Source organism: Parabacteroides sp. AF39-10AC (assembly GCF_003635405.1).
Taxonomy (GTDB): Bacteria; Bacteroidota; Bacteroidia; order Bacteroidales; family Tannerellaceae; genus Parabacteroides; species Parabacteroides distasonis.
In genome coordinates, this window is record NZ_QTLP01000001.1 from 1 (window position 1) to 57,671 (window position 57,671).

42 protein-coding genes, 2 pseudogenes and 1 riboswitch are annotated in these 57,671 nt (G+C 46.3%); of the genes and pseudogenes, 14 read left to right on the forward strand and 30 right to left on the reverse strand.

The window, feature by feature from the left end; genetic code table 11:
• The 6 genes and pseudogenes from DW033_RS00005 to DW033_RS00025 all read right to left on the reverse strand — a co-directional run.
• Nucleotides 1-1,022 (reverse strand): AAA family ATPase (locus DW033_RS00005; protein WP_158595230.1); only part of this gene is annotated, 1,022 nt, incomplete at its 3' end.
• 151 nt (nt 1,023-1,173) lie between these two features.
• Complete coding sequence (locus tag DW033_RS00010; RefSeq protein WP_233554114.1) at nt 1,174-3,561, reverse strand: DUF4906 domain-containing protein; 2,388 nt, start codon at nt 3,559-3,561, stop codon at nt 1,174-1,176.
• A gap of 569 nt (nt 3,562-4,130) precedes the next feature.
• Nucleotides 4,131-4,229 (reverse strand): annotated as a pseudogene (locus DW033_RS25255) (AraC family transcriptional regulator); the annotation flags it as partial.
• A 186-nt stretch (nt 4,230-4,415) separates the two neighbouring features.
• The gene (locus tag DW033_RS00015; protein ID WP_008779842.1) at nt 4,416-5,429 is read right to left on the reverse strand and encodes an ABC transporter ATP-binding protein; all 1,014 of its coding nucleotides are present in this window, start codon (nt 5,427-5,429) and stop codon (nt 4,416-4,418) included.
• A gap of 1 nt (nt 5,430) precedes the next feature.
• Nucleotides 5,431-6,468: an iron ABC transporter permease gene (locus DW033_RS00020; RefSeq protein WP_044546063.1), complete on the reverse strand. Its 1,038-nt coding sequence runs from the start codon at nt 6,466-6,468 to the stop codon at nt 5,431-5,433.
• Between the two features lie 9 nt (nt 6,469-6,477).
• The gene (locus tag DW033_RS00025) at nt 6,478-7,641 is read right to left on the reverse strand and encodes an ABC transporter substrate-binding protein (RefSeq protein WP_122380547.1); all 1,164 of its coding nucleotides are present in this window, start codon (nt 7,639-7,641) and stop codon (nt 6,478-6,480) included.
• Nucleotides 7,642-7,703: 62 nt separating this feature from the next.
• A riboswitch (cobalamin riboswitch) is annotated at nt 7,704-7,903 on the reverse strand.
• Nucleotides 7,904-7,969: 66 nt separating this feature from the next.
• Here DW033_RS00025 and DW033_RS00030 point away from each other — a divergent pair.
• On the forward strand, nt 7,970-8,674 hold the full coding sequence (locus tag DW033_RS00030; protein WP_044546061.1) for a precorrin-2 C(20)-methyltransferase: 705 nt from the start codon (nt 7,970-7,972) through the stop codon (nt 8,672-8,674).
• 48 nt (nt 8,675-8,722) lie between these two features.
• Here the strand turns inward: DW033_RS00030 and DW033_RS00035 are convergent, their stop codons facing one another.
• Nucleotides 8,723-9,235, reverse strand: coding sequence for a hypothetical protein (locus tag DW033_RS00035; protein ID WP_048927265.1), 513 nt, complete (start codon nt 9,233-9,235; stop codon nt 8,723-8,725).
• 393 nt (nt 9,236-9,628) lie between these two features.
• Between DW033_RS00035 and DW033_RS00040 the strand changes: the two genes are divergently transcribed.
• A complete protein-coding gene (locus tag DW033_RS00040) occupies nt 9,629-11,296 on the forward strand; it encodes a formate--tetrahydrofolate ligase (protein ID WP_048927264.1) in 1,668 nt (555 codons plus the stop codon).
• Between the two features lie 98 nt (nt 11,297-11,394).
• Here DW033_RS00040 and proS read toward each other — a convergent pair whose 3' ends face one another.
• On the reverse strand, nt 11,395-12,876 hold the full coding sequence (proS, locus tag DW033_RS00045; protein WP_005862574.1) for a proline--tRNA ligase: 1,482 nt from the start codon (nt 12,874-12,876) through the stop codon (nt 11,395-11,397).
• A 108-nt stretch (nt 12,877-12,984) separates the two neighbouring features.
• Between proS and DW033_RS00050 the strand changes: the two genes are divergently transcribed.
• Complete coding sequence (locus DW033_RS00050) at nt 12,985-14,088, forward strand: Gfo/Idh/MocA family protein (protein ID WP_048927263.1); 1,104 nt, start codon at nt 12,985-12,987, stop codon at nt 14,086-14,088.
• A 4-nt stretch (nt 14,089-14,092) separates the two neighbouring features.
• Here the strand turns inward: DW033_RS00050 and DW033_RS00055 are convergent, their stop codons facing one another.
• The 3 genes and pseudogenes from DW033_RS00055 to DW033_RS00065 all read right to left on the reverse strand — a co-directional run bounded on the left by DW033_RS00055 (nt 14,093) and on the right by DW033_RS00065 (nt 16,595).
• Entirely contained in the window at nt 14,093-15,832 is a 1,740-nt protein-coding gene (locus DW033_RS00055; RefSeq protein ID WP_048927262.1) for a thiamine pyrophosphate-dependent enzyme, read from the reverse strand.
• A 72-nt stretch (nt 15,833-15,904) separates the two neighbouring features.
• A pseudogene (locus tag DW033_RS00060) lies at nt 15,905-16,051 on the reverse strand (cytochrome-c peroxidase); the annotation flags it as partial.
• Nucleotides 16,052-16,190: 139 nt separating this feature from the next.
• Entirely contained in the window at nt 16,191-16,595 is a 405-nt protein-coding gene (locus DW033_RS00065; RefSeq protein WP_048927261.1) for an HsmA family protein, read from the reverse strand.
• Nucleotides 16,596-16,709: 114 nt separating this feature from the next.
• On the opposite strand from DW033_RS00065, the gene DW033_RS00070 reads away from it, so the two are divergent.
• Together DW033_RS00070 and DW033_RS00075 are read left to right on the forward strand one after the other, a co-directional pair.
• Nucleotides 16,710-17,867 carry an MFS transporter gene (locus DW033_RS00070; protein WP_048927260.1) on the forward strand — a complete coding sequence of 386 codons (1,158 nt, stop codon included), beginning with the start codon at nt 16,710-16,712 and terminating at the stop codon, nt 17,865-17,867.
• 12 nt (nt 17,868-17,879) lie between these two features.
• Nucleotides 17,880-20,990, forward strand: coding sequence for a glycoside hydrolase family 2 TIM barrel-domain containing protein (locus tag DW033_RS00075; RefSeq protein WP_048927259.1), 3,111 nt, complete (start codon nt 17,880-17,882; stop codon nt 20,988-20,990).
• A 90-nt stretch (nt 20,991-21,080) separates the two neighbouring features.
• On the opposite strand, the gene DW033_RS00080 is transcribed toward DW033_RS00075, so the two are convergent.
• The 3 genes from DW033_RS00080 to DW033_RS00090 are packed head-to-tail and all read right to left on the reverse strand — an operon-like array spanning nt 21,081 to nt 24,201.
• Nucleotides 21,081-22,247, reverse strand: coding sequence for a MalY/PatB family protein (locus DW033_RS00080; RefSeq protein WP_005862585.1), 1,167 nt, complete (start codon nt 22,245-22,247; stop codon nt 21,081-21,083).
• A gap of 5 nt (nt 22,248-22,252) precedes the next feature.
• Nucleotides 22,253-23,119 carry a DUF3737 family protein gene (locus DW033_RS00085; protein ID WP_005862587.1) on the reverse strand — a complete coding sequence of 289 codons (867 nt, stop codon included), beginning with the start codon at nt 23,117-23,119 and terminating at the stop codon, nt 22,253-22,255.
• Between the two features lie 8 nt (nt 23,120-23,127).
• Nucleotides 23,128-24,201, reverse strand: coding sequence for an alpha/beta hydrolase (locus tag DW033_RS00090; protein ID WP_048927258.1), 1,074 nt, complete (start codon nt 24,199-24,201; stop codon nt 23,128-23,130).
• Between the two features lie 232 nt (nt 24,202-24,433).
• Between DW033_RS00090 and DW033_RS00095 the strand changes: the two genes are divergently transcribed.
• Nucleotides 24,434-25,351, forward strand: coding sequence for an AraC family transcriptional regulator (locus DW033_RS00095; protein ID WP_036615856.1), 918 nt, complete (start codon nt 24,434-24,436; stop codon nt 25,349-25,351).
• A 15-nt stretch (nt 25,352-25,366) separates the two neighbouring features.
• Nucleotides 25,367-26,254, forward strand: a complete 888-nt coding sequence (locus tag DW033_RS00100; RefSeq protein WP_048927257.1) for an AraC family transcriptional regulator — start codon at nt 25,367-25,369, stop codon at nt 26,252-26,254.
• A 43-nt stretch (nt 26,255-26,297) separates the two neighbouring features.
• Here the strand turns inward: DW033_RS00100 and DW033_RS00105 are convergent, their stop codons facing one another.
• Both DW033_RS00105 and DW033_RS00110 read right to left on the reverse strand, forming a co-directional pair.
• Complete coding sequence (locus DW033_RS00105) at nt 26,298-28,814, reverse strand: glutaminase domain-containing protein (protein ID WP_048927256.1); 2,517 nt, start codon at nt 28,812-28,814, stop codon at nt 26,298-26,300.
• Between the two features lie 4 nt (nt 28,815-28,818).
• Nucleotides 28,819-29,502 carry an SGNH/GDSL hydrolase family protein gene (locus DW033_RS00110; RefSeq protein WP_048927255.1) on the reverse strand — a complete coding sequence of 228 codons (684 nt, stop codon included), beginning with the start codon at nt 29,500-29,502 and terminating at the stop codon, nt 28,819-28,821.
• Between the two features lie 132 nt (nt 29,503-29,634).
• Here DW033_RS00110 and DW033_RS00115 point away from each other — a divergent pair, with 132 nt between their 5' ends.
• On the forward strand, nt 29,635-30,819 hold the full coding sequence (locus tag DW033_RS00115; protein WP_122297243.1) for a dicarboxylate/amino acid:cation symporter: 1,185 nt from the start codon (nt 29,635-29,637) through the stop codon (nt 30,817-30,819).
• A 75-nt stretch (nt 30,820-30,894) separates the two neighbouring features.
• Here DW033_RS00115 and DW033_RS00120 read toward each other — a convergent pair whose 3' ends face one another.
• Complete coding sequence (locus DW033_RS00120; RefSeq protein WP_005857181.1) at nt 30,895-31,728, reverse strand: helix-turn-helix domain-containing protein; 834 nt, start codon at nt 31,726-31,728, stop codon at nt 30,895-30,897.
• 150 nt (nt 31,729-31,878) lie between these two features.
• On the opposite strand from DW033_RS00120, the gene DW033_RS00125 reads away from it, so the two are divergent.
• The 4 genes from DW033_RS00125 to cysK all read left to right on the forward strand — a co-directional run bounded on the left by DW033_RS00125 (nt 31,879) and on the right by cysK (nt 38,705).
• The gene (locus DW033_RS00125) at nt 31,879-32,988 is read left to right on the forward strand and encodes an efflux RND transporter periplasmic adaptor subunit (RefSeq protein ID WP_008772235.1); all 1,110 of its coding nucleotides are present in this window, start codon (nt 31,879-31,881) and stop codon (nt 32,986-32,988) included.
• A gap of 5 nt (nt 32,989-32,993) precedes the next feature.
• Entirely contained in the window at nt 32,994-36,197 is a 3,204-nt protein-coding gene (locus DW033_RS00130; RefSeq protein WP_122382272.1) for an efflux RND transporter permease subunit, read from the forward strand.
• Nucleotides 36,198-36,223: 26 nt separating this feature from the next.
• A complete protein-coding gene (locus DW033_RS00135) occupies nt 36,224-37,588 on the forward strand; it encodes an efflux transporter outer membrane subunit (protein WP_048927253.1) in 1,365 nt (454 codons plus the stop codon).
• Between the two features lie 169 nt (nt 37,589-37,757).
• Nucleotides 37,758-38,705: a cysteine synthase A gene (gene cysK / locus DW033_RS00140; RefSeq protein WP_122382273.1), complete on the forward strand. Its 948-nt coding sequence runs from the start codon at nt 37,758-37,760 to the stop codon at nt 38,703-38,705.
• Between the two features lie 130 nt (nt 38,706-38,835).
• On the opposite strand, the gene hisB is transcribed toward cysK, so the two are convergent.
• The 9 genes from hisB to DW033_RS00180 form a co-directional block, all read right to left on the reverse strand.
• On the reverse strand, nt 38,836-39,972 hold the full coding sequence (gene hisB / locus DW033_RS00145; RefSeq protein ID WP_057326549.1) for a bifunctional histidinol-phosphatase/imidazoleglycerol-phosphate dehydratase HisB: 1,137 nt from the start codon (nt 39,970-39,972) through the stop codon (nt 38,836-38,838).
• Nucleotides 39,969-41,006 carry a histidinol-phosphate transaminase gene (hisC, locus tag DW033_RS00150; protein ID WP_022192692.1) on the reverse strand — a complete coding sequence of 346 codons (1,038 nt, stop codon included), beginning with the start codon at nt 41,004-41,006 and terminating at the stop codon, nt 39,969-39,971. Before hisC ends, hisB begins: the two co-directional genes overlap by 4 nt.
• Nucleotides 41,003-42,283 carry a histidinol dehydrogenase gene (hisD, locus tag DW033_RS00155; protein WP_122297244.1) on the reverse strand — a complete coding sequence of 427 codons (1,281 nt, stop codon included), beginning with the start codon at nt 42,281-42,283 and terminating at the stop codon, nt 41,003-41,005. Before hisD ends, hisC begins: the two co-directional genes overlap by 4 nt.
• Before the next feature lies 1 nt (nt 42,284).
• Entirely contained in the window at nt 42,285-43,136 is an 852-nt protein-coding gene (gene hisG / locus DW033_RS00160) for an ATP phosphoribosyltransferase (protein WP_005857196.1), read from the reverse strand.
• A gap of 243 nt (nt 43,137-43,379) precedes the next feature.
• Nucleotides 43,380-43,541, reverse strand: a complete 162-nt coding sequence (locus tag DW033_RS24580; RefSeq protein WP_005862614.1) for a hypothetical protein — start codon at nt 43,539-43,541, stop codon at nt 43,380-43,382.
• The gene (locus tag DW033_RS00165) at nt 43,531-43,794 is read right to left on the reverse strand and encodes a hypothetical protein (protein WP_005862616.1); all 264 of its coding nucleotides are present in this window, start codon (nt 43,792-43,794) and stop codon (nt 43,531-43,533) included. The genes DW033_RS24580 and DW033_RS00165 overlap by 11 nt, the downstream gene beginning before the upstream one ends.
• Before the next feature lie 54 nt (nt 43,795-43,848).
• Entirely contained in the window at nt 43,849-46,377 is a 2,529-nt protein-coding gene (locus DW033_RS00170; protein WP_048927249.1) for a M1 family aminopeptidase, read from the reverse strand.
• A gap of 9 nt (nt 46,378-46,386) precedes the next feature.
• Nucleotides 46,387-46,842, reverse strand: coding sequence for a DUF4268 domain-containing protein (locus DW033_RS00175; RefSeq protein ID WP_005857205.1), 456 nt, complete (start codon nt 46,840-46,842; stop codon nt 46,387-46,389).
• Nucleotides 46,842-49,691, reverse strand: a complete 2,850-nt coding sequence (locus DW033_RS00180; RefSeq protein WP_005862620.1) for a pitrilysin family protein — start codon at nt 49,689-49,691, stop codon at nt 46,842-46,844. The genes DW033_RS00175 and DW033_RS00180 overlap by 1 nt, the downstream gene beginning before the upstream one ends.
• A gap of 142 nt (nt 49,692-49,833) precedes the next feature.
• On the opposite strand from DW033_RS00180, the gene DW033_RS00185 reads away from it, so the two are divergent.
• Together DW033_RS00185 and DW033_RS00190 are read left to right on the forward strand one after the other, a co-directional pair.
• Nucleotides 49,834-51,003 (forward strand): mechanosensitive ion channel family protein, encoded by a 1,170-nt coding sequence (locus tag DW033_RS00185; protein ID WP_005857209.1) that lies wholly within the window; start codon nt 49,834-49,836, stop codon nt 51,001-51,003.
• Between the two features lie 69 nt (nt 51,004-51,072).
• A complete protein-coding gene (locus tag DW033_RS00190; RefSeq protein WP_057326544.1) occupies nt 51,073-52,362 on the forward strand; it encodes a mechanosensitive ion channel family protein in 1,290 nt (429 codons plus the stop codon).
• A 277-nt stretch (nt 52,363-52,639) separates the two neighbouring features.
• Here the strand turns inward: DW033_RS00190 and DW033_RS00195 are convergent, their stop codons facing one another.
• The 4 genes from DW033_RS00195 to DW033_RS00210 form a co-directional block, all read right to left on the reverse strand.
• Nucleotides 52,640-54,160, reverse strand: coding sequence for an MBOAT family protein (locus DW033_RS00195; protein WP_011966257.1), 1,521 nt, complete (start codon nt 54,158-54,160; stop codon nt 52,640-52,642).
• A 9-nt stretch (nt 54,161-54,169) separates the two neighbouring features.
• Nucleotides 54,170-55,501 carry a GDSL-type esterase/lipase family protein gene (locus DW033_RS00200; RefSeq protein WP_057326543.1) on the reverse strand — a complete coding sequence of 444 codons (1,332 nt, stop codon included), beginning with the start codon at nt 55,499-55,501 and terminating at the stop codon, nt 54,170-54,172.
• Nucleotides 55,473-56,921 (reverse strand): hypothetical protein, encoded by a 1,449-nt coding sequence (locus DW033_RS00205; RefSeq protein ID WP_122382274.1) that lies wholly within the window; start codon nt 56,919-56,921, stop codon nt 55,473-55,475. Before DW033_RS00205 ends, DW033_RS00200 begins: the two co-directional genes overlap by 29 nt.
• A 98-nt stretch (nt 56,922-57,019) precedes the next feature.
• Complete coding sequence (locus tag DW033_RS00210) at nt 57,020-57,625, reverse strand: rhomboid family intramembrane serine protease (protein ID WP_005862629.1); 606 nt, start codon at nt 57,623-57,625, stop codon at nt 57,020-57,022.
• Between the last annotated feature and the right edge of the window lie 46 nt (nt 57,626-57,671).

Sequence of the window (57,671 nt, forward strand, 5' to 3'; positions counted from 1 at the left end):
CTACCGCCTTGGACAAGCGTCTCGATTCCCTTCCGTACTTGGGAGGGGCCCTCCGCTATCAAATGACGAAGCAACACGTCTGAGCCCGTATTCACCCAGTAAGGGGCAAAGACACCACCTTTATTTATATAGTTCAATACAGACCATGGATTATAGACCACCTCATTCCCGAACAAGTAACCGTTATACCAGTGCTTGACCTCTGACTTCTGATCACCCAACGAGTATGAGTCGAGCAGCGTGTCGACATCCACTTGCGTGAAGCCAAACGCCGTACTCATCGGACGATCCAGCAAGGTATCCACGTCGATATTGTTCAGCCCGCTAAAGATCGACTCCTTGCTTACACGGAGGATACCCGTGATCACCCCCCGGAAGATGGACGTATTATCCTTGAAAACCATTGACATCAAATTACGCATGAAGACGATCATCCGATCATAAAAGCCCTTGTCGAAAGCCACATGAATGGGGGTGTCATACTCATCGAGCAATACCAGAGGGGGCATGCCCCAATGGAGCGTCAACAGTTCGGATAGCAAGCGGATCGAACCCTCTAATTGTCCCCGGGAAGCCTTGCCCTCATAAAGTGCCATAAAGTCATCCAAGTAATTAGGCCGCATCTTAGGAGAATCGAGCAAGTAAGCATGGCGAGTAAACTCGTTTTTCAACTCATAGCCTATTCTGACCAACGTGTCCTCGAACGTATCCGCCTTGCAGTCCTTCAACGTTAACATGATCACAGGGTATTGACCTTGATGCTTATCGAAATCCTTCCACTCCCGGATACGCTTGCCGTCGAACAACGGACGGAACACGTTACCATCCGTCTTCTCGAAGAAGTACCGCAGCATCGAAAGGTTCAGCGTCTTGCCGAAGCGACGCGGACGGGGAAGAAGCGTGATCAAAGCGCCTTCTTCTATTATTTGACGGATAAAATCGGTCTTATCCACATAATAATAGCCCTCATCTATCATTTTCTTGTAATCGCTGATGCCGATCGGTAGTCTTCTCGTTTCCATAAGTATCACTATTTTGAGTAGTGAATACAAATATAACAATTTATATGATAACAGCGATTATCACTTTTCCTTATTAATCTCATCATGTCAAAGAACGTTTCCCCCAGCGTTTGCGGCAAGGCACGTGGGGGAGCCTTTATGGTTCGTCGTATCAATCCGTCCGTTCTTGTATGCAGCGGATCGAATGAGCGTCGTACACTTGTTTTGCCGTGAAACAAATACCGGCCTGACTTTCAATAATTCCACCGCCCCGACTCACGGTAAATACTTGTCTTGATCCACCAGATCTATCAAAAGTACCCATGTATCCGGAAAATCCTACGTCATTCAATTGCGTAGGCATTGGGGGATAGCCCGTAAATCGAATATATGTCAGATGGGACTGATCCGCATCGTATCGTAAAAGGAGTCCTCCCTCCTTCACCGCAGATGAAGGAATACTCGTATTAAGTGCCGTCAATGGTTCAAGTTCAGCCTTACTAGGTACTCTCCAACCTGCAGGACAAGGATCGTGTACTGTTTTCGTGCTACCCCAAGCTGGCTGGGCTGCGTCCGAGCACCAACCTTGTCCACTCGCTCCAGCAATTTGGAACTGTGGATTTTTATATGCGTTACGAAGTGAAGTTCTCGACTTCATTTCCGGTATCAGCCAGTTAAAACCATCCGGTAAATACCGGTTCAGACAGTTCTTCGGAGGTGTCACCGCATTTAACGTGAAGGTATATTTATTAGGTAATTGTTCTGATGTATAAGCGCCGGGAAGCGGGTCTTTACGCCCATGCTGATAGTAAAAACCACCGACACGGGACATCTCTAAAGTAGTTCCGGGAACTTGCACATAGCCTTCGTAAGCCCCCAGGCTACGATCCATGAGAGGCTGCGTAGTGGTAGTGCCATTCGTTAGGACGAACTTTCTCTTATTCTTTTCCAATACGGTCTCCGTCCCTATGGCAGACGGAGCGTAGTCTGTTACCCAAACATGCCAGCTCCAAAGGATATTACCCGTCCCGTTCTCATCATCGTAAGCGGCGATTACTCCGCTGCCCCCGCTCGTGTTCGGGGCCACACGGCAATAGATACGGGCATCCGTGAGACTGGAGCCGTTCCTTAGCTCTACGATATTCGTATGGTCTTCGCTACTATTCACGACTCCAAGTACCGGATCGCCAAGATCACCATCCTCCAAGGTTTGCCAGAGTACCTTCACTGATTTGATGGGAGTCGAGATCATCTCGCCACTGACATCGCACCAATCCGTCCCCTGCATCACGGTATTATCTACGGTTACACCATTCACCGTATATTTATAGGGATTGAAGCAAAAAGCCCCACCCGGTACCACCATGAAACAGTTGGCCGTAGGCACCAGATTGTCATTATTGCTAGAGGCTGGGATCGGGTCGATGATCGTGACGCGTCGGTCGTCCACAGGGAGCTTAGTATGCGACATCGTTACATTATATATATAGTTCGTATTATCGAGTAAGTTGAATTCCTTGCTCACACTACCACCCAGATAGACCCGGTACTTTAGTTTCTTTTGGCTATCGCCACCGCCTCCCGTTACGAAACGGGAGATGAACGTGGCGTAAGCGCTACCCTTGGGGGCGTTTGCTTTCGTACGATAATAATCGGAGGTGGCGGCCGTGCTCTCCCCACGTACCAAGGAAGGGATCCAGCAGGAATAACGCCCTTCGTCCGATACGTTCTCTACTTGTATAGTGGCGTATTGATCCAATAGAGAGGGATAGGTATCCGTATTCTCTGGTCTCAACAACTTATACTCCACGGGAATGGATTGGAGCAAGACTTGCTCTAACTCATAGCCGGTTTTCTGAGGGAAATTCTTCCAATTCAGTGTCAACCGGGTAGCTAACCGGCGAAGGAGGATACGGATATCCGTACCGTCAGGACTTTGAATCTTGTAAGCACCGCCGTCGTTCACGACCTTCACTTTCGGAAGGTGCAAGATGTATGGCATAGCGTTGATTACAGACTTATCCGTTTCGTAGGCACTGGCGGTTATGCCCTCGATAGCGGAAGCGGTGGCAGTCGTGCCCTGTACCTCGGAAAGACTTTTCCCGCTAAGGGATCCGACTGTGTAGGTGGAATTTTTTTTGCCTCGGGCGATTATCACCAATTGGCAATCGGTCAAGGCATCCAAGGTTACCGTGAATGAGGAACCGATCTCTACATCTCCAATGCTTAGCCCTTTCCCCGACTTGAAATTACCGTTCGTATCATATTGCCAGACCTCCAAGCCGTAAAGTTTATCCGGCTTGACGGTAGCCAAAGCATCGTCTCCCCCAGCCTTGGTACGGCTGGCGGGGACCAACCGCACGTCGAAGCCTGCCTTTCCACCGCTCCCTATGACCTTAGTCGTGGGTGGTCCAGCCTCCAAAGAGCCGGCATCCACCTCGTCGGCGATACCCACGCATAAGGATACCTCCACCGTCTTGCCTCCACCCGTAGATGGACGGGGCGTATCGAGACGATCCTCGCAACTTGACATTCCTAACATCCATACTATTGACATCATGATCAATACTGCTTTTTGTAATTTTATTCCTATGACCTCCATACCTGCACGTGCTTTTTCACTACTACATTTCACATTTTTTTGCTTCAAACACGCTGTCTCTTTCTTACGTAGAAAGAGACAATAAAGAGAAATCGCTCTTTATCCGCTGTTTTTCAATCCCTTGGAAATGTTAATAGGACAAGGCACGTCACGCTCGACGGCTCACTATTGTTTGTCTTTTTAAATTTTGATAAAAGATTTAAGCACTCTCCTTGCCTTTATCAGCAATTTGAGCTACTTTTACACCCGAAAACGGATATTTATCCGTCATTCTGAAAGTTGTCTCTTTCTACGTAAGAAAGAGACATTTTTTTTCTCCCTACTTCTTTATTCTCAATCACTTCTATTTTTCGATTCATTTTACATTATCGTTTTTTTTACCGTTTGTCTCTTTACATCTCACTACTCATTTAACATTTAGGACTTACTGTCCGGAAAGGCACGCACGAGCTAGCACGATTCCCGACGGAAGAACCGTGTAAAGATCCATACATGCAAACTTCATATTGTTACATGACGTTGAATTGATTCACATTCTCCCGCGTTTCGAATTGACGGTCATAGAACCGCTCACAATAATCAAGTAGGAGTTTTATATTGTCTGTAATCAGTGATTTCGTATGCTTATACAACACCTGTACTCCACACAGCCGTAGAAGTGACAGGAATGGTGGAATTAAAGTTGTATGTATCTTTCAAGCAATTACAGGAAAGCCGACGAAGCTAGCTTACTTTAAAACAATGGATTTGAATGGAAAAAATTCATAACTATGAATGAAGAAAAACATAGTTATGAATTGAAAATTTCATAGTTATGATTTTTCAGTATCAAAATAGGCAAGTAATTCTTCTATCGTTTGGGTGATATAGGTACCGCCGGAAGTCTCATGGATGATAAAGTGGGTGGTCTTTAAATCGCCAGTCTCAATCCAGATATTCGATTCCACTTCCCGATTCGCCAAAATTCCGTTTCGCTGGAGCGCTTTACGCACCATAGCGTATTTCTGGCCATGTCCAACGAGGCGGATCTGTCGGGAGAATTGATTATCTATACGGAATAATCCGGTATCCTTATCGAAAACAATCCCTTTCCGGGCGAAGAAATTGCTTAGATGACCACTCAATGCCAAATCCTCGGGGGTACCGGTAGAGATACCATTCGCTTTGTCCATTAACCAGATCTTATCCGATATCTGGAGAGCCAGCTCCAAATCGTGAGTGGACATAAATATCGTCTTATTCGTTTTCCGGGTTAGATGATGGAGTAATTGCATAATCTCTACCTTGCTGGGAAAATCAAGGAATGCGGTAGGTTCATCCAAGTAAATAACCGGAGTCTCCTGAGCGAGCGCCTTAGCGATCATCACTTTCTGGCGTTCTCCATCCGATAAGGTATGGACCATGCGGGATGCTAGTTCCTCAATGCGGACAAGGGCGATGGATTCTTCCACGATCCGCTTATCATCCTTGCTCAACTTGCCCCAGAAGCCGGTATACGGGCTACGTCCCATCCCGACCAATTCCCGTACCAACATATTCCGGATCTCACATTTATCGGTCAGCACGACACCGATCGTGGTGCTCAATTCCTTATCGGAATAAGCATCTATATCTTTTCCTAGGACCAATATTTCCCCATCTAATTTAGGTTGGAAAGCCGATAACGTGCGCAATAAAGTAGACTTCCCCACCCCGTTAGCACCCAGCAAACAGGTTAATTCACCACTATAGATCGTAGAGTGTATACCTTTAGCTACCAGCTTTGTACTACTCTTAGAATGGTAACCGATCGAAAGTCCGTTAATATGAATCGTATCTTGTTTCATCTTACTCGTTCAATTCATTCTTTCGTTTTCTAAATAATACCGAAGCCACTACAGGAGCACCTACTAAAGCGGTTACCGAGTTGACAGGTAACGCTCCCTCGAACCCCGGCATACGGGCGATCAAATTACAGATCAACGCCAACGCCGCACCTGCGAATAAGACCGCAGGCATTAAAATCCGATGGTCGGAAGTTTGAAATATGGCCCGGCATAAATGCGGAACGGCTAGCCCCAAGAAGATAATAGGTCCGCAATAAGCCGTGACAATCGCCGTAAGGACCCCGGCCGAGGTGATAACCAACAAACGGGCCCGCTTGATATTAAGTCCCAAATTGCGTGCGTAGCTATCCCCAAGAAGCATCAAGTTCATGGTCTTGATAAGCAGGAACGAGAGAGGGATCAAGATTGTCATAAGAATCACGAACAACGTCATCTGATTACCGGAAACACGGGCGAAACTACCCAATCCCCAAATCACGTATGCACGGATATCCTCCTCGACGCTAAAGAATTTAAGTACACCGATCACGGCGTTTGCCACGTAACCGATCATCACACCGATAATCAACAACGTGACATTTCCTTTTACCTTTTGGGAAACATACACGATCAGCGCCATCACGGATAAGGAACCGATCACGGCCGCTATCGATAAGGCGATCTCCCCCATAAAACCAAGTTTACTCAAGGCAACGCCCCCTAAACTACCGCTTAACAACACCACAAAAGCGACACCCATGCTCGCTCCCGAACTGATACCTAAGACCGAAGGTCCGGCCAATGGATTACGGAAAACGGTTTGCATCTGTAAGCCGCTGATGGATAAGCCTGCTCCCGCTACCAACGCTGTCAATGCCTGTGGTAGTCGGGATTTCCAGATAATATTCTGCCATGTAATAGGCTCATTTCCTGAATTCCAGATAATATGCCAAACCGATTGAAGAGGAATAGAGACTGACCCCAACACCAAATTCAAAAAGATTAGAACAAAAATAGCCGTGACAATCGCCAGCATCCATAGGGTATTTGAATGTCTCATCAGTGTTCCTTATTTAAGTCGAGAATAATAGACCGGCTCATGATCCGGTAATAAATCCGGATGAAAGATATGAAGCAAATCCGCTAGGACGATCTCCGGTTCTGTCGGCATACTCTCATAAAACGGCGTGTTCTTCATATTACAATAGATAATCCCTTTCTCCCGGAACGCACGGAAATCCGCATAACGAGGATCTTGCTCTTTCAATGCCTCATAGCTAAACGTTCCCGGGAAACTATTCACGATACGCCAGTAATCAGCATCGTCCGCTTGGTTATAGACCGTCTCGAAGTCTAATGTAACACCACCGGATCGCTCATCGTCTTTCAAGAAATAATCAGCGCCGGCATCCTTGAAAAGCTGTGCCAAGAAACTCTTTCCTCCTACGGCATACCAGTTTCCACCCCGTAACTCGCCACTAAAAACGATCGGACGTTTTTTAACCTTGCCATCCGCCGTAAGTTCCTTTAATTCATTATACCTCTTCTCAATGGCGGCAAAACGCTCATTGCCCTCTTTCTCTACCCCTAACAACAAGCCTATGAACTTGATCCATTCAGCTTGTCCCAATGGCGTAGTCTCCTTATAACCCAAATGGGGAATCAAGGGGATACCCACGTCTTTCAGCGTCTCATAGCCTCCCCGCTTGAATGGCGATACAAGGATCAAATCAGGATTCATACTCATGATAACCTCGTTATCGAAATTTCCCTCTATACCGATCTTTGCGGTTTTACCTTCTTTCAGGCGTTCGTTCATCTCTTTATTGAACAAATGCCGTGTACTGGTAATCCCAACGACCTTATCCAAAGCACCCAATTTAATAAAATTCGATAATTGCAGGGAAGTCATACAGATAACGCTTCGGATGGGAAGCTCTATCATCGTATAATCAACGGGAATCCCCGTGGGTTTCGAACCTCTTTTTACGAACGCATAATGAAACGTGGTGCTTTCCTCGTTTTGAGGATCTTGAATATCAGCCAAGACATATTGATCCGCATAGGTAAGCTTGAATCCTTGGGCGTATAAAGGCTTAACCTGCTCTTGCGAGAATGCGGATTGCTCTACGGAAGCCGTCTTCCCTATTTCTCCTTTTTCACGGATACCTGAAGTACATGATAAAGTCAATACCGATAAAAGCAAGCATCCACCCGCTATAAACTTATTCATAATCCTTGTTTAATTGACAGTTGATCATTGACAGTTACTCTCGTCCTGCTCCACGGGACAGCAACATTTATTTATGAACCGGCAGGTCTTCTGACTTACTTCCATTCTGGACGCCTTCCCGATTACGAAACCAGTGGCCAAGGTATTGTCCGAATGTTTAGAAGTTCACAGCAGCGTGGTCTGTCCGGGATTCTCACCCGGTTCCCTTTTAATCCGCCTCCCGGAAAAAGAGATAAGCGGAGCCTATTACAGCGACAAAAGTAGTAAGAATATTTGTATACATCCGCAATTTTAAGGACTTTTGCGTTTCAAATAAAAACAGATACACATGAATCATCCTATTCACTTCGTCTCATTAGGTCCCGGTGATCCGGAATTAATTACGCTGAAAGGGCTTAAAACATTACAAAAGGCTGATATTATCTATTGTCCTGCTACACAAGGCAAGCATGGAATCATATCTCGGGCGACGGATATATTGAAAGCTATTGAGGTAGACGAATCCTTGATCCATCCGTTTATTTTGCCAATGAGTAAGGAACGGACAGATGCGTTAAACGCTTATAACGAATTGTTTCTGGATGCCCAAGCTGAATATTTGAAAGGAAAACAAATCGTGATCGTCGCCGAGGGAGACGCTGGTTTTTATTCATCTATACAATATGTATACGATAAATTCGAGGAAGCAGGAATCCCGGTCGATCGAATCGCAGGAATTCCGGCATTTATAGCGGCAGGTGCCTTGGCCGGGATACATATCGTAAAACAAGAGGAGCAAATTAACGTAATCCCCGGGACTGCGTCGTTCGATGAACTTTCGGCAAAAATAGAAAATGGAATGATCATCGTCATCATGAAATTACCGGGTTGCCAAGAGGCTATTCATACTTGTATCCGGCAGTATGCGGATAAGGCGGTTTTTCATTATTTCGAGAATGTTGGAACAGGAAAAGAATATTATACTACTGATATCACCACTATACATTCCAAGGATTTCCCCTATTTCTCCCTACTGATTATCCAACCTCGCTAAAAGAAGAAGGCTGCCCGGAGAGTAACCAAACCCGGACAGCCCATCTTATTACGCTACATGCAATATATGCTTAAGCTGATCGATATGGAAACGAAGTGTATCCATATAAGGTTTCACTGAATTATGATACATGATCGCTTTTGCGTGCATATCTTCCAACTCGCTTACTTTACGGTTCGCCTCACGCATTTTACAAGCGTTGTAGCGAATACCCGATACATGTCCTTTGATATCCTCGATCGCTTGGTTTCCCCGGTTGAAGATAGACTCTGCTTCTTCCGGAGCGTATACCGTATAGGCTTGGGCAACGTCATCCAGTAATGCCTGTTGATAAGAGCCGGCTATCGGGAGCAATTGATGGATCGCATGATGACATAAAGAATGAACCTCGTTTTGAAGCTTCTTCAATTCTACTTCCCACTTTGATTCACATACTTCATCCAATTGTTTGACTTCCGCTACGACACGGCCGCTAAACAATTCCACTACCATCTTTTCCCATGCTTCTGCTACCCACGATTTAGTAGCAAATGTAACCTGACTAAATCTTACTGTTGACATAACCTTAAATTTACATATTATATTGCTAATGTTATTAATCTCTTATCTGTTTCAATTTATCACACTCAAATCATTTTATCTTTCTTTTTATCGTTGCGACACCACAAAATTAATCAAATTATCATAGATGGATAATTTTAAAGACTATTTTATAATTCTTTAAGAGTGCGACAAGCAAAACGTATGATTTTTGCAAAGTTCACTTTACAAAAAGTTTAATTTCAAGCCTAACAGCTATCACAAAAAGCAAGATCATCGCCATCTTCGCACAAAAATATCAAAATAACACAATCTTATTATTCCATAAAGGGGGAAAACCTTGTTCCGTATCATTTTGTTATTATAATAAATTAGATTTACTTTGTTCAAACTATATAAACTTACATAAAGCACATGAAATCGGACATTGAGATAGCAAGAGAAACAGACTTGCGTAAAATTAAGGAAGTTGCGACAACGTTAGGTATCCCTCGTGAGGAAGTACAAAATTATGGCAGGTATATTGCCAAGGTTCCTATCCATTTGATCGATAAAAAGCAAATGGACCAGCATAATTTAATTTTAGTGACCGCTATCACTCCCACTAAAGCGGGAATCGGAAAGACTACGGTTTCGATCGGTCTGGCTTTAGGTCTGAATAAAATAGGGAAGAAAGCGGTGGTCGCTTTACGTGAGCCGTCTCTTGGCCCGTGTTTCGGCATGAAAGGTGGTGCTGCCGGAGGTGGATATGCCCAAGTGCTTCCTATGGAAAACATCAACTTGCATTTTACAGGGGATTTTCATGCGGTTACTTCCGCCCACAATATGATTACCGCTTTATTGGATAACTATATTTATCAGACTCGCAACACCTGCGAGGGGTTAAAGGAGATCAAATGGAAACGGGTTCTTGACGTAAACGACCGTAGCTTACGTAACATCGTATCGGGTCTAGGCGGCTCGGCGAACGGTGTCCCTACCGAGACCGGATTTGACATCACTCCCGCTTCAGAGATCATGGCGATCCTTTGCTTGGCTACGGATATAGAGGATTTGAAACGACGTGTCGGAAATATTTTATTGGGTTATACAAACGAAGATAAGCCTTTCACGGTAAATGATCTTGGCATAGCCGGAGCTATTACCGTATTGCTAAAAGACGCATTACTGCCGAACCTAGTACAAACAACGGAGAATACTCCCGCATTTGTACATGGAGGTCCTTTCGCTAATATCGCCCATGGATGTAATTCCATATTGGCCACCCAAATGGCTCTTACTTATGGAGATTATGTGATTACGGAGGCTGGTTTCGGCGCTGATCTGGGCGCAGAGAAATTCTTTAATATCAAATGTAGAAAAGCGGGGCTTTCACCGAAACTGACAGTCATCGTAGCGACTGCCCAGAGCTTAAAACTTCATGGTGGCGTTCCTGAAAAAGAAATCAAGGAACCGAATATCGAAGGATTAAAGAACGGATTCACTAACTTAGATAAACACATTGAGAATATGAAGAGCTTCGGACAGCAAGTAATCGTGACTTTCAACCGTTTCGCTACCGATACGGACGAGGAGATCGCTTTAGTGGCTGAGCATTGCAAGGAAAAAGGGGTTGGATTCGCCATGAATAACGTTTTCTCTGAAGGAGGTGAAGGGGGTACGGAACTTGCCCGCTTAGTGGTTGATACGATCGAAAATCATCCTTCCGCTCCTTTACAATATACATATGATCTGAATGATCCGATCCGTACGAAGGTACAAAAAGTGGCCCAGAAGATATACGGAGCCTCTTCGATTGTTTATACGACTTTGGCCGATAAAAAATTGCGTCAGATCGAAAGCTTGGGTATTTCCCATTATCCGATCTGTATCGCCAAGACTCAATATTCATTCTCTTCCGATCCGAAAGCTTATGGGGTCGCCAAGGATTTCGAACTAAAAGTACGAGATGTAATCATCAATAACGGAGCCGAGATGATCGTTGTCGTCATGGGCGAGATCATGCGTATGCCGGGGCTCCCTAAAGAGCCGCAAGCCCGAAAGATCGATATCGTGGATGGCATGATTGAGGGATTGAGTTAATAGACAGTAAAACAATTTAAATAAAAAAAGGTACGCCTCACACATTCAGTAAGGCGTACCTTTTTTATAACCACTCTCGCCCCGAAACCGGGGGGCGATCAATAAGCTCTGGCGAACAGTACCCGGCAAGCCGACGGTTTACCTGTCACCATACACTTACCCGGAGTCTTATCACCAGCTAAAGGAATACAGCGGATCGTAGCTTTCGTCTCGTTCTTGATCAATTCTTCTGTTTCCGGGGTTCCATCCCAGTGGGCCATGATGAAGACGCCATCCTCGATCTTCTCCTTAAATTCCTCATACGTATCTACGTTTATGATGTTAGCCTCACGGTGATCGTACGCTTTCTTGAAGATATTCGCTTGGATTTCCTCCAACAGATTCTTCACGTATTCCTCAATGCCATCACACGTGATCGTCTCCTTCTCCAAAGTATCACGGCGCATTACTTCGATCGTATTATTCTCCAAATCACGACCACCCATAGCCAAACGCACGGGAACACCTTTTAACTCGTACTCAGCGAACTTCCAGCCCGGCTTCTTGTTATCAGCGTCATCATATTTCACGGAAATGCCTAACGCTTTCAATTTAGCCACGATACCAGCGACCTTCTCGCTGATCTGCGTCAATTGCTCAGCGCTACGGTAGATCGGTACGATCACAACCTGTATCGGAGCCAAATGTGGAGGCAATACCAAACCGTTATCATCAGAGTGAGACATAATCAACGCTCCGATCAAACGTGTGGAAACACCCCAAGAAGTAGCCCAAGCATAGTCGCTCTTACCGTTCTTGTCGATGAAAGTAACGTCGAAAGCCTTACCGAAGTTCTGCCCCAAGAAATGGGAAGTTCCCGCCTGCAAAGCTTTTCCATCCTGCATCATCGCCTCGATCGTATAGGTATCCAAAGCACCGGCGAAACGCTCGCTCTCAGACTTCACGCCCTTTATTACCGGCATTGCCATATAATTCTCTGCGAAGTTCGCATAAACGTCTTGCATCTTCTTAGCTTCTATCTCCGCTTCTTCACGAGTAGCGTGAGCGGTATGGCCTTCCTGCCACAAGAACTCAGCCGTACGAAGGAACAAGCGAGTACGCATCTCCCAGCGCATCACGTTCGCCCATTGGTTGCACAAGATAGGCAGGTCACGGTAAGACTGAATCCAGTTACGGTATGTATTCCATATAATGGTCTCCGAAGTCGGGCGAATGATCAATTCCTCTTCCAGTTTAGCTGCCGGATCTACGACAACCCCCGTACCGTCATGATTTGTCTTCAAACGATAGTGAGTAACCACGGCGCACTCCTTGGCGAACCCTTCTACGTGCTCAGCTTCTTTGCTTAAGAAAGACTTCGGGATCAGCAAGGGGAAATAAGCGTTCACATGACCGGTTTCCTTGAACATATCGTCTAGGATACGTTGCATCTTCTCCCAGATAGCGTATCCGTAAGGCTTGATCACCATACAACCACGCACGGCGGAATTCTCCGCCAAATCTGCCTTAATTACCAAATCTTGGTACCACTGCGAATAGTTTACACTTCTCGGTGTAAGTTCTTTCAGCTCTTTTGCCATTTCTTTATATTTCTAAATTATACTGTTTTCCTTAATCTGAATAAGTAATGGGTTGCAAAGGTAAGAAATAATCGTATATCTTTGTAAAAACTATATATAGATAATATCATGAATATACACAAGATCACACGTTACTTACTTATGTTATGTACATTTACGTTCTTAACTCTCACGGCGAAAGGGCAAGATGGAGAGCCTTTGCGACTGGCCGTGGCAGGGGTATCCCACGGACATCTATGGGAGGTGATAAGCCGTTTGGATAGAGGCGATTTCAAGATTGTAGGAGTCGCCGAGAAAGATGATTACTTACGGGAACATAACGGTCTGCGGGATAAGCTGGATCCTAACCTATTCTATGCGGACCTTGGCGAGATGCTGGATAAGACCCATCCGGAGGCGGTCATCGTATACGAGCCGATCCACGACCATCTTCGTGTGGTAGAGGCTTGCGCACCGAGAGGCATACATGTTATGGTAGAAAAGCCATTGGCCGTCAATAACGAACATGCTACCCGAATGGCATCGCTCGCCCGTGAGAAAAATATCTTGTTGCTTACCAACTACGAGACTACGTGGTATAATACTAACCATGAGGCATTCCGCCTTATCGACAGCGGTGCTATCGGGAAGATCGATCGTATCAACGTATACGACGGGCATCAAGGTCCCTTCGAGATCAACTGCGGAAAAGAGTTCACGGACTGGTTAACTGACCCCGTGCTGAATGGCGGCGGGGCGGTTATCGATTTTGGATGTTACGGAGCCAACTTAGCCACCCGTCTCATGAAAGATGAAAAGCCTCTTAGCGTATACGCCGTACTACGGCAGAATAAACCGAATCTTTATCCCAAGGTAGACGATGACGCGACTATTATCGTGGAATATCCTTCCGCGACCGTCCAGATCATGGGATCATGGTGTTGGCCGATGGGTAGAAAAGATATGCATATCTATGGCGACAAAGGATATATCTACCAAGATACACCTAAGGAAATGCGAATTTATACCAACGGAAAGGAGCGCCAAGAAATAGCACCTTCCTTGAACGCTCCTTATAATGATTCCTTTTATTTCTTGAAAGCCGCTGTCCGTAAAGAGATTGACGTACCTCCCACGGACCTTTCCTCGTTGGAGAATAACCTAATGGTAGTGCGGATATTGGACGCTGCCATTCAAAGCGCAAAATCTAAAGCGGTTATCCAGCTCTTTTGAGAGTTTAAAACACCTCTTTCCAATGTTTTAGATTCGTATCGATGGTATCCAAGACCTCCTTGCTTCGCCCCTCCATCATTAACTTATACATGGTTTGGGCAAAACCAAGCATTTGGGAGAACTCAATCTTGGGAGGCATCGCTAATGCGTTCGGATCGGTCATGATGTTAACCAAGGCCGGTCCGTCAGCGTTAAACACTTTCTGCAAGGTGGGGAATACATCGTCGGGGTTGATCACGTTGTAGCCCGCCATTCCCATTGAAAGGGCTACCCGGGCGAAATCCGGGTTCAACATCGTGGTCTGCCAATCCGGCAGTCCAGCCACCTCCATCTCAAGTTTTACCATTCCTAGGGAACGGTTATTAAACACGATTAATTTAATCGGCAAATGGTATTGCACGATCGTAGCAAGGTCGCCCAACAACATTGAGATACCTCCATCACCACACAACGCAACGACTTGCCTACCGGGGTAAGCCAATGCCGCCCCTATCGCTTGCGGCATGGCGTTCGCCATCGAGCCATGATTGAATGATCCCAACATCTTCCGCATACCCGTAGCTTGCAAATAGCGGGCACCCCATACACAAGTCATACCCGTATCCACGGTAAATATGGCGTCGTCCGAGCTAAGCTCGTCTACGACCGAGATCACGTACTCTGGCTGTATCTTCTCTTCTTTCCCCCGGACAGCGGCGGCAGAACGGAGATTTTCCCGAACTTTCTCATATTTAGCCAACTGTTCCCGCAAGAAACTATCATCTTCTTTCTGGTGAATCAACGGAATCAACTCATCCAAAGTATCCTTCACATCGCCACAAAGCCCCATTTGTATCTTGGCACGACGCCCCAGACGATTCGGATTGATATCCACCTGTACGATCGTGTTGCTCTCTGGCATGAATGCCTCGTATGGAAAATCGGTTCCCAACAACACCAACACCTCTGCCTCGTGCATACTATAATAGCCGGAAGGCATGCCCAATAGACCGGTCATCCCCACCTCGTTCGGATTATCGTATTGGATCTCCATCTTACCCTTGAAAGAATAGGCTACCGGAGCATTCAGTAATTTAGCCAACTGCACCAATTCCGGATGGGCATCTTTCGCCCCTATTCCACAATAAAGTGTCACTTTCTTTGCGTTATTCAACAAATCCGCTAATTCCCGGATTTCCTGTTCGGCGGGACAAACCCGTTGTCGCGTAGGAAAAGAAATGGTAGAGGACAAACCCGCTGTAGCATTCTCTGCCGCCAAGTCACCTGGAAGTCCGATCACCCCGACCCCACGTGATGAGATCGCCGCTTGCATAGCGCCTTGAAGCATCCGGGGAAATTGTTCCGGCGTAGTGGCTACTTGGTTATAATAGCTACAATCATCGAATAATTTGATCGTATTTGTCTCTTGGAAATATTCCGTACCAAACTCCCGGGAAGGGATCGTGGAAGCGATCGCCAAGACCCGTGCTCCGGATCGTTGGGCATCATACAGCCCATTAATTAAATGTACATGCCCGGGGCCACTACTACCTGCGCAACAAGCCAACTCGCCTGTCAACTGGGCCTCCGCCGCAGCGGCATAAGCCCCCGTTTCCTCATGACGGACATGAATCCACCGCAATCTGCCGTTTTTCCGAACAGCCTCGTTCACCTCATTCAGGCTATCGCCTGTCACGGCGTATATACGTCGTACGCCTGCTTTTTCCAGCGTATCCACTAACTGGTCCGCAACTTTCTTCGCCATAGTTTAAACTCTTCTTTTTATTTTATAAGAAAACTATCAAGGGCTGGAGAAAGTTTTTGGAAAGGCTGATTTTTATTTGATGCAATCCGTCAATGTTCGTAAAAAAGCGACAATCGCAGTCTCCTCTTCCTGAGATAAAGCTAAGTTCCCCAGTTCATCCTTATTTACGGTCTCGGGATATTCCGCCGGGGGGAAATCCTCTACATCCCTTACATTATGAAGCTAAATAGACACTTCACGACCCCTTCCGAGGTGATACGGGCGTATTTATCGGCAAAACCTTTTTCCGGGATATGGCATATAGTAAACATATCACCAAATGTACGATTTATTTCTCAAGATATATGAGCGATGGCCTCTATTTATGGAGAGACATCCCCATGTAGATACCGATGCAATAAGGAATTAACCAGATGAACCACACAACAATGCTAAATCTGTTGAAATGCTGCTTGGCTTTTAACGAACCTTTAAAGTAAGTCCAAATCGCCCAGATCGCATGGATTAGCATCAAGCAAATAGCGATAATTCCCGTTACGGTATGCGCCGTATCATGCAGATGGGTCAGCTGGGCGATATGCTCCATCAAGCCCGTTCCAATAGCGTCCGCATAAAGTCCTAATACAAAAAACCAAAGATGCCACGCTTTTAACTGTCCTTGGAAACGCTCGCCCCAGACCCCGATCGTATAGCATATCAAGGCGGATGATATCACACAAATGGCCGTAATCAGTAAATGAATATCAAGTTGATTGAATACCATATTTTTCCTTTTTCAAAAAGAACAGAAGCTTCCTAAAAAAGTTCAGGCTATTGGCAAAGAATTCATACATTCGCGTGTCTAAATAAAAACGACAGGGCAATCCCGTTGAAAAATATGAAACAAAATATACTCGCTCTCTATCTGATCAAGTTATCCAAATGGTTCTCGCTCGTAATGCCTATCATTGTCCTTTTCTATGAGGATCATGGGTTAGGATTGCAAGACGTATTTATTTTGAAGAGTGTCTACTCGGTCGCCGCTGTCGCTTTGGAGATTCCCTCGGGCTACCTAGCGGACGTATGGGGACGTAAGAAATGCTTGATTCTAGGTTGTATACTGTTCTTTGGTGGGTACCTATGTTATTCTTTCACCTCCACTTTCACGGCATTTCTCTTTGCCGAGATCCTGTTGGGAACCGGGCAAACCTTGGTAAACGGAGCGGATTCGGCGCTGCTCTACGATACAACCGTACGATATAAAAAAGAAGAACTTTACTTGCGGTACGAGGGACGTATCACGATGATCGGTAATTTCGCCGAGGCCATCGCCGGGATATTCGGTGGATTGCTGGCCGCTTATTCCTTGCGATTGCCGTTTTACGCCCAAGCGTTTGTCGCCTTTATCGGCATTCCGGCAGCGTTCGCCTTGCAGGAATTCAATACTAAGAGTAAGGTGCAGAACCCGGTTTCCGAGATTCTCCGCATTTTGAAATATTCCTTGGTTACGAACCGTAGGCTATGCTATAACATCATGTTCTCCGGTATCATCGGAGCCGCTACATTAACGATGGCATGGTTCGTGCAGCCCGTATTGATGAAGTTGGAAACCCCGACCTCCTATTACGGTGTTATTTGGACCGTGCTCAATCTGACGGTGGGATTGTCCGCCCTCTATTCTGATCAGGTAGAGCGGTATTTCGGGATGCGTAAATCAAACACGTTTATACTACTTATAATCGTAGGTGGATATATATCGCTCGCTTATAACCTTACTTATTGGGGATTAGCGATCTTGTTCATTTTCTATATAGTCCGGGGCTTCGCCACACCGATTTTGAAAGGTTACATTAATCAAATGACCTTCTCGGAGATGCGGGCTACGGTCTTGTCGATCCGTAACTTTGTGATCCGCTTGATATTCGCTGCCATCGCCCCATTTATAGGTTGGCTAAATGATTTCTATTCTTTACGTGTCGCCCTGTTAGTTTCCGCCGGAATTATTGCCATACCCGGAATTTTATTCTTAGTTTTGCAATTCCGTAAAGCAGATTAAAAATATAATAGCATGAAAAGACAACTTATGACCGGACTGTTTGCCGCTTTGGCTTTCACAGCGGTAGCCCAGTCGAATGAGTGGCGAGACCCCGAGGTCAACGCCGTAAACCGTGCCCCGATGCACGCCAATTTCTTCGCCTACGAGACCGCCGAGGTGGCAGCGAAGGACGCCAAGGAACAATCCCAGAACTTCATGACCTTGAACGGTCCTTGGAAATTCTTTTGGGTAAAGAACGCTGACGCTCGTCCTACCGATTTCTGGCGGACCGATTACAACGACAAAGGATGGAACAATATGCCTGTGCCCGGTGTATGGGAACTGAACGGATATGGAGATCCTCTCTACGTAAACGTTGGTTACGCTTGGCGTGAGCAATTCAAGAACAACCCGCCCGAGGTCCCTACCGTTAATAACCATGTGGGTTCCTACCGTCGTGAGATCATGGTTCCTGCCAGCTGGAACGGAAAAGAGATCATCGCCCATTTCGGCTCCGTTACCTCCAATATGTATTTGTGGGTAAACGGGAAGTACGTAGGCTATAGCGAAGATAGCAAGCTGGAAGCGGAGTTTAACTTAACTCCTTACTTGAAACCCGGACAAAAAAACCTGATCGCTTTCCAAGTATTCCGCTGGTGTGATGGCACTTATCTGGAAGACCAAGATTTCTTCCGTTACAGCGGTGTCGGACGTGATTGTTATTTATACGCCCGTAACCCAAAGCAACAGATCGCCGATATACGTGTGACTCCGGATCTGGACGCTCAATACCAAAATGGCTCGTTGGCTGTCAACCTGACCATGAAGGGTAAAGGTACGGTAGAGCTTGAACTATTGGATGCCCAGAATAAAGCTGTCGCTACCCAATCCTTGAACGCTTCCGGAAAGGTCAGCACGACGATAGAAGTCTCCTCTCCCCACAAATGGACTGCGGAGACTCCTTATCTATATACTTTACGGGCTACTTTAAAAGAGGGAGGCAAAACAATCGAAGTAATCCCTGTAAAAGTAGGCTTCCGTAAGATCGAATTAAAGAACGCCCAGATACTCGTGAATGGGCAACCGGTTCTTTTCAAGGGTGCCGACCGTCACGAGATGGATCCCGATGGCGGTTATGTCGTTTCACGTGAACGCATGATACAGGACATACAGATCATGAAGAAATTCAACTTGAACGCCGTTCGTACCTGCCACTACCCGGATGATAACTTCTGGTACGATCTTTGCGATAAATACGGTATCTATGTCGTAGCCGAGGCCAATGTAGAGTCTCACGGAATGGGATACGGCGAGGAAACGTTAGCCAAGAACCCATCTTATAAGAAAGCGCATCTGGAACGTAACCAACGTAACGTCCAACGTGGTTTCAACCATCCGAGTATAATCTTCTGGTCCTTGGGTAACGAGGCGGGATACGGTCCTAACTTCGAGGCCGCTTACGATTGGATCAAAAACGAGGATCCCAGCCGTGCCGTACAATACGAGCAGGCCGGAAAGACCGGAAAGACAGATATCTTCTGCCCGATGTATTACAACTACGAGGATTGCGCTAAATACTGCGAGGACAACTCCATGCAAAAGCCTTTGATACAATGTGAGTACGCCCATGCCATGGGTAACTCTCAAGGTGGTTTCAAGGAATATTGGGATTTGATCCGTAAATACCCGAAATATCAAGGAGGCTTCATCTGGGACTTCGTGGATCAATCCGTACGCTGGACCGGCAAGAACGGGAAAATGATCTATGCTTATGGCGGCGATTTCAATAAGTTCGACGCTAGCGATAATAACTTCTGCGATAACGGCTTGATCAGCCCGGATCGTGTTCCGAACCCGCATATGTACGAGGTGGGGTATTATTACCAAGATATCTGGACAACCCCCGGCGATCTGTCGAAAGGTGAGATCAAGGTGTACAACGAGAATTTCTTCCGTGACCTTTCCGCTTATTATCTGGAATGGGAAATGCTGAAAGGTGGCAAGGTTGTTCGTAGCGGACGTGTCGATGACCTGAAAGTAGCTCCCCAGCAAACATCAACAATCCGATTGGATCTAGGCGAGACTTGCCAATGCACGGAATGGTTGCTGAATGTATCTTATAAACTGAAGAACCGTGAGGGTTTATTACCCGCCGGACATACCGTAGCCAAGGATCAGCTGACGTTGAATCCATACAAGGCTCCATCTATGGAATTGAAAAACGTGGAGACAACCAATATCGAAACCAAGGCTCCAGTCGTACAAGATAGCGATGCGAATTACCTGATCGTGGAAGGTTGTGGTTTCCGTACCGAGTTCAATCGAGAGAATGGTTATCTGATCAAATACGAGGTAAACGGCCAAGACATGATCAAGGAAGGAGAGGCTTTGACTCCTAACTTCTGGCGCGCGCCGACAGACAATGATTTCGGAGCTGGCCTACAGAAAAAGTACGCCGCATGGAAGAATCCGGAGATGAAGCTGACTTCTCTTAACCAACGGATGGAGAACAAGCAAGTGATCGTAGAGGCCGCTTACGATATGCCGACCGTATCCGCCAAGTTGAACTTGACGTACGTGATCAATAACAAGGGTGCGATCAAGGTTACCCAGAAAATGACAGCAGACAAGAATGCCAAGGTATCCCCCATGTTCCGCTTCGGTATGCAAATGCCGATGCCGAGATCATTCGAGAATATCGAATACTACGGCCGTGGTCCCGTGGAGAATTATATCGACCGCAAGGGTAACGCCGACTTGGCTATTTACCGCCAGACCGTAGATGAGCAATTCTATTCGTATATCCGTCCGCAAGAGAATGGAACGAAATCGGATATCCGCTGGTGGAAAATGCTGAACGAGGCTGGCAACGGTATCGAGGTTGTAGCCTCTGCCCCATTCTCCGCTTCCGCTTTACATTATACGATCGAGTCTTTGGATGACGGTGCCCGGAAGGATCAAAGACACTCTCCCGAAGTAGAGGAAGCTGACTTGACAAACCTTTGTCTCGATAAGGTGCAGATGGGATTGGGCTGTGTAAATAGCTGGGGAACTATCGCACTCCCGGAATATCAAATTCCTTACGGCGACTATGAGTTCACGTTCATTCTTACTCCGGTAAAACATAGCATCGAGATCGAGTAAAACGAATCTTTTATCTAGCGAGAGATATATGAAAGAAGGGGAAAGCAATTGTTGTTTTCCCCTTCTCTCGTTTTCTATCATCACTATTCTTTAACAGCCACTACCTACAAAATTCCTAAACCGTTCCAGTCCCTTTATCAGCGAGGAACGTGGACAAGCGATATTCCAACGCATGAAACCTTCGCCTTCTGCTCCATACATCGTTCCGGCATTGAGCCATAGCTTCGCTTTCTCGATCAGCAAGTGCTCCAATTCTTCCGATGATTTACCTAACTTACGGCAATCCATCCATACGAGATAAGTGCCTTCCAACAAGGTTATCGGGAAGTCCGGCAGATATTTCCCGCAAAAATCTTTCATGTATAAGTAATTCTGCCATAAATAATCGATCAGTTGCGACAGCCATTCCTCTCCCTCATTATAGGCCGCTATGGTAGCTATTACACCAAAAGGATTCACATCGCATACCTCGTTGATATTGATTGCCCGGTCTATCTTCCGACGTAGGTTCTCATCGGAACACACGATATTGGCGATCTGTAATCCAGCTATATTGAAAGCCTTGCTAGGTGACAGGCATGTCACGGAATGCCGTAGGAATTCTTCCGAGATAGATGCGAACGGCGTAAAAGTATATTCCGGAAATACGAGTTCGCAATGTATATCATCCGATACGACTGTTAAACCATTACGGATACATATCTCGCCGATATGACTTAATTCCTCACGTGTCCATACCCTTCCAGCGGGATTATGAGGATTACACAACAACATGACCTTTACCCTCGGATCAGCGGCTTTTCTCTCCAAATCCTCATAATCAATCGTGAATGTATCATGGGCATAAGACAAAGGGTTGCGGATAATCTCACATCCGTTATTGCGGATGGATGAGAAAAAACAGTTATAAACCGGAGTCTGCACCAGTACTTTATCACCCGGCTCGGTCAACACTTTGATAACGGCGGAAATAGCCGGAACAACACCGGAGGTATAAATCATCCATTCTTTCCGTATTTGCCATCCATGCCGACGTTCAAACCAACCTGTCACCGCTTCGTAATATGCATCCGGCACTTGGGTATAACCGAAAATACCATGTTCTACACGTTGCCGTAAAGCTTCGATAATAACGGGTGCCGTACGGAAATCCATATCGGCCACCCACATCGGTAGTACATCCGTGCCCACGGCACTATCCCATTTATAAGAGTTCGTACCGGTACGAGGCACTATTTCATCGAAGTTATATCTCATATTCTTTATGCGGAAAAGCAAGTACGTTCATTCCATAGCCTCAGTTGGCAATTACCCGGAGCCTTGATGTTCTCGTCGAGGATTACCTCACCATAACTTTCGGCGGTGATACTTCCCGTACGGGGATTCTTCACGCTACGGATCGAGCTGTTGATAGTCGCCTGCACGGAACTGTATTCAAAGGCTAGATCGCAATCATCTGCCATCGTACAGTTCTCCATCATAAGATCGTGGGCGTAACAAAGCGGCTGCGTACCCGAGATCTTGCAATTTACCAAACGCAGGTTCTTCGAGTGCCACCCCAAGTACTCGCCGTTAATCTCGGAATCGTATACGGTAACATTCTCCGTATTCCAGAAAGCGTCTTTCGAATTGATGACCGCATTACGGATTTCCACGTTCTTACAATACTGGAACGAGTAGTTTCCATTTTGAGCGTAGTTCCGGATTTTAATGTTCTCGCCGTGCATAAATAAATAATCAGCATGATCTATTTGCACATTTATCAATTCCACGTTCCGGCAATGCCAAAGGGTTTCTTGAGCATTGGGTAGTTGTACGTTTTCCAGTCTGATACCGTCCATCTCCCGAAACATCTTTGGGGCTTCCACCCGTGTATCCGTCATCACTAGATTTTGGGAGTACCATAACGCGGCACGTCCACCTTCGGTAAACAGGCTATTCTTGATGGTGAAGCCATCCACGTGCCAAAACGGATATTTACCCTCAAAACGACAGCCTACGGCTATGATATTGCTACACTCTTTCAATGCCGACTCCCCGGCATGAATAACGACATTGTCTAATTGTAAATCGTGAGAGGCGAACAAAGGGCGCTCACCACTAAATTCCATATTCTTTATCTGTTGCATAATGGATCTTATTTGAAGTTTTCTACAAAGAACCGTTCAATCTTATCGAAGGGAATGACATTCATCTGATCGTACAAATCCACATGATTCGCTCCGGGTATAATTAGCAATTCCTTGTTATCACCTTTCAGTTTCTTGAAAGCATCCTCGCTGAAGTAACGTGAATGCGCTTTCTCGCCATGAATAATCAATACGGCGCTACGAATCTCGTCACTATACGAGAGTATAGGCATATTGATGAAAGATAAAGCCGAGGTCTTGTTCCATCCGCCATTCGAGTTGAGCGAACGCTTGTGGTAACCACGCTTCGTCTTGTAATAAGCGTAGTAGTCTTTCAAGAATTGGGGCGCATCGTCGGGTAACGTATCGGGTAAGCCTCCCGCAAGGGCATATGAGTCGTACTTTGCGTCAGCGGTACGCTGTTCATTGAGTTGCTTGCGCAATTCATAACGTGCGTCGGTATCCATCGCATCAAAATAGCCATTAGCGTTCACACGGCTCATATCGTACATCGTAGAGGTAACGGTCGCTTTGATACGAGTATCGATAGCCGCCGCATTAAGAGCCATGCCTCCCCATCCGCAGATACCGAGGATACCGATATGTTCCGCATCCACATCATCACGTGTCGAAAGGAAATCGACGGCCGCACAGAAATCTTCCGTATTGATGTCGGGAGAAGCTACATAACGAGGCTCTCCGCCACTCTCGCCTGTATATGACGGATCGAAAGCGATCGTCAGAAATCCACGTTCCGCCAATTCCTGCGCATATAAACCCGAGGATTGTTCCTTCACGGCACCGAACGGACCGCTAATAGCGATAGCAGGCAATTTTCCATCCGCATGCTTGGGTTTGTACATATCGGCGGCAAGCGTAATGCCATAGCGATTACGAAAAGTAACTTTACTATGGCTCACCTTGTCACTCTGTGGGAATACTTTATCCCACTCCTTAGTTAGATTCAAATTCTTGTCCATTGTATGACCGGTATTAAATTGATTGTCTGTAGCGAACAGATTTCCCGTAGCGCAAAAGCATATGGCTATTGCCGTACATAATTCTCTTAATGACTTCTTCATGTCGTTCCTTGTTTATTTTTACGATGGCAAAGATAGAAGCTCAAATAGCATCCCTTTGTAGATAAATTACGGATGTCATGACCTCAATTACAGGTTTTGCGGAATCAGCCAGAAAACCTGTAAATACACATAATCCGTAACAATGGTTATATAATCCGTAATTAGGGTTATAACTATATATGAATTATCCTCTATTTTCGCATACAAAATTATTGATTAAATACGTACGGCTATGGATAAGATACTTAACTTAGATAGTGTAGACCTATATAACAAACTATATGGCCTCGAAACCCTAAATCCGCTTGTCAGTGTCATAGATTTGAATAAAGCGACGAGTAGTGTAGATCTCATCCGCTTCAATTACGGCATCTATGCGCTGTATCTAAAACTAGAGAAAGCCTGCGATATCAAATACGGACGCCAGACATACGATTACCAAGAAGGCACGATCGTTTGCTTCGCCCCCGGGCAAACAGCGGAAACAAACCCGACCACCGATAAAGTCCAAGTAAACGCACATGGTATTCTTTTTCATCCCGATTTACTGCGTGGAACGTCACTCGGAAAGAGTATCAAGAAATATACGTTCTTTTCTTACGAGGTAAACGAGGCGTTACACCTCTCGGAAGAAGAAAGATCTATCGTGATGGATTGCCTGAAGATTATCCGTATGGAACTGGAGCATGGCGTGGATAAACATAGTAAAACCTTACTTGTAAACCATATCGAACTGCTACTTAATTATTGTATGCGTTTTTATGAAAGGCAGTTCATCACCCGAGGCAAGACAAACCGGGATGTGCTGACACGTTTCGAAAATCTATTGGATGAGTATTTCGAAAGTGCACTCGCCGAACAGGACGGATTGCCTACGGTGAAATACTTTGCCGACAAGCTTTGTCTCTCATCGAACTATTTCGGTGACATGTTCAAGAAGGAAACCGGCAAATCACCGCAGGAATACATCCAAGAGAAAGTAATCGAGCTAGCCAAAGAACGTATCTCCGACACGGCGGACACAGTCAGCCAAATCGCATATTCCCTCGGTTTCCAATATCCGCAGCACTTCTGTCGGCTATTCAAGAAACGGGTAGGATACACGCCAAGTGAATACCGTGCGCAGATCGGTCTATCAACGAATCTATAGAAGGTGTTCAAGAAGATGTTAGATATTAAGACCGTATATGAATGTAACCGGTGCTTGGGATGCAAGACGCTGCACCCACAAGTAAGCCTCATCAATCTAGAGAGCCCGAACCTAGAGCAAGAGGCCGTAAAGTTCGAGTTCTATGCGATTCTCTTGATAGAAGACTGCCCGGACGGTTGTTATTGTTGCGGACGTAAGTATTACGATTATTCCAACGCTACGATGGTATTCCTTACTCCCGGTGAGATTTTCCGTATGAGCGAGAATAATACGTTACCCGACAAAGGGTACCTTTTAGCGTTCCATCCCGACCTATTGTTCCGCACGTCATTGGACAACCATATTAAGAACTATACCTTCTTCGCTTATAATAAGGAAGAGGCGCTACATCTCTCCCAACGTGAGACAGCCAAAGTTACGTGTTGTCTGGAAAACATCGAGGATGAGCTTCACCATGCCATCGATACACACAGTGGTACCATTCTATCCCGCCACATTGAATTATTATTGGATTATTGTACACGCTATTATGAGCGACAGTTCATTACCCGGGAGAATAAGAACAAGGCTATCTTGGAGAAATTGGAAAGGCTCCTCGACGAGTATATCATTTCCGGCAAATTAGAGAACGGCCAGCTACCCACCATCGAATATTGTACGGCAGAACTGAATCTTTCTGTCGCTTACTTCAACGACCTGTTAAGATTCGAGACCGGCAAAACGCTGGAGGAATATTTTCAGTTCAAACGGTTGAGTGTGGCTAAGACAATGCTACTGAAAAACGGTAATACTCCCGCTCTGGTAGCACGGCAACTAGGTTATCCGAACGTACAGTATTTCAGCCTTATATTTAAGAAGATCACAGGCATCGCCCCCAGTGAATATCCATATGCGCAAAACTAAGAAACGGAAGGAGGCCATCCCCCTTCTGTTTCTTAGAATAACATTATTTTCCTAGCTTCTTTTCCAGCATCTTCATAAAATATCCCCCGACAACCGAACGGGCTTGAAAACCTCGTTGCGTACCATCAGAAGTAAAATGCCAATCGCTTAGAGGAACACGTGAAGTCGTCTCGTTGGCATAGTTCCAGACCGGAATCATCAACGTATTAAAATCCTCCATCGATCCGGTCAAACAAGCGGACCATAAAATCCAGTCGGACTTCGTATAATCCTTCCGGTTATCCAACGGCAAACCGTATTTATTTTGCTTTGTCTTGTAATAAGCCATTTCCATAGCGGCAACCTCTTTTGGGAAGATATTCAAGCCCAGCAAGCGATCCCATACCAAGTTGTATTTCTGGCTCCAAGTACCCGGCTTATCGAAAGTCAAGCGGTAATGATCGCCATCATCTGCCATTTTTACCCACTTAGCGGCCATCTCACGGGCGGCTTCCGTATATTGCCTAGCGATATCCGTCTTGCCTAACATCTCCGCCAATTTCCCGTAGCCGGCAACTCCCATAATTGCCTTGATGGACAAATTCGTGTTATGGGCGAAATGCCCGGCGAAATCATCCGTACAAAGTTGGTTCTTCGGATCAAGGCCTTCCTTCAACAAGTAATTCGCCCATGTAGTCAAAACCTCCCAATGTTGGGCGGCATAATCGGCATTACCATCCACTACCGCTATGGCAGTCGCTAGCACAAGCATATTACCACTTTCTTCCACGGGCATATCGCCACCGTAGGTCTGACCGTTCGCAACCGGATATGTACCCACGTCGTGAGCCGGGAAAGGTTTCTTCCACAGTCCGCTCTCGCTATAATAGAAAATAGGGTTCATCATTCCTTTCAACAAATCCGTATTGTACACTAAGAATAAAGGAGCGGAAGGATACGTTATATCCACCGTTCCGATAGAACCGTTGCTGAAATTTTCTTTAGAGAGGAATAAGAGAGTCCCTTCTTTATCAGTCACCAATTTATGGGCGGCGATCGCCTGCCGGTATGCGATAGCGCATAACTCGGCGTACTTCTTCCCTCCTACGGCGCTCGTCTCGCTCATCAAAGAAGAATCAAAGGAATCGCAACGTCTCATCAGATCCTCGTAAGCAGCCTCCCCTTTCTCGAACGCCTGATGAATATCCACCTTTCCGTCGTGCTTCCAATAAGGCATCCGGTTGTCTTGGAAATACTGGATCGAATATAAATCATCGTAACCGATCATCAAATGTCCGGAGACGGTTTCCTTGGAGACCTTGCCGATCGGGTCCGTATAAGCGAGGACTGTCATTTGCTCACGCATATCCGAAGAGATACTTTGCGATCCAGCCGGTAAATTACCAGTAGTCATGAAAGCTTTCTTCGTAGCATAATACTCGTCGATCGTTGCGGAGACTCCCGGTTTCTTTGGGATAGCCAAATAGAAATATCCCCAGTCAATCCGTACATCATCCCCGGTTTTCGCCAGAACCTCTTGATCGATTGTTCCTGTCTTTAGGTAAATTAAATCAGGGGTTTCCGTTTTCTCAAAAGTCACCTCTTGATCGATCGTATTCACGGCCCATTGCGGCGTGGCTTCCATATATAATTGCACGTCGTGATCTTTACCGTCGATGGAGCGGACTTGATAGGTTATATAATTAAACGGAGAAGTCATAGCTTCCAGATCATTCAGCAAGAAGGGAGCCGTGAAAATCAAGTCCAGACTTACACCACCGCACTCAAAGGTGTAGAATGTTTGCGTAGGCATCACGTTCACGGATTTCTGGATCGCTTTCTCATCGAACGTATCTCCTCGTTTCACCTTCCGCATGATTCCCATATCCACATAAGCGCCTCCCCCATTGTTCCGGCAATGAGCGGCCAATACGTTACCCGTAGGTTTCAAGCTCTCCACCACCGCTTCCGGTATCTCTTTCAGCAAATCATAGTCCAGACCGTTCCCTGCCACGGCGATTTGCTTTCCATTTAGATACACCTCGATATTATCATCGTGCGAATATTGGAGGTAAAGAGCATCCTTGCGCACATCCGAGGGCCAGTCAAACGTACGACGTACCCAGATATCGCCTGCGGACCAATGCGTGGAACGATTCGGATTATCTTCCGTTCCGAAAGCGGCTTTTCCCCGCTTCCAACCTTTCGGATCATAAGCCTCGGCGAACCAATCACCGGCAGGCTGAGACATCGTATAATCGGCCTCCCATAGGCCATCCGAGGCCGTACCGATCACCGAGGTCACCTGTATATCGTCCATTCCCATGAAACGGTATGACTTACCATCTACTCGTATACCGCCTAGAAGCGGATAATCACGGCCGGTCCAATGCCGTACCGACTCATCATTCAATTGATCGGCAAACGACCATGCGCTTGTATAGGGATCGATCGTGACCAAAGGAACGGCCGGAGCACGTAAAGAGTTCTCTGCCGCCGCCGTATATACCTCGGAAACTTCCACTTGCGTACAACAAGATAAAGCCGTACAACAAGATAAAGCCAATAAATAGTTTCTCATCTGCTTACTTTACGGTTTTATGAATGGCCTCCAGCACGATCTTCTCCATGATCTTATAGCCTTCCAAGGTCGGATGCACACCATCTTTCGACAGGTTAGCGGGCAATCCGTTTCGCTCATCTTTCATGGCGGAATGATAATCCACGTACGTCAAGCCATTCTTATCCGCATACTCCTTGATCCACTTATTGAGCTGGATAACCTTATCGGCCGGCTTCATACCCGGTCTCCAAGGAAAATCGTATGCCGGCATCACGGAACAAAAAATCACCTTTATATTATTTACTTTCGCCAATTCCGCCATGGAGACCAAGTTACCATACACGTTCTCTAAAGCGATCACGCCGTTATTGTGGGCGATATCATTGATACCCGCCATGATTACCACTGCTTTCGGTTTCAAATTAATAACGTCTTGGCGAAAACGAACTAACATTTCCGAGGTTGTCTGTCCGCTGATCCCACGGTCTACGAAATTATTCTGGATAAAGAAGGTCGAATCCGCCGGCCACCATCCGTCTGTAATGGAGTTCCCCATAAATACCACGTTCGAAGGAACTTTCACGGTCTTGTTAGCCTCCGCGTAACGACCAAACTGAGCCCAATCCCCTTTCTCGGTCTGGGCAAATAACGTAGTGGTAGCCAATAAACAGCCCGCTACCAGTAAAGCTTGTCTCATGTTTTTCATATTACTTGATTATAAAATACAAACCAACGATCTTGTTTTCATCAAACAAAAGTAATCAAAATTGTCCACTCACCCATTCACACAAGAAAATATCTTATATTTGCTGTCATTGAAAAATAAAAACATCCGAATATGCTGAAAAAGATTCTTTCCAACACGATCGTACGGTTGATACTGGCCGTCTTGATCGGACTTCTGGTTGGGCTTGTCGTAAACGAGCCTGTGTTAAAAGCGGTCATGATCATAAAACAAATTACGGGACAGATTATTTTCTTCTTGGTTCCGTTGATCATTCTAGGATTCGTGGCACCATCCATCGCCCGCTTAAAAAGCAACGCATCCAAAGTCTTATTATTCGCTTTTAGTATCGCATACCTGTCATCGGTTGGCGCCGCTACCTTTGGCGCCGTTGTGGGTTACGAGTTAATACCGCATTTGCATATTCAAACCGCCTCGGAAGGTCTAAAAGACATCCCTCCCATGTTGTTTAATCTAGAGATTCCGCCAGTGATGAGCGTTATGTCGGCATTGGTATTGGCCGTGATGCTGGGACTTTCTACCGCATGGGTTAAATCCGAGGAGATGGAGAGGTTGCTGGAAGTATTCCAGAACATGGTACTTAAATTGGTAGAACGGGTCTTGATGCCGGTCCTGCCGCTTTTCATCGCAGCGAATTTCTGCGTTCTTAGTTATGAGGGGGCGATTACGAAGCAGTTGCCTATCTTTTTATCCGTCCTGTTGATTGTCATCATTTGCCATTACATCTGGTTGACCTTACTGTATGTAGTCGCATCGATTTACTCCCGGAAAAATAGCTGGGGCGTATTGAAATACTACGGACCCGCTTATTTGACAGCCTTAGGCACCATGTCGTCCGCCGCCACCTTGGGCACGGCCTTGACCTGCGCCAAGAAAAGCAAGATTTTGCGAGAGGAAGTAATCGACGTGACTGTCCCCCTGTTCGCGAACATCCATCTATGCGGCTCTATCTTGACGGAAGTGTTTTTCGTATTGACCGTCTCACAAATATTATATGGAAGTATGCCGGACTTCACGACGATGCTCGTATTTATCATCTTGCTTGGTTTCTTCGCAATCGGCGCTCCCGGCGTACCGGGCGGTACGGTGCTCGCCTCATTGGGCTTGATCATCGCTATTCTAGGTTTCGACGAGGCAGGAACGGCATTATTGCTTACGATATTCGCTTTGCAAGACAGCTTCGGTACGGCTTGCAACGTGACGGGAGATGGTGCCCTTACCTTAATCACGGATACGTTCGATCAAGGGCAAACGGAAAAGGCTTCCACGGCTTTATAAGAACAAACTTCCATGGTGTCTTTTTGTAGATATGGTTGATTCTTTAAGAGTCAACCATATCTACAAAAAGACATATCACTTCCTTTTCATTCGATACTCTATGGGTGACTCCCCGGTATGCTTCTTGAAATACCGTCCCAGATAGGATTGGCTGGGAAAGTTCAAGTGGTTCGTTATCTCCTGCACGGTCATTTCCGTGGTACGCAACAACACCTTTGTCTCCAATATGATATGCCGGTCTATAATGGTCTTCGCCGACTCGCCCGCCACTTGCCGGGTGATAGTGGAGAGATAACGGGGAGAGATACAAAGCTCGTTCGCATAGAAAGAGACCTCTTTCTGGTCGAGATAATGGGCATGGATGCAATTGATGAACTTATGGAACAACTCCTCCCCACGGTTGCACCCATTTTGCTGGCGGCTCGAAAAGGAGTACCTTGTCTTATCATACATATTAAGGAAGAAGCATTGCAACTGGTTTTTCACGATCATATCACGGTACACGTTATTCCGATCCATGTAAATCAGCCAAAACAGCCGGATGATCACATTTATGGTCTCCTCCTGATCGGCGGGATGCGTATAGCAAGGGCTATCCTTTATGAAGCGGAAAAAGGGCGGATCCAGCCGGAATACGGCCTCGTCGAACAAGACCTTCGAAAAGGATATATATTGTACCTTGAAATCCTCGCTACTCGCATTCAACGTCAGGATCGTATCCGGTATCAATACGATCACCGTGTTGCGCCGGATATCCCATCGGCTCAAATCGACGGATATATTCGCCGTTCCTTTATAGCAAAATAAGATCATGCCATATCCGCTCTTGTAAGGACGATCCAATAACTCCCTCAAATCGGAATCGCCTATTATGAACGACTCTCCTCTCTCTATCTCAAATGGATTCATATGTCTACTATTTTGCCCGCGAATATAAGAGATCATTAGCATATAACGGATCATTCCATCTCAAAATGAACAATCATCGCCTCATTGTGGAAACAATGGTTCGCCGATAAGCGAGTAGCTTTGCATCCGAAAATATAGGTATTAGTTAAGATGAAAAAGCAAAATCGATTGATGAAGACTGCGATCGCCTTATGGTGTATCGTAGCTGTTGGGTGTAAACAAAGCCCTGTAATCCAACAAAGTTCAGGGTATGCGACAATGACCGTATTCACTTCGGAGAAAACTTTATCCAATAATTACTCGGCGAGTATACGAGGAAAACAGGACATCGATATTTATCCGCAAGTATCCGGCTTTATTACAAAGCTCTGCGTAACGGAAGGCGAGAGTGTAAAAAAAGGACAAGTCTTATTTATTATTGATCAAGTTCCTTATCAAGCGGCCTTAAACACCGCCATTGCGAACGTAGAGGCCGCTAAGGCATCTGTAGCGACAGCGCAACTGACCTACGACAGTAAACAAGAATTGTATAAAAACAAAGTAGTTTCCGAGTTCGACCTAAAGACCGCCTACAACACTCTACTCTCGGCAAAAGCCCAATTAGCCCAAGCGGAGGCACAAGAGATAAACGCCCGTAACAACCTTTCTTACACGGAAGTGAAAAGCCCCTCGAACGGCGTCATCGGAACCCTGCCTTATCGTGTAGGCGCATTAGTAAGCGCAAACCTGCCCAAACCGCTCACCACGGTATCGGACAATTCCGAGATGTATGTGTATTTCTCCATGACCGAGAATCAGCTATTGGCCTTGACCCGTCAATACGGCTCGAAAGACAAAGCCTTGGAGAATATGCCCGAGATAGAGCTTCAACTGAACGATAAATCGCTTTATCCCCAAACGGGAAAGATCGAGACGATCAGCGGCATTATCGATCAAAACACCGGAACAGTCAGCTTGCGTGCCGCATTCCCGAACGAGGAGCAATTATTGAATAGCGGGGGCTCCGGGAATGTGATCATTCCGGTTACATACGATAACTGCGTCGTAATTCCCCAAGCCGCCACGTTCGAGATCCAAGACCGGGTATTTGTCTTCAAGGTAGTGGACGGCAAGACGCAATCCGCTCCTGTAGAAGTTACCCGTGTGAACGGAGGACAAGAGTATATCGTAAACGCCGGATTGAATAGCGGCGACGTGATCGTAGCCGAAGGCGTAGGCTTATTGCGTGAAGGAACACCGATTGAAGTAAAACAAAATTAAGAACAATGAAAGTTAGCACATTTATAGAACGCCCCGTACTCTCCGCCGTGATTTCCATCACGATTATGGTTGCGGGTATCATCGGGCTTTTCACCTTGCCCGTAGAACAATATCCGGATATCGCCCCTCCTACCGTTATGGTCAGTACGACTTACTTCGGGGCGAATGCCGAGACCATGCAGAAGAGTGTCGTAGCCCCTTTGGAAGAGGCGATCAACGGCGTGGAAGATATGACCTACATGACCTCCACGGCTACCAACTCCGGTACCGCCACGATCACGATCTATTTCCAACAAGGAACCGATCCGGACATGGCCGCCGTAAACGTACAGAACCGTGTATCGAAAGCGACCGGGCAATTGCCGGCCGAGGTTACCCAAGTAGGTGTCACGACTTCCAAGCGCCAGACCAGTATGTTACAGATCTTCTCGCTCTATAGCCCGGACGGTTCTTATGACGAGAACTTCCTCAGTAATTACATCAGCATCAACCTAAAACCAGAGATACTCCGTATCTCCGGAGTCGGCGAGTTGATGGTTATGGGCGGCGATTACTGTATGCGTATCTGGATGAAGCCCGACGTGATGGCCCAATACAAATTGATTCCCTCGGACGTGACCTCTGTGTTGGCCGAGCAAAATATTGAGTCCGCCACGGGTTCTTTAGGCGAGAACTCGGACGAGACGTATCAGTACACCATGAAATATAGCGGACGCCTGCTTACTCCGGAGGAATTCGGCGATATCGTGATCCGCTCCACCGAGGATGGAGAGGTATTGAAGCTAAAAGAGATAGCGGACATTGAGTTAGGAAAGGAGAGTTATGCCTATATCGGACAAACAAACGGTAAGCCGGGTATCTCCTGTATGGTTTTCCAGACAGCCGGATCGAATGCCACGGAGGTGAATAATAAGATCGACGCTTTTCTTGAGGAAGCCTCGAAAGACTTCCCGAAAGGTATCGAGGTCGTAAAATTGATGAGTACGAATGATTTCTTGTACGCCTCGATCCATGAGGTTGTAAAAACCTTGATAGAGGCCATTATCCTCGTTATCCTTGTGGTATATGTCTTCTTGCAGGATATCCGTTCTACGCTGATTCCGTTGGTAGCGATCGTAGTTTCCTTGATCGGTACGTTCGCCTTTATGACGGTCGCCGGATTTAGCATCAACTTGATCACTTTATTCGCTTTGGTATTGGTGATCGGTACGGTGGTGGACGATGCGATCGTTGTCGTCGAGGCAGTCCAAGCTCGGTTCGACGTTGGATATAAGTCCTCTTATATGGCTAGTATGGACGCGATGAAAGGATTAACATCCGCCATCGTCTCTACTTCATTGGTATTTATGGGCGTGTTTATCCCGGTATCGTTCATGAGCGGTACATCCGGTACATTCTATACGCAGTTCGGTTTGACGATGGCAGCGGCCGTAGGTATCTCTACCGTTAACGCGTTAACGTTAAGCCCGGCGCTTTGCGCTATCTTATTGAAGCCTTACATCAACGAGGACGGCACCCAAAAGAATAACTTCGCCGCCCGCTTCCGTAAGGCGTTCAACGCCGCATTCGATTCGGTCATCAAGAAATATAAGCACGGGGTGTTGTTCTTTATCAAGCGGAAATGGCTGGCTTGGTCTTTATTGGCATGCTCCATCGTATTACTTATCGTCTTGATGAACACGACAAAATCCAGCTTGGTACCCGATGAGGATCAAGGTACGGTCTTTGTCAACGTAAGTACGGCCTCCGGAAGCTCCTTGGCTACGACTAACAAGATCATGACGAATATCGAGCAACGGATCAACCAGATTCCACAGCTTCAATCTTATTCCAAGGTTTCCGGTTATGGTTTGCTGGCCGGACAAGGTAGCTCTTTCGGTATGTTCATCTTGAAACTAAAACATTGGGATGAGCGCCCGGACAAGGAAGATAACGTACAAGCCGTGATCGGACAGGTATATGGCCGTACGGCAGATATCAAGGACGCTACGATTTTCGCCATCGCCCCCGCCATGATCCCCGGATATGGTATGGGTAACGCATTGGAAATGCATACGCAAGACAAGGCCGGTGGAGACTTAACGACCTTCTTTAACACGACCCAGCAATATCTCGCAGCCTTGCGTGAACGGCCCGAGATCGCTACGGCTTACTCTACCTTCGATATCAAGTACCCGCAATGGCGCGTGGATGTGGACGCGGCGAAATGCAAACGGGCCGGAATCACTCCGGATGCTGTTCTATCAACCCTTTCCGGTTATTACGGAGGGCAATATGTGTCGAATATCAACCGCTTCTCGAAGGTGTATAAGGTGATGATACAGTCCGATCCTAAATATCGTCTGGATGAGACCTCCTTGAATAATACGTTCGTACGCATGTCGAACGGCGAGATGGCACCGCTTAGTCAGTTTATCACCTTGACCAAGGTATACGGTGCCGAATCTTTAGCCCGTTTCAATATGTATAATTCGATCGCCGTCAATGCCGTACCGGCCAATGGATATAGCTCCGGGGATGCTATCAAGGCGGTAAAAGAGACAGCGGCCACCTCACTCCCGAAAGGATACGGGTATGACTTCGGTAGTATCACCCGTGAGGAGAACCAGCAGAGTAATACGACCATTATCATCTTCGGTATCTGTATCTTGATGATTTATTTGATCCTAAGTGCCTTGTACGAGAGTTTCCTTGTTCCTTTCGCCGTGATTCTTTCCGTACCGATGGGTTTGATGGGTAGTTTCTTGTTCGCCAAGTTCATGGGATTGGAGAATAACATTTATCTGCAAACCGGTCTGATCATGTTGATCGGGTTGTTGGCGAAGACCGCCATCTTATTGACGGAGTACGCTACCCAGCGCCGCTTGTCCGGCATGAGCCTGACCTCGGCCGCTCTTAGCGCGGCGAAGGTTCGTCTGCGCCCGATCTTGATGACCGCTCTTACGATGATATTCGGTTTGCTGCCATTGATCGTTTCCAACGGCGTAGGCGCTAATGGAAACCGCTCGTTGGGAACCGGTGCCGTTGGCGGTATGTTGATCGGTACATTGGCTTTGTTATTTATCGTGCCTTGCTTATTCATCACGTTCCAATACCTGCAAGAGAAACTACGCCCGATCCAATTCGAGCGTTCCCTTGATTGGCAGGTGCAAGAAGAGGTAAAAGAGGCCGCCGAAGAAAGAAAAGAATATTTAGATAGCAAGAAATAACCTATCCGGTTGTATATATATTGTATATGAAGAATAACATCATACTCCTTGCCGTAGCGACGCTAGCGTTGAACAGCTGCGGCATTTACAAGAAATACGAGCCTGTCACCACCCTCCCGGAGAATCTATACCGGGAGGAGATAGCCCCGGCAGACACCTTCTCCATCGGGAATATCAGTTGGCGAGACCTGTTCACCGATCCGGCCTTGCAATCCTTGATCGAACGGGGATTAGCCAATAATACAGATCTGCGGATTGCCCATCTAAAGGTGCAAGAAGCCGAGGCGGCGTTAATGACCTCCCGCCTCTCCTACCTCCCGTCGCTCTCCCTAGATCCGCAGGGCACGACAAGTAGTTTCAATAAGGCAAAAGCGTCGTGGACATACAACGTCCCGGTATCGGCCAGTTGGGAGATCGATATCTTCGGCCGGCTGACAAACGCCAAACGACAAGCAAAAGCCGCCTTGTCGCAAAGCCAAGCGTATAGCCAAGCCGTACAAACACAACTGATCGCCAATATCGCCAACCTGTATTACACCTTATTGATGCTGGATCGGCAATACGAGATCACGACAGAAACCGCCGTGAAATGGCAAGAGAGCCTTCGTGCCACCCAAGCGTTAATGGCAGCCGGCATGACTACCGAGGCGGCCGTATCGCAAACCGAGGCTACTTGCTACTCCATCGAGACCTCTGTTAAGGATCTGGAACAGACCATCCGGGAGACCGAGAATACGCTTGCCGTCTTATTGGGAGAGACACCTCAGGATATTGAGCGAGGAAGGTTGGAAGACCAATCCTTAACCCCGGATCTGGCTATCGGTATCCCGCTACAGATACTCTCGAACCGTCCGGATGTACGTAGCGCCGAGTACGCATTGGCGCAAGCGTTCTACGGGACAGCCTCCGCACGCTCCAATTTTTATCCCTCGCTACGTCTTAGCGGCAGCGCGGGATGGACAAACAGCGCAGGTAGTTACATCGTAAATCCGGGTAAACTATTACTATCGGTGGTCGGCTCCCTCACGCAACCACTATTTAACAAAGGAGCGAATATCGCCCAATTGAAAATAGCGAAAGCGCAGCAAGAAGAGGCCAAGCTCACTTTCCAACAAACCGTGCTCAACGCCGGAAAAGAGGTGAACGACGCACTTACCCAAGCCCAGACCGCAAAGGGAAAGATCGACTTGCGTACACACCAAATCGAATCGCTTGAAGATGCCGTCCGTAGCACCCAATTGCTGATGACGCATGGAAACACCACTTATCTGGAAGTGCTCACGGCACAGCAAACCCTGCTCAGCGCCCAGCTCTCCCAAGTAACGGATCGTTTTGACGAGCTTCAAGCCACCGTAAACCTCTACCAAGCCTTAGGAGGAGGCAGACATTAAAGAGAGTCCTTTCAGACTTGTATATAATTATGATTGTAACCTCCTTTTGTGCGTGACGCATAGAAGGAGGTAAAAAAATACCCGGTTTATGGTATATGCCGTAAACAATCCATCCACTATCTTTGTCATATAAATAAAAGAATCCAGAAACAACAAAATTCATTTGTATATGGCAAGAATAGCAAGACAACTGACCGACCTTGTCGGCAACACTCCCCTGTTGGAGTTCTCTAATTTCAACGCGAGCAAGGGCCTTAAAGCCCAAGTAATCGGCAAGCTGGAATATTTCAACCCGGCTGGTAGCGTAAAAGACCGCATCGCCTTGGCGATGATCGAGGACGCCGAGGCTAAAGGCTTGTTGAGACCCGGCGCTACCATTATCGAACCGACCAGCGGTAATACCGGAGTCGGACTCGCTTTTGTCTCCGCCTCGAAAGGCTACAAATTAATCCTGACCATGCCGGATACCATGAGTGCCGAGCGTCGTAACTTATTGAAAGCGTTAGGTGCCCAGCTCGTCCTCACCCCCGGGGCGGAAGGCATGAAAGGAGCCATCGCCAAAGCGGAGGAACTGCGTGACGCGACTCCCGGTTCCATCATCCTACAACAATTCGAGAATCCCGCTAACCCGGCCATGCATATCCGCACGACCGCCGAGGAGATCTGGCGTGATACGGATGGTAAAGTAGACCTGTTTGTAGCCGGCGTAGGAACCGGAGGCACGGTCAGCGGTGTCGGTGCCGGATTGAAAGCTCACAACCCGAACGTACAAATCGTAGCGGTAGAGCCTAGCGATTCACCGGTACTTTCCGGAGGCAAGCCCGGCCCGCACAAGATACAGGGCATCGGAGCCGGCTTTATCCCCAAGACCTACAACGGGGAGGTAGTTGACAAGATCCTGCAAGTAACGAACGATGACGCTATCCGTACGAGCCGGGAACTGGCCGGGAAGGAAGGGTTGCTGGTAGGAATATCTTCCGGCGCCGCTGTATACGCCGCCGTGGAACTAGCTAAACTTCCGGAGAATGAGGGAAAAACGATCGTGGCGTTGCTTCCGGACACAGGAGAAAGGTATCTCTCCACGGTTCTATATGCTTTCGAGGAATATCCTCTATAGGCTTTTATCGGTTTATCTGATGTCATAGAATCTGAGTCGAAAACACTATAGTGTTTGTGGATAAACACAATAGTATTCAGACTAAAACACTACTGTATTCGTGCACAAATACAGTAGTGTTTTTTACAGATTACAAGAGCCCTTTCGTACTCGGTAGCTCAAACCGATAAATATCTCGTCGGATCGCCATCTTGATCGAGCGGGCCAAAGCCTTGAAGATACCTTCTATCTTATGATGCTCGTTCGTACCCTCGGCACGGATATTCAAATTCATGCGAGCAGCGTCGCTCAAGCTCTTGAAGAAATGGAGGAACATCTCCGTAGGCATATCCCCTACTTTCTCACGGTGGAACTCAGCGTCCCAAACCAACCAAGGACGGCCACCGAAATCCAGCGCCACGCTACACAAGCAGTCGTCCATCGGAAGGCAATACCCATAACGCTCGATCCCTCGCTTATCACCCAGCGCTTTCAGCATGGCCTCGCCAAGGGCGATCGCCGTGTCCTCTATCGTATGATGCTCATCGACTTCCAAGTCGCCTTTTACCCGTACCGTCAGGTCCGTACCGGAATGCTTACCGATCTGGTCCAACATATGATCGAAGAAACCAAGCCCGGTAGAGATCGATGTCTTTCCGGTTCCATCCAGATTCCAGTCCACATAAATATCCGTCTCCTTCGTGGCACGCCGTACGACAGCACGACGCTCGCCAGCAAACAGATACTCGGTGATTTTATCCCAATCATCCGTGATATAGGCGGGAGACAATGAGGTAGCGTAAGCCGCCAACTCACTCTCCGCTCCCTCCTCCGGGCGCAACCAGATACCTTTAGCGCCCAGATTATGGGCCAACTCCATATCCGTAAGGCGATCCCCGATCACGAAACTATTCTCCAGATCGTATTCACCTGTCATATATTTCGTAAGCATTCCTGTACGAGGCTTACGATTCGGGGAATTATCCTCGGGAAAGGAAGGATCGATCAATATATCATCAAACACGATCCCCTCGCCTTCCAACGTTTTTAGCATCAAGTTATGGGCAGGCCAGAAAGTCTCCTCCGGGAAAGAGGGCGTACCCAGCCCGTCTTGGTTGGAGACCATCACGAACTCGAAATCCAACCGCTCGCAAATGAAATAGAGGTTACGCATCACCTTCGGGACAAACTCTAGTTTCTCCAAGCTATCCAATTGATAATCTACGGGCGGCTCTTTTACAAGCGTGCCGTCTCGATCGATAAACAACGCTCTTTTCCTCGTGCTCATAATTTCATGTTTTTCATCGCGTTCAATAAGCTATCATTCTCTTTCGGCGTACCGATCGTAATACGAAGGCAACCCCGGCATTTCTGCACGTTGCTACGGTTACGCACTACGATCCCTTTCTTCACGAGCCCATTATACATGGCATCCGCCTTGGCGACATTCACCAACAAGAAATTAGCGTCCGAAGGATATACTTGATAGGAAAAAGGAGGCTCGGACAGGATCTTCTCCAACCGGTTACGCTCCGTGAGGATCTCGTTCACTTGGTGCTTCATGGTCGCCTCGTCGTTCAAGAGCTCCAAAGCTTTCTCCTGTGTAAGCTGGTTGACGTTATACGGATATTTGATCTTATTCAAGACACCGATAATCTCCGGAGAGGCAAATGCCATACCCAAACGAATACCCGCCGCTCCCCACGCTTTCGACAAGGTTTGAAGAACGATCAGATTCGGGAACCCGGATAATTCCTTCAAGAAAGAGGGATAAGCGGAGAAGTCGATATAAGCCTCATCGATCACCACGATTCCTTCATAATTCTTCAATATCTTATAGATCGAGCCACGATCCAGGCTGTTGCCACTGGGGTTATTCGGGGAACATAGGAAGATCACTTTAGTCCACTCGTCCGCCGATTCCAACACTCGGTCAGCGTCCAAGTCGAAATTCTCGTCCAAAGAGACCTTGCGACATTCCACGTTATTTACATTCGCTGCCACCTCATACATACCATACGACGGCGAGATCGTCACCACACTATCCAACCCCGGCTCGCAAAAGGCACGGATCACCAGATCGATGGCCTCGTCACTACCATTGCCCAAAAAGATCGAGTTACGATCCACGCCTTTCAGCACGGCCAGACGATCCTTCAATTTCCACTGCAAGGGATCGGGATAACGGTTATACGGCACATTCCACGGATTCTCATTCGCGTCCAGAAAAACGGAGGCATCCCCATGAAACTCATCACGTGCGGATGAATACGGTTTCAAATTCCAGACATTCGGTCTTACTAAATCTTTCAGGTCTTTCATATCGTGTTCAATCTAATTGTTACTGCGTTGCGGTGAGCATCCAGATGCTCGTTGGCCGCCATGGTTTGGATCGTGCTACCCAAGGCACGGATACCATCGGAAGAGATCTCTTGGAAAGTGATCTTCTTGATGAAGCTATCCAAGTTTACGCCGCTATATGCCTTGGCATAACCGTTGGTCGGCAAGGTATGATTCGTGCCGGAAGCATAATCGCCTGCGCTTTCCGGAGTATATGGACCCATAAAGACACTGCCAGCGTTCTCGATTCGCTCCGCGATAGCGGTGTAATCCGATGTTTGGATAATCAAGTGCTCAGGAGCGTATTGATTCGTGAAGTCCACGACTTCCCGCAAATCTTTCAATACGATGATACGGCTGTGCGCTAACGATTTCTCGGTAATCTCCTTTCGGGGCAAACGATCGAGTTGCTCTTGGATGGCACGGGCCACGGGTTCCACGATCGTTTCCGAAGCGGTTACGAGGACCGCTTGGCTATCCACCCCATGCTCGGCCTGCGAGAGGAAATCGGCGGCGATAAAATCGGGATTTGCTGTCTCGTCTGCGATCACCTCTACCTCGGATGGTCCGGCGGGCATATCGATGGCGACTTCTTTCAGGCTTACTAATTGCTTCGCCGCCGTCACGTATTGATTACCCGGGCCAAAGATCTTATACACCTTGGGAACTGATTCCGTCCCATAGGCCATCGCCGCTATCGCTTGGATTCCTCCAGCCTTGAATATCTTACTTACACCCGCGACCTCCGCAGCAAACAGGATAGCGGGATGTACTTTCCCTTCCCGGTTCGGTGGCGTACATAATACGATCTCCTTGCATCCGGCGATACGTGCGGGCACTGCCAACATCAATACCGTGGAAAACAAAGGCGCCGTTCCGCCCGGAATATATAAACCGACTTTCTCGATCGCTACCGCTTTCTGCCAACAAGTGACTCCCGGGGTAGTCTCCACTTTCTTTCCTTCGAAACGCTGTGAGGCATGGAACTTCTCGATATTCGCCTTTGCCGTACGAATCGCCTGTTTCAAGTCCTCAGCGACCAAGGCATCCGCTTCCCGCATCTCCTCTTCCGAGACTTGAAGGGAAGAAAGGAGCACTTTATCAAACTTTTCCTCATACGCTTTTACGGCAGTGTCACCCTGCTCGCGTACCTCGTCCAATACCGTACGGACCGTATCGAACAAGGTGGTTACATCTAATGCGGGACGTTTGATTAGTGAGCTCCATTCCTCACGTCCGGGATATTTTATAATCTCCATATTATACAATCATTTTCTCGATCGGAAGCACTAAGATACCTTCAGCCCCCAATGATTTTAGTTTACCAATAATTTCCCAGAAATGCTTCTCGGCGATCACGGATTGAACAGAGACCCATTCATCGTTTGCCAAAGGCGTTATGGTCGGGCTCTTCATACCGGGAAGCACCTCGATAATCTCATCCAGCTTTTCTTTCGGAGCGTTCAGCAACACGTACTTCTTGCCCTCGGCGACTTGAATCGCCTCGAAGCGGAATAGAAGCTCATCCAATATCTCCAGTTTCTCTTTGGATAGATTATTGTTAGCGATCAATAAAGCCTCACAAGGAAGGACTACCTCCACTTCTCTCAATTGATTGCTTACCAAAGTGCTACCGGAGCTTACGATATCAAAGATAGCGTCCGCCAAACCAATGCCCGGGGCGATTTCCACAGAGCCGCTGATTACATGAATATCCGCCTTCACGCCTCTCTCCTCTAAGAAAGACCGTAGGATCACGGGATAGGAAGTAGCGATCGTTTTTCCCTCAAACCATTCAGCTCCCTTATATTCCTCATCTTTGGGGATAGCTAAGGATAGACGGCACTTACTAAAGCCCAGACGCTTGATCAATTTCGCCTCTTGCCCTTTCTCCACGTACTCGTTCTCTCCGACAATACCAATATCCGCCACACCGTTAGCCACAGACTGAGGAATATCATCATCACGAAGGAATAATACCTCTACCGGAAAACCTTTTGCCGATAATAACAGAATGCGTTTGCCCCTGTTTAGTTTAATACCCGCTTCTTCAAGCAACATCATGGTCTCGTCGTACAGACGGCCCTTCGATTGTACCGCAATTCTCAACATAACTATATCTTATTTTTATATTATAAATATCAACAAAAAAGGCTTACCGCAAAACGGCAAGCCTTTATCTTTTTATCATGAGTACATACATACCATTCAGCCCACCGAACTATCGCCCGCTGTAATGATGATGGTGATGTAATGTAGTCGTTATTTTCATTTCTTTTGTTATTTACGTCGCAAAGTTACAATAATAATTGAAAGAACAAATATTTCTGACAAAATATTATCACAATATCTATATTACTTCAATCCGTTCTTACGAAGCAACTCTTCTATCTCTTTCAAGCTTATAGATTCACGCTCTGCTTTGTTTTCATAATCATCAATGAAAGAGGCATAATGCTTCCGCAAACGTTTCGCTTCCTTCTTAAAGGAGGCTAAGACTTCTATTCTATATTCCATCTCTCATTTCTTTTAAGAAATCTCTCGCTGATTGTTTCCTCCCGGCAATCATGTCTTTCAGCCCGGCATCAATCCCTGCCAAGATTTCTTCCTTGCTAATATATTCCGTTTCTTCCTCTTCGGCTTTTGTCCTAATTTTATTGTTCAGCTTTTTCAGATAGTTCTTCACACGGTTGAGCGTGTCTTTATCATCGATGCTTAACAATTCTTCGACCAAATCCATCTTTAGGCATTTTAGTTCCATTGCCGTCATACAAATACTCCTTTCTAATTAATTCGTTCTCAAGGACAAAGATGATGATTTACTTTAATACAAATGACTCGCTTGCTGCTTAATCTTATTGGAAAGCATCAAGGGGAGGTCCGGATGCGCGGTAAAAAACGCATCAACTTCTTCCCGAGCTTCCTTCGATGTATGGGCGGAAAGCAAGGAGCGAACCCAAGCGGTGGGGAAAAAGATATCGCCAGTCCGCTGTACTTCCGGCATCGCTTCCAAGGCCGGACGGATATAAGCGACCGACTCTTGTTCTCGTAGGCGATGGTTCAAATTAGCGAGAGCGGAAGAGGCCCATGGCTCCACCCTACGATTCCCGGCGATCAACAAGGACGCGAAGACACTGTCACGTTCCGCCTTGCGGGGCGATACGGATGGGGAGATAAATTGATACTCCTTCTTCCGGTCCGGATTCTGTATGCGGGATAATTGCGTAGCGATAATCTTATCCGCTTTTTCCGGCAAATGCATCGCCAGCATATAGGATAAGCCAATATAATCACTCTCGCTCAACGTACAATCTTTCGGAGCTTTCCGTTCCTGCCATAACGTATACAGACGTTGTACCGCCTCCTCTGAATCCGCTATCGAACGATACAAACGAAACGCCTGCAAACGATGTTGGGATACGGGATTCGTTGTCACGATCTTCCACAAGACCTGTTCCAACGGACGAGAATCCGACGGGAATATCCGCTGGCAATCTCCTAAATAGCTTAAAGCCATCGAGAACAATAAAGAATTAGACTCATTCGGTAAATACGCTAACATCTCTTCACGGAACCCTTGCGGAGAAATCGTTTTCCAACGAAGATTCTCATAAAGGGTAATCAGCAAAGATCCCTTCAACACCTCATCTTCCGATGAGCGAAGCACAGACCATAGACCGGAAGACTCCCCCTCTGTTATTTTAAAGAAGCCATAACCACGCCCATTTATATTCGGAAGAATGACACAATTTCCATTCGGAAGAAAACTTAATTTCATTCGGAAGGAATCAGAGTTTCCTTCGAGAGAAACCGGGATTTCTTCCGAATCCGTTCCACAGATCACCCGATAGGTTAATTCTTGCGGCCATTTTAAACCCCGGCCCAACGGATCACGCTGCTCTACGACCAACTCGCCGTCCTTAACCGAAGCCGTAATCTCCGGCATACCCTTCTGATTCACCCACACCTCACTCCAAGCGGCCAGATCCTCTTCCGTATATTTATTCAAGATACGGATCAAGCCCTCCCACGTAGCGTTCCCATACGCATAAGTAGTCAAGTACTCACGGATTCCCTGCTGGAAAGCGTCTTCTCCCAGAACACGTACCAACATCTCCATAATCACGGGAGATTTATCATAGATGATATTTCCATATACCAAACCGGCGTTCCGCAAATTATCCAAATCTTGCTTGATCGGATTCGCACCTGACGTACGGTCTTCCGAATAAGACGCAGGAATATAATCCCGAATAAAATTCAACCGGTGATTCACGTCCGGATATAAAGGTTCTACGATACGGGAAGCGAAATAATTAGCGAAAACCTCTTTAGTCCATACATCATCAAACCATTTCATCGTTACATAATCGCCAAACCACATATGAGAGGTTTCATGCGCGATCAAGGCACTCCGGCTCAATCGCTCATTTAAGGTAGGATGCTCATCCAGAAACATCCGGCGATCCGTATATAAGGTAGCACCCGTATGTTCCATACCTCCATATTGGAAACCGGGTAAGATAATCACGTCATATTTAGCAAAAGGATAAGGAATACCAGTAAAGTCTTCCTGCCATTCCAACGCGTCGAACACCTCATCGGCAATGGCTGGGCATTGAGCGATTTTCTTCGGATCTGTCTCCCGATGATAAATAGAGATATCCCGTCCGTTCCGGGAATAAACCTCCCGAGTCAGTTCACCGGCCACGAATGAGAACAGGTAGGTACTAAGCGGTTCCGTCTCCTTGAAAGAAATACGATTCCGACCGGAGACGCCCGTACTATCCGTTTGCGTGATAGCGCTATTCGCCACGGCCTGCCAAGTGGAAGGAACTTCCAAGGTCAAGGTAAAAAGCGACTTCATATCCGGCTGGTCAAAACAAGGGAATACCGTACGTGCCCGGTCCGGAACCAATAACGTGTACAGGAACTCATCCCGTCGGTTCAAGGATTGATCCGCCGGAGTAAAAGCGATCGCTACCCGGTTCTCTCCCACCGCTACCCAATCTGAGGCTATCACGATATGCTCATCTTTCACCTCGTAGGGAATATCGCCTCCGTTCAAGGTTACGGATGTCACTTGCTCCTGTTCTCCGCGGAAATCAATAATAAGCGGCTGCTTCTCGTCTAATCGTAACGATAGCTCCACCTTTCCCCGGATCGCCTCGTCACGAGATTCCGGGATCGAGAAGAAAAGATTATAACGGACATCGGAGAAATGCTCCTTCCGGAATCGCGCCAGCTCAAGGCCCACACCGGGCCGGGACAAACCGGCCTCATCTTGTTTAACAGAGCTACAAGCAACCAGACCGGACAGTACGCAAGCTCCGATAAATACCTTTAGGTTCATATCTCGTAATTATTCTCTTAAGTATTCTGCTATACCCATAAAATTTCGTTCCAACAAATACATCTGGCTAGCCATAAACGTGAAAAAATCTCCCCAATGCGCTCGCCGATGCAAATCCAATCCTTCCTTTGCCACATAGATACGGGCCACTTGTCGGCCATTCTCACGGACAAAGCAAATATCCCAGATCAAGCCTTCGGGAAAATCCTGTTCCAAGGTCTCTTTATACCAAGTCAGGCGCTCAAACATTTCCAGACGTAAATCCTCGCTACGGTGGTTTACCTCAAGAATAACGTAAGCCCCTTGGCGGTTCGCGTCGAATTTCAACTCAACGCCCTTTACCTTCGTATCATATAATGTCCAAATTTTCTTACGCCCCCGCAAATAGGGTTGCACCTCACAAAAAGCGGCGAAGCTTTCCCAAAACTCCAATTTGAGATTCTTCAGTTCCTCCTTACTATACATTATTTATAAATGTCTTTCCTTGTTACCTTAACGATCTGTCCGAATTTGGAGAGTTTCTCCATATCCATACTCTTTGAATTACCGACTATCGCATATATCATTAAATGATCTTGTATATTCTCCTTATAAAAACGAAGGATATCCTCCATAGTCATCCGATCGATGACCTCCAGATAATCCTTGTTCGGATCGCTCTCGTACCCTTCACGCCGGAAACCGGCGATCTTCAAGGAAAGAGAGCGACTAGTAGGATATTCATTATTCACCCAATTACGAATCGTCTGCTTCACCGACTCCACCCGTTCCGGACGTTCCGGCATATCATGCACCAGATTTTCCAGCACTTCCATCGCATCGATCATCTTATCCGTCTGTGTAGCCAGTTTCATCACGAAACTAGCGGGCTTCTCCGATCGATTCAAAGGAGGATGTTTCAAACGGGCATTTACTTGATAAGCGAACGAACGAAACTCACGGATCTCCTGAAACATCAAAGATGACATATCCCCTCCGAAATAAGCGCTAAACAACCGGGAAATAGGACGATCCTCCTTAGCCTTCAACGGATCGATATACATATAGGCATAGATTATGCTTTGCGTGACATCCTCCATGTCCATGAAAAAGACAGTCGGCTTATCATACGTCATAAGATCACGAATATAGGGAGAGTTCGATGGAATACTTACCTCCTCCAAGGGTAAATGCAGCTTGATCTGCCGAGCGGCCTCCTCCGTAGACAATGTACCACAATAATGCAGGTTACAAGCGACCGAACGTACCTTACTGAAGGTGTCCAGCAACATCTTTCCTTTTAGTTTTTTGATTTCAGCGAACGATAATTTGGTCAAATAACGGGATTGCTCCCCAAATTTGACTTTCTCTAACAGCATATCGGCTACGTTCTCGCTGGAATTGAACAACGATTTCTCCGTTACCTTCGCCTCGTCCACAATCTGCCGTAACTTCTTGTCATCTGGCTTGGCGTGCCGCAAGAAATCGCCGACCAAAGCCATTGTTTGGGTAAAATGCCCATCAAAACCATTCACCACCACCAGAAACTCAGAATCCGTGGAATCAAAAGTCAATGTACTACCAAGTTCCTGCAATTTACCCCGAAAGACCTCAAAAGACATCGATTCCGTCGCTACGAAAGGTAGATAAGCGGACAATTTATCAAGATCACGAAGCTCCAACTGCCCCACTCCATAAGATAGTGTCAGCGAGAATATATCATTTACGGAATTATGAGTCTTATACAACGTGACAAGCGGACGCAAGGATACGACCTCGGCGTCTTTCTCAAAATCGAGAAAATGCGGTTTCAATTCTTGTACGGGTATCTTTTCCAGACGTTCCACATAAGCGGAGGAAGCATCGGAGTTCTTCGGTATAATCGGTGAATAATCCGGCTTGGGTAAGATCGTTTTTGGATAGCGTCCGGTCTTCTTCGTGACGTACATATAATTCTCCGTAAAATATTTCTTGGCGACCTCAATCACGTCTTCTCTCGACAAGGCATCGATACGGGTAACCTCATCCAAATAATCCTGCCAGCTTTTCCCTTGAGAGAAAATACGCATCATCACCTCGGCCCTTGAGTTTATGTCTTCCAATTTGGAGGCATATTCACGTTTCTGTTCCAATTTCAAGCTTTGGAACATCTCATCGCTAAAATCCCCCTCCTTAATACGGTTGATTTGTTTCCATACTAATTTCTCAGCTGCCGCATAGGTCTGGAAAAAGAACTTCGGAAATACCAACAAACCTAATATTCCAGCCTCATTCATACTTTGGTTAACCGCCATCGCACCCATCACCTTATGATCTACCGTCAGCTTATCCAAAAATCCCGTACCATTGGAGTTATTCAATAAAGATACGGCGATATTGAGCGCAACTTGATCCGGATGATTCGCAGGAACTCCCCGGAATCCCAATGCCATAATTTTCACGAAAGGCATAGGAATACGTACGCTCACTTTTTCCCGCCCCTCGAATGGTGGAAGCGCAACGATATCCCGGTGGGGCGGCTTCCCTTTTCGTATCCGTGAAAAAGTAGATTCCAAGATTGGCAAGACCTCCTCCGTATCGAAATCCCCGCTTAAGATCAATCCCATATTGGAAGCGACATAGTATTTCTCGAAGAACCGGCGCATCTCCGAAAGACGGGGATTCTTCAAGTTCTCCGCACTTCCGATAATCGGATACGCATACGGATGCGGATAGAAATAACGCTCTGTCAATTTCTCGATGGCGACGCTAGCCATCGTGTCCCCATACATGTTCTTTTCCTCATAGACCGTCTCCAGCTCACTCTGGAAAAGACGAAATACGGGATTTACCAAACGCTCACTATTGATCTCGGCCCATTGGGAGATATATTGCGGAGAGAATGTATTGAAATATAATGTATAGTCGTAAGAAGTCCCGGCATTCAACTTCGTACCACCGAAACGAGAGATCAACCGGTCGAACTCGTTCGGTATTACATACTCAGCGGCACGTACGCTCAGGTCGTTAATGATTTGCTGCAAATGGGCGCGCATCTTGGGATCCTCGGTATCCGCCAAAGCGTCATATTTCTCGGCGATAATGTCCAGCAAGACTTTCTCGGACTCATAGTCGATCGTCCCGATCTTATCCGTTCCTTTAAACATCATATGCTCGAAATAATGCGCGATACCTGTGTTTGGGGAATCTTTAGCTCCGGCTTTTACGACTACGGCTCCGAATATCTTAGGTTGGCTATGGTCCTCATTCAACCATACCGTCAAATCATTACTTAATTTATGCTCTCGTACCTGTAGAAAATCTGAGGTTGACAACAGAGATCTCATGGAATCCATTTAAGTTTATATTATTTCACAAAGATACATTTTTCAATTGGATTAATACGCTTACATTTACAAGCAATCTTAACAAAAGGGCAAATTTAACGTAGGATTGAACCTATTTTTAAGAGTAGTGTTATATCAAAAAACGATTATTATGATAAATTTAGGTAGTTGGATGAACAAAGTCCTCACCGGATGGGGTGTAGACGAGAAAATAGCGAACACATTTGACGAGGCGATCATCGCCATCTTACTAGTGGCGGTCGCTATCGGATTAGATTATTTATGCCAAGCTATTTTTGTCGGAGGGGTACGTAGTATCGTTAAGCATACGCATTATAAATGGGATACGTTATTAATTAAACGTAAGGTCGTACATTATCTCGTACATACGATTCCCGGCATTTTAGTATATGCTTTGCTCCCGATGGCTTTTATCCGAGGAAAGGAATTATTATTCATTTCCCAGAAGATTTGCGCGGTCTATATCATATTTTCCCTGCTGTTAGCGCTCAACGGTCTTCTCTTAATGATGTTGGATTTGTTTAACCAACAGGAGAAAATGAAAAACAGGCCGATGAAAGGCTTTATACAAGTATTACAAGTGCTTGTTTTCTTCGTTGGCGGCATTGTCATTATAGCAATTCTCGTCAATAAATCCCCGGCTACCCTTTTCGCCGGATTAGGTGCGTCGGCAGCTATTCTTATGTTGGTATTTAAAGATAGCATATTAGGTTTCGTGGCAGGTATACAGCTTTCGGCGAATGATATGTTGCGACCCGGCGACTGGATCACGATGCCTTCTGCCAACGCGAACGGTATTGTTCAAGAAATAACCCTAAACACCGTGAAAGTTCAGAACTTCGATAATACGATCTCAACAATCCCGCCTTATAATCTAGTAAATAGTTCTTTCCAAAACTGGCGCGGAATGGTTGAGTCTGGAGGACGTAGGGTTATGAAGTCCATTTATCTCGATTTGAATACGATCAAGTTCTGTACACCAGAGATGCTAGATACATTCCGCAAGGAAATTCCTTTATTAGCGGATTACCAACCGGATAAGGATGTAGTACCTACAAACTCCCAAGTATTCCGTGTATATGTAGAGCGTTATCTGACAAGTCTTCCTGTCGTAAATCAAGATTTGGATTTAATTATCAGTCAACTTCAATCCACGGAATATGGTGTTCCCGTCCAGATTTATTTCTTCTCCCGGAATAAAATATGGAAAGAATATGAACGGATCCAGTCGGATATATTCGACCATTTCTTCGCTATGATTCCTAAATTTGAATTGAAAGTATATCAATATTCAGACTAAAGTACGTGTTCGGATTATTTTTCCTATCTTCGTCTCCGGATTGTCTACTTAAAGTTTAAAATCGTATTTATGAGCAAGATACAAGAATGGGTATATAATTTATTAGTTCAAATGGGGTTGATAAGCGAAAATTCCAGTTACCTAGACAATATAGTGATCTTATTACTTATTATAGCCGTCACCGTTGGGATCGATTATAGTTGCCGGTATATTTTCCTTGGTATGTTCAAACGATTAGCGAGGAAGACGAAAAATCAACTGGACGATTTAATCGTGGATCGTAAGATCATCAATAAGATGATGCATATGATCCCGGCCATATTGATTTATATATTGTTACCATTCGCCTTCTCAGCCGAAGAGACACCGAAGATTTTAATATTGCTCCAAAAACTTTGTCAGATTTATATCATAGCGGTTTCTTTAAGGTTTATAAACGCTTCCTTAAATCTGATCCACGAGATCTATAATAAAAAAGATTCCTTTAAGAACAAGCCGTTAAAAGGCTTCATACAGATCTTGCAGGTTACGGTTTTCTTTATTGGAGTGATATTGATTATCAGTATTCTTATCAATAAATCCCCGGTTTCTTTACTGGCCGGATTGGGTGCGTCTGCCGCTATCTTGATGTTGGTCTTTAAGGATACGATCTTAGGTTTCGTTGCCGGCATCCAATTATCCGCCAATGATATGCTCCGGGCCGGGGACTGGATCACGATGAGTAAATATGGTGCGGACGGCACGGTTATCGAGGTGACATTGAACGCCGTGAAAGTAAGAAACTTTGACAATACCATTACGACCATCCCTCCTTACGCCTTAGTAAGCGACGCTTTCCAAAACTGGAGAGGTATGAGCGAATCCCCGGGCCGCCGTATCAAGCGCTCTATCAATATCGATATGAACAGCGTACATTTTTGTACCCCGAAAATGCTAGAGAAATTTCGTAAGATCTCTCTTATCACGGATTACATCGACGGAAAAGAACAGGAATTATATGAATACAATGAAGAGCATCATATCGATAGTTCCATTTGGGTGAACGGACGTAGACAAACAAATCTGGGTGTCTTCCGTGCTTATCTCGTACGTTACCTAAGAAGCCTCCCGGAGGTAAGTAAGGAATTAGTCTGCATGGTAAGGCATCTACAACCGACTGATACAGGTATTCCCATCGAACTTTATTGCTTCTCATCCAATAAGGTATGGGTCGAATATGAAGGAATCCAAGCGGATATATTCGACCATGTACTTGCAGTAATACCGGAGTTCGGACTAAGCGTATTCCAAAATGTATCCGGGGCGGATTTGAAGAATATCATCATCAAACTTCCCGCCGGCTCACAACCCCCAGAGTAAATGAATTCATTTAAGTCTTACGGCTCACGCAAGACTTAAATGTCACAACCGTTTGATAAATCTGGCGGGATTCCCCCCTACAACGGTATTAGATAGGAACACACTAAGATGTCAAAAAAATATCTTAGGTGCATCGGCCGACGATCCTAAGATACTTCAGTAATGAACCTAAGATACTTTGCCTATGAAATCAGTATCGGCGTAGCCTTACGGCACTAGTAGTGTAGGGTTGTGCCTATACTGGCGTGAGGCTATGCCGATATATGTGTTTGTCCCCTTAGAATTGGAAATAAATAAACGGCTGCACTCCCGCACTCTTAAACTGAACAACAATGAAAATCGCTATCGCCAATATAGCGGCCTGTATCAATAATGGGGAACGGGTCACGACTCCTCTCAAGGCATCCTCAGAGCGTTTAGGCATAAAATGCAGCACATAACCGATCACCATCAACGCAAACACCCCTTTATATCCTAAGACGAATTGCATGAACACCTCCGGATGAAAATTCGTAAAGATCTGGCGAAGCATCTCTCCCACGGCCTTCATCGAGGTAGCCCGGAACAAGATCCATCCGAAACAAACCACATGGAAAGTAATCAGGACACCTAATACCCGTCGCCAAGGCTTCATCTCGCATCCTAAGGCCTTAAAGCTACTGAAATGCCCCATGATGAACTTATGCGCAGCCAAAGCTATACCATGTAAGGCTCCCCATAAGATGAAACTAATGGAAGCCCCATGCCATAACCCGCCTAGCAGCATCGTTATCATCAGATTCATATAGGTACGAATCTTCCCCTTCCGGTTCCCCCCTAAGGATATATACAGATAATCTTTTAACCAAGAGGAAAGGGAGATATGCCAACGACGCCAAAACTCGGTAATCGTAGCCGATTGATAGGGAGAGTCGAAGTTTATATTAAAGCGGAATCCCAACAACAGAGCGATACCGATCGCCATATCCGAATAACCCGAGAAGTCACAATAAATCTGTAGCGCATACCCATAGACACCCAATAAATTCTCCACACCCGTATAAAGCAACGGAGCGTCAAAAATACGATCCACGAAATTCATACTGATATAATCCGAGATAACCGTTTTCTTGAAAAGACCACATAAGATAAGGAACAATCCCTCACCAAACTCAGATCGCGTCACCGTAGGATTCTTATACATTTGAGGGATAAAATCCCGGGCACGAACGATTGGCCCGGCAACCAGTTGAGGAAAGAACGATACATAGAAAACATAATCGATCCAACGGCCGAGAGGTTGGATCCGTCCCCGATAAACATCTATTACATAGCTGATGCTCTGGAAGGTAAAGAAAGAGATTCCTACCGGAAGGAAGATGTTCATCTTTAGCCATTCTCCCCCGGCGGCCATAGTAAACAGTTCGCCTAGGAAATTGAAATACTTGAAATACCCCAGCATACCTAGGTTTATGCAGAGACTAAGCGTAACGAATAATTTACGTTTTAATACCGATGTCGTATGCGAGATACATTGCGCTATCAAGAAATCGGAAGTAGCCGTAAATACCAGCAGCCCGAACCAAAGTCCACTACTTTTATAATAGAAATAAAGGGAAAACAGTGTCACGTAAATAATGCGAGCCAACGTATGTTTCCTTAGCGACATATAAATCATCAGGAAACCGATAAACAAGAAGAAGAACAACCCGCTACTAAACAAGATCGGGGCATTATGATGATACGTTAGGATATCTCCCAGTTTCTCCCACGTGAATTGATGATTACTAAGCCAATCTCTAAGTATATTATATTCCATATAAGATTCTTATCGGTTATTATATGATTCCATGAACGCCCTAAACAGAAGCGTTCCTTGTTCTTGATACCCTTCTTTCGTAAAGTGAATCCGATCCCGTCCCATCAAACGAGAACTATGCCATTTGCGGCACGAGTTTTTCCCTCCTGTCGTAGTGAATAAATCCCAGCAAGCGACCTCTTCTTTCTTCGCTACATTCCGGATAGCACGGGCAGCCCGCTCGGTATTATCATTACGTACATACGTTCGCTGCTTATTGACTCGCACCCTTTTGTAACATTCCGGAGGAGTCGTCAGTAAGATCGCCGTATTCGGCAGCTCCTTCTTGACGATCGCCAAGAAAGCCTCTATCTGGCCGGAAAACTCATCGGTATTAAAACGTCTGCCGAATGTCTCGTTGGTTCCCATAGAGATGATTAGTAAGGACGGTTTTAATAAAGCCAACTGACGTATATAAGCCTCATCCGTATAATTCACATACATCGCCCCATTCACTCCGATGGAATGGTATAAGATACCCCTGCCTCCATTCTTCAGTGTCAGGCCATAATATAAATTCGTAAAGGATGAGGCCGGTCGCAATGTATTCGTGCCCTCTTTCCGTCTCGTACTCTGCAATTGTAGAGTATCGGTCAAGCAGGAGATCCGGAAAGTGTCGGCTAATACACCGGAAACACATACGGTATCCGCACGGAATGTTTGGACCGAGTCTTTCAAAGCCCCGGCAGGAAGCATGGGCATCGACTTCTCCCCTCTATATAAGATCGCCTCATTAAACTCGTATCCGGCACCATTATTCGGAGTTATCACGACATCAAAATTAATCGAGGGGGAAACAGACTTAATCCCGATCCCACCGATCCCTATCGGGGTTTTCCGGACATGCTGAATACAACGTCCGGCAATCCAATCCTTAGCGACGGATTTGATAAAGTAATCATCCGGCTCGTTGGTCTTGCTCAACTTAAAAGGAGCGATCCAGCCTCGTCCGGCATTCCCGAACGCCTGTTGGAAAAGGCGCATGACACGACCGCTTAAATGTCCGGCTTGGATATGCGAATCCCCCAACTGGACGATCGTGATAGCCGTATCTTTCCCTGCACGCAACGAATCCAGTTCATTGAAAAAATTATTCCACGCCTTACTAGAATCCGGTAAGATCAACGTATCTTTTCCCACTTTCATAGAATAAGATAAAGGAGGCAACGCTACAGTATCCCGAACCGCCAAACTATCAAGAGATACATCCCCGTTTATTCCGGCTTTAGGTTTCGGAACAGAGAAGCCCATGATCACTCCTAAAACAACCAGACTAATTAACCACTTTCTCCGCTTCATCATAAAAATCTTTTTCTGATAATAACGCTTTCAGCAAGGCATCGGCAATCTCCCGTCCACCCCTAAAGCTTAAATGCGTATAATCCTTACTAGCCCAGTTTAATTCTACGAAACGGACCATACTGTTCTCTCCTCCCATAGCACCGAATACATTCCAGAAAGGAACCCCTGCCTTTTTAGCGGCTTGCCTTTGCGCATGCAGCAAGGCTAACACGGCCGGCATCGTCTCGAATTCCCCATCGTCTTGACGGCTTCTGTCCGACACCCCCAACATCAATATATCAGCTTCCGGAAAACAAAGTTGTATATGGTTAATGACCTTTACCATCCGGCTACTATACCATCCATAATTCATCACGCTATCGCTCACGACATTCAACCCATACTGCAAGACAATCAAGTCATACGGACGGATCTTATTCAATGCTTGGCAACGGGAAACATCCAATCGCTCCAATATCATACCCGAGTTTCCCCGAAGAGAGAAATTATCGACCACGACACCTGAATGATCCTCCATAGCGACCCCTAATGCCCGGAACTCCGGAGTATTCTTAAAAGTGAAATCCGCTTCGGTGAACATCCCTTCCAACTCGTATTGGGTTACGATCGATGTGGCGGGAAGCATCTCTTGTAGGGTATCGGCGGAAGCGTTGCAAACCAAGCGCATCTCCGTATTCTTATTCTGCTCATAAATCAGTTTCAAAGAAGAGAACGTCTGAAGCTCCGGATAACGCTTAGTCGTCTTCACATGGATGGAGGCGTTTTCCTCGTTTGCCTCGAACATCATCCCAGATAAAGTATATCCATGCTCATGGTCCGTCAGCATAGACCAAGTAGTCCATCCGGAGGCACGTTGCTCCACGGTTGGACGGAACTGTGCCGCTACGGATGTGACCGGTACAAAACCAACACCCCGCCCCCCAAATTCCTTCTGCATCCCGGAACGGAAATCGGCCACCATAATATCTCCTTCGATAAAAGAATCTCCAAGGAAGGCCACACGTACCGGACGATTCAATTCCCGCCTGTTTTTTAAGGCGGCGAAGAATCGTTGCAAACCGATATGTCCAAGAGAATAGTCCTCGATATGAGCCCCCAGCGAATCCGCCCCTTGAACAGCATAGACCGCTTTGTATAACGAATCACGAAGGGCCAAAGCCGCAGAATCTATTCCGGCGGAACGCATGATAGAATCCCTTAATGCTACCGAATCTACTTGAAGGGTGTTCGCTTGTTCCAATTGTTGTTTCAAAGAATCCAAGGAGAGCTTTTCCTCTTTCACCTTGAAATCCGATAAAAGATCTACCTTTTTGATCTTATACCCGAACAATGTATCCGGAAGGCTATATAAACCAAAGCTCATCAACAACGTCAGCGACAGTAACGCTAACACTCTACCCAAATTATTATCTTTGTTCATCTAACTTTTGCTTATAAGGGGACAAAGATAGACAAGTTTACCTACCCGGAAATAATCTTCGGACAAAAAATAACCTTAAATTATCCGTTCAGGGTGGATCATCCCTTAAACGTAAGTTGAGACAAAAAGAGATGCAATAACGAAGGCTCCAGCAGCATTGGGAAAATCAATCCATAAATAGCCCCGTAGAAATGGGCATTATGATTTATGTTATCTCCTGTTTGTTTCGCCATATACTGGCAATAGGCCAGGTATAGCAAGCCGAATACGATTCCGGGGACAGGCAGCACGGCGAAAAACAAGATCTTTCCCCAAGGATCAAGGAATATAGAGGTAAATAGAACCGCCGATACCGCTCCAGACGCACCGATAGAGACATAATACGGATCATTACGTCGTTTTATCAAATCATAAAGCGAAGCCACGATCATTCCCCCGAAATAAAGAGCCAGATAAGCCCCACTGCCGAATCCCATATATCGAAACGTTCGTTCAATATAGAGACCAAATGACCAGAACGTGAACATATTCACTAGCAAATGTGTCATATCCGCATGGATAAATCCATGTGTCACGATACGATAATATTCATGATTCCGGATCGTACGATATGGGATAAACGCTAATTTCATAAATAACTCCCTATTACTAAAACAGATAAAAGAGAGAATCACTGTTATTCCAATAATTAAATAAGTAATCATATATTCTATTGTTTTTCTGATGAGCCACAAAGCAAAGCATAAATTC

Coding starts and splice junctions, on each gene's coding strand:
- DW033_RS00010 (WP_233554114.1), bottom strand. CDS start 3,561: ATGATGTCAATAGTATGGATGTTAGGAATGTCAAGTTGCGAGGATCGT.
- DW033_RS00015 (WP_008779842.1), bottom strand. CDS start 5,429: ATGAAACAAGATACGATTCATATTAACGGACTTTCGATCGGTTACCAT.
- DW033_RS00020 (WP_044546063.1), bottom strand. CDS start 6,468: ATGAGACATTCAAATACCCTATGGATGCTGGCGATTGTCACGGCTATT.
- DW033_RS00025 (WP_122380547.1), bottom strand. CDS start 7,641: ATGAATAAGTTTATAGCGGGTGGATGCTTGCTTTTATCGGTATTGACT.
- DW033_RS00030 (WP_044546061.1), top strand. CDS start 7,970: ATGAATCATCCTATTCACTTCGTCTCATTAGGTCCCGGTGATCCGGAA.
- DW033_RS00035 (WP_048927265.1), bottom strand. CDS start 9,235: ATGTCAACAGTAAGATTTAGTCAGGTTACATTTGCTACTAAATCGTGG.
- DW033_RS00040 (WP_048927264.1), top strand. CDS start 9,629: ATGAAATCGGACATTGAGATAGCAAGAGAAACAGACTTGCGTAAAATT.
- proS (WP_005862574.1), bottom strand. CDS start 12,876: ATGGCAAAAGAGCTGAAAGAACTTACACCGAGAAGTGTAAACTATTCG.
- DW033_RS00050 (WP_048927263.1), top strand. CDS start 12,985: ATGAATATACACAAGATCACACGTTACTTACTTATGTTATGTACATTT.
- DW033_RS00055 (WP_048927262.1), bottom strand. CDS start 15,832: ATGGCGAAGAAAGTTGCGGACCAGTTAGTGGATACGCTGGAAAAAGCA.
- DW033_RS00065 (WP_048927261.1), bottom strand. CDS start 16,595: ATGGTATTCAATCAACTTGATATTCATTTACTGATTACGGCCATTTGT.
- DW033_RS00070 (WP_048927260.1), top strand. CDS start 16,710: ATGAAACAAAATATACTCGCTCTCTATCTGATCAAGTTATCCAAATGG.
- DW033_RS00075 (WP_048927259.1), top strand. CDS start 17,880: ATGAAAAGACAACTTATGACCGGACTGTTTGCCGCTTTGGCTTTCACA.
- DW033_RS00080 (WP_005862585.1), bottom strand. CDS start 22,247: ATGAGATATAACTTCGATGAAATAGTGCCTCGTACCGGTACGAACTCT.
- DW033_RS00085 (WP_005862587.1), bottom strand. CDS start 23,119: ATGCAACAGATAAAGAATATGGAATTTAGTGGTGAGCGCCCTTTGTTC.
- DW033_RS00090 (WP_048927258.1), bottom strand. CDS start 24,201: ATGAAGAAGTCATTAAGAGAATTATGTACGGCAATAGCCATATGCTTT.
- DW033_RS00095 (WP_036615856.1), top strand. CDS start 24,434: ATGGATAAGATACTTAACTTAGATAGTGTAGACCTATATAACAAACTA.
- DW033_RS00100 (WP_048927257.1), top strand. CDS start 25,367: ATGTTAGATATTAAGACCGTATATGAATGTAACCGGTGCTTGGGATGC.
- DW033_RS00105 (WP_048927256.1), bottom strand. CDS start 28,814: ATGAGAAACTATTTATTGGCTTTATCTTGTTGTACGGCTTTATCTTGT.
- DW033_RS00110 (WP_048927255.1), bottom strand. CDS start 29,502: ATGAAAAACATGAGACAAGCTTTACTGGTAGCGGGCTGTTTATTGGCT.
- DW033_RS00115 (WP_122297243.1), top strand. CDS start 29,635: ATGCTGAAAAAGATTCTTTCCAACACGATCGTACGGTTGATACTGGCC.
- DW033_RS00120 (WP_005857181.1), bottom strand. CDS start 31,728: ATGAATCCATTTGAGATAGAGAGAGGAGAGTCGTTCATAATAGGCGAT.
- DW033_RS00125 (WP_008772235.1), top strand. CDS start 31,879: ATGAAAAAGCAAAATCGATTGATGAAGACTGCGATCGCCTTATGGTGT.
- DW033_RS00130 (WP_122382272.1), top strand. CDS start 32,994: ATGAAAGTTAGCACATTTATAGAACGCCCCGTACTCTCCGCCGTGATT.
- DW033_RS00135 (WP_048927253.1), top strand. CDS start 36,224: ATGAAGAATAACATCATACTCCTTGCCGTAGCGACGCTAGCGTTGAAC.
- cysK (WP_122382273.1), top strand. CDS start 37,758: ATGGCAAGAATAGCAAGACAACTGACCGACCTTGTCGGCAACACTCCC.
- hisB (WP_057326549.1), bottom strand. CDS start 39,972: ATGAGCACGAGGAAAAGAGCGTTGTTTATCGATCGAGACGGCACGCTT.
- hisC (WP_022192692.1), bottom strand. CDS start 41,006: ATGAAAGACCTGAAAGATTTAGTAAGACCGAATGTCTGGAATTTGAAA.
- hisD (WP_122297244.1), bottom strand. CDS start 42,283: ATGGAGATTATAAAATATCCCGGACGTGAGGAATGGAGCTCACTAATC.
- hisG (WP_005857196.1), bottom strand. CDS start 43,136: ATGTTGAGAATTGCGGTACAATCGAAGGGCCGTCTGTACGACGAGACC.
- DW033_RS24580 (WP_005862614.1), bottom strand. CDS start 43,541: ATGGAATATAGAATAGAAGTCTTAGCCTCCTTTAAGAAGGAAGCGAAA.
- DW033_RS00165 (WP_005862616.1), bottom strand. CDS start 43,794: ATGACGGCAATGGAACTAAAATGCCTAAAGATGGATTTGGTCGAAGAA.
- DW033_RS00170 (WP_048927249.1), bottom strand. CDS start 46,377: ATGAACCTAAAGGTATTTATCGGAGCTTGCGTACTGTCCGGTCTGGTT.
- DW033_RS00175 (WP_005857205.1), bottom strand. CDS start 46,842: ATGTATAGTAAGGAGGAACTGAAGAATCTCAAATTGGAGTTTTGGGAA.
- DW033_RS00180 (WP_005862620.1), bottom strand. CDS start 49,691: ATGGATTCCATGAGATCTCTGTTGTCAACCTCAGATTTTCTACAGGTA.
- DW033_RS00185 (WP_005857209.1), top strand. CDS start 49,834: ATGATAAATTTAGGTAGTTGGATGAACAAAGTCCTCACCGGATGGGGT.
- DW033_RS00190 (WP_057326544.1), top strand. CDS start 51,073: ATGAGCAAGATACAAGAATGGGTATATAATTTATTAGTTCAAATGGGG.
- DW033_RS00195 (WP_011966257.1), bottom strand. CDS start 54,160: ATGGAATATAATATACTTAGAGATTGGCTTAGTAATCATCAATTCACG.
- DW033_RS00200 (WP_057326543.1), bottom strand. CDS start 55,501: ATGATGAAGCGGAGAAAGTGGTTAATTAGTCTGGTTGTTTTAGGAGTG.
- DW033_RS00205 (WP_122382274.1), bottom strand. CDS start 56,921: ATGAACAAAGATAATAATTTGGGTAGAGTGTTAGCGTTACTGTCGCTG.
- DW033_RS00210 (WP_005862629.1), bottom strand. CDS start 57,625: ATGATTACTTATTTAATTATTGGAATAACAGTGATTCTCTCTTTTATC.